This is a genomic window from Nitrospirillum bahiense (assembly GCF_007828025.1).
Taxonomy (GTDB): Bacteria; Pseudomonadota; Alphaproteobacteria; order Azospirillales; family Azospirillaceae; genus Nitrospirillum; species Nitrospirillum amazonense.
Map to the genome: position 1 here is coordinate 1 of NZ_VITO01000017.1, position 57,327 is coordinate 57,327.

At 64.9% G+C, this 57,327-nt stretch carries 49 protein-coding genes and 2 pseudogenes (1 of these 51 only partly in view); 26 read left to right on the forward strand and 25 right to left on the reverse strand.

Going from position 1 to position 57,327, the window contains the following annotated elements; all coding sequences use genetic code 11:
- The first annotated feature begins 777 nt into the window (after nucleotides 1–777).
- The 5 genes from FBZ88_RS21605 (at nucleotide 778) to FBZ88_RS21625 (ending at nucleotide 6,583) form a co-directional block, all read left to right on the forward strand.
- The gene (locus FBZ88_RS21605) at nucleotides 778–2,592 is read left to right on the forward strand and encodes a WcbI family polysaccharide biosynthesis putative acetyltransferase (protein ID WP_145619215.1); all 1,815 of its coding nucleotides are present in this window, start codon (nucleotides 778–780) and stop codon (nucleotides 2,590–2,592) included.
- Between the two features lie 99 nt (nucleotides 2,593–2,691).
- A complete protein-coding gene (locus tag FBZ88_RS21610; protein WP_186464541.1) occupies nucleotides 2,692–4,482 on the forward strand; it encodes an HAD-IIIC family phosphatase in 1,791 nt (596 codons plus the stop codon).
- A gap of 3 nt (nucleotides 4,483–4,485) precedes the next feature.
- On the forward strand, nucleotides 4,486–4,737 hold the full coding sequence (locus FBZ88_RS21615) for an acyl carrier protein (RefSeq protein ID WP_088875471.1): 252 nt from the start codon (nucleotides 4,486–4,488) through the stop codon (nucleotides 4,735–4,737).
- Between the two features lie 14 nt (nucleotides 4,738–4,751).
- Nucleotides 4,752–6,206 (forward strand): MaoC/PaaZ C-terminal domain-containing protein, encoded by a 1,455-nt coding sequence (locus FBZ88_RS21620; protein ID WP_145619217.1) that lies wholly within the window; start codon nucleotides 4,752–4,754, stop codon nucleotides 6,204–6,206.
- Between the two features lie 68 nt (nucleotides 6,207–6,274).
- Nucleotides 6,275–6,583, forward strand: coding sequence for a hypothetical protein (locus tag FBZ88_RS21625; protein ID WP_145619218.1), 309 nt, complete (start codon nucleotides 6,275–6,277; stop codon nucleotides 6,581–6,583).
- An 89-nt stretch (nucleotides 6,584–6,672) separates the two neighbouring features.
- Here the strand turns inward: FBZ88_RS21625 and FBZ88_RS21630 are convergent, their stop codons facing one another.
- From FBZ88_RS21630 to rfaD, 4 genes and pseudogenes are all read right to left on the reverse strand, one after another.
- Nucleotides 6,673–7,212, reverse strand: a complete 540-nt coding sequence (locus FBZ88_RS21630; RefSeq protein ID WP_145619219.1) for a hypothetical protein — start codon at nucleotides 7,210–7,212, stop codon at nucleotides 6,673–6,675.
- 59 nt (nucleotides 7,213–7,271) lie between these two features.
- Entirely contained in the window at nucleotides 7,272–8,480 is a 1,209-nt protein-coding gene (locus tag FBZ88_RS21635) for a sulfotransferase (protein WP_145619220.1), read from the reverse strand.
- A 343-nt stretch (nucleotides 8,481–8,823) separates the two neighbouring features.
- Nucleotides 8,824–9,644 (reverse strand): annotated as a pseudogene (locus FBZ88_RS21640) (IS5 family transposase).
- A 64-nt stretch (nucleotides 9,645–9,708) separates the two neighbouring features.
- Nucleotides 9,709–10,695 carry an ADP-glyceromanno-heptose 6-epimerase gene (gene rfaD, locus FBZ88_RS21645; RefSeq protein WP_145619284.1) on the reverse strand — a complete coding sequence of 329 codons (987 nt, stop codon included), beginning with the start codon at nucleotides 10,693–10,695 and terminating at the stop codon, nucleotides 9,709–9,711.
- Between the two features lie 218 nt (nucleotides 10,696–10,913).
- On the opposite strand from rfaD, the gene rfaE1 reads away from it, so the two are divergent.
- Both rfaE1 and FBZ88_RS21655 read left to right on the forward strand, forming a co-directional pair.
- Nucleotides 10,914–12,386, forward strand: coding sequence for a D-glycero-beta-D-manno-heptose-7-phosphate kinase (gene rfaE1, locus FBZ88_RS21650; RefSeq protein WP_145619285.1), 1,473 nt, complete (start codon nucleotides 10,914–10,916; stop codon nucleotides 12,384–12,386).
- Between the two features lie 350 nt (nucleotides 12,387–12,736).
- Nucleotides 12,737–13,671 (forward strand): annotated as a pseudogene (locus FBZ88_RS21655) (IS630 family transposase).
- 55 nt (nucleotides 13,672–13,726) lie between these two features.
- Here FBZ88_RS21655 and FBZ88_RS21660 read toward each other — a convergent pair.
- From FBZ88_RS21660 to FBZ88_RS21670, 3 genes are all read right to left on the reverse strand, one after another.
- Nucleotides 13,727–14,878, reverse strand: coding sequence for a glycosyltransferase family 61 protein (locus tag FBZ88_RS21660; protein ID WP_186464542.1), 1,152 nt, complete (start codon nucleotides 14,876–14,878; stop codon nucleotides 13,727–13,729).
- Nucleotides 14,879–15,065: 187 nt separating this feature from the next.
- Nucleotides 15,066–16,376 carry an MFS transporter gene (locus FBZ88_RS21665; protein ID WP_186464543.1) on the reverse strand — a complete coding sequence of 437 codons (1,311 nt, stop codon included), beginning with the start codon at nucleotides 16,374–16,376 and terminating at the stop codon, nucleotides 15,066–15,068.
- Nucleotides 16,377–16,521: 145 nt separating this feature from the next.
- Nucleotides 16,522–16,992: a hypothetical protein gene (locus tag FBZ88_RS21670; protein ID WP_145619223.1), complete on the reverse strand. Its 471-nt coding sequence runs from the start codon at nucleotides 16,990–16,992 to the stop codon at nucleotides 16,522–16,524.
- A 325-nt stretch (nucleotides 16,993–17,317) separates the two neighbouring features.
- Between FBZ88_RS21670 and FBZ88_RS21675 the strand changes: the two genes are divergently transcribed.
- A complete protein-coding gene (locus FBZ88_RS21675; protein WP_211102761.1) occupies nucleotides 17,318–18,289 on the forward strand; it encodes a 2-hydroxyacid dehydrogenase in 972 nt (323 codons plus the stop codon).
- Nucleotides 18,290–18,292: 3 nt separating this feature from the next.
- Here FBZ88_RS21675 and FBZ88_RS21680 read toward each other — a convergent pair whose 3' ends face one another.
- From FBZ88_RS21680 to FBZ88_RS21705, 6 genes are all read right to left on the reverse strand, one after another.
- Entirely contained in the window at nucleotides 18,293–19,270 is a 978-nt protein-coding gene (locus tag FBZ88_RS21680; protein WP_145619224.1) for a magnesium transporter CorA family protein, read from the reverse strand.
- Between the two features lie 35 nt (nucleotides 19,271–19,305).
- Nucleotides 19,306–20,310 (reverse strand): hypothetical protein, encoded by a 1,005-nt coding sequence (locus FBZ88_RS21685; protein WP_145619225.1) that lies wholly within the window; start codon nucleotides 20,308–20,310, stop codon nucleotides 19,306–19,308.
- A gap of 276 nt (nucleotides 20,311–20,586) precedes the next feature.
- On the reverse strand, nucleotides 20,587–22,584 hold the full coding sequence (locus tag FBZ88_RS21690; protein ID WP_145619226.1) for a response regulator: 1,998 nt from the start codon (nucleotides 22,582–22,584) through the stop codon (nucleotides 20,587–20,589).
- Entirely contained in the window at nucleotides 22,584–23,027 is a 444-nt protein-coding gene (locus FBZ88_RS21695; protein ID WP_004273032.1) for a response regulator, read from the reverse strand. Before FBZ88_RS21695 ends, FBZ88_RS21690 begins: the two co-directional genes overlap by 1 nt.
- Nucleotides 23,014–25,299 carry an ATP-binding protein gene (locus FBZ88_RS21700; protein WP_246138790.1) on the reverse strand — a complete coding sequence of 762 codons (2,286 nt, stop codon included), beginning with the start codon at nucleotides 25,297–25,299 and terminating at the stop codon, nucleotides 23,014–23,016. Before FBZ88_RS21700 ends, FBZ88_RS21695 begins: the two co-directional genes overlap by 14 nt.
- Before the next feature lie 75 nt (nucleotides 25,300–25,374).
- A complete protein-coding gene (locus tag FBZ88_RS21705; protein ID WP_145619227.1) occupies nucleotides 25,375–25,980 on the reverse strand; it encodes a biliverdin-producing heme oxygenase in 606 nt (201 codons plus the stop codon).
- Between the two features lie 184 nt (nucleotides 25,981–26,164).
- On the opposite strand from FBZ88_RS21705, the gene FBZ88_RS30365 reads away from it, so the two are divergent.
- From FBZ88_RS30365 to FBZ88_RS21730, 6 genes are all read left to right on the forward strand, one after another.
- Nucleotides 26,165–26,314 (forward strand): hypothetical protein, encoded by a 150-nt coding sequence (locus FBZ88_RS30365; protein WP_157999499.1) that lies wholly within the window; start codon nucleotides 26,165–26,167, stop codon nucleotides 26,312–26,314.
- Nucleotides 26,315–26,332: 18 nt separating this feature from the next.
- Nucleotides 26,333–27,223 carry a DUF72 domain-containing protein gene (locus FBZ88_RS21710; protein WP_145619228.1) on the forward strand — a complete coding sequence of 297 codons (891 nt, stop codon included), beginning with the start codon at nucleotides 26,333–26,335 and terminating at the stop codon, nucleotides 27,221–27,223.
- Nucleotides 27,224–27,235: 12 nt separating this feature from the next.
- Nucleotides 27,236–29,239, forward strand: coding sequence for a DNA ligase D (ligD, locus tag FBZ88_RS21715; protein ID WP_246138791.1), 2,004 nt, complete (start codon nucleotides 27,236–27,238; stop codon nucleotides 29,237–29,239).
- Nucleotides 29,236–29,526 (forward strand): hypothetical protein, encoded by a 291-nt coding sequence (locus FBZ88_RS21720; RefSeq protein WP_145619230.1) that lies wholly within the window; start codon nucleotides 29,236–29,238, stop codon nucleotides 29,524–29,526. The genes ligD and FBZ88_RS21720 overlap by 4 nt, the downstream gene beginning before the upstream one ends.
- On the forward strand, nucleotides 29,523–30,572 hold the full coding sequence (locus tag FBZ88_RS21725; RefSeq protein ID WP_145619231.1) for a DNA topoisomerase IB: 1,050 nt from the start codon (nucleotides 29,523–29,525) through the stop codon (nucleotides 30,570–30,572). Before FBZ88_RS21720 ends, FBZ88_RS21725 begins: the two co-directional genes overlap by 4 nt.
- Before the next feature lie 74 nt (nucleotides 30,573–30,646).
- On the forward strand, nucleotides 30,647–32,833 hold the full coding sequence (locus tag FBZ88_RS21730) for a catalase (RefSeq protein ID WP_246138792.1): 2,187 nt from the start codon (nucleotides 30,647–30,649) through the stop codon (nucleotides 32,831–32,833).
- Between the two features lie 5 nt (nucleotides 32,834–32,838).
- On the opposite strand, the gene FBZ88_RS21735 is transcribed toward FBZ88_RS21730, so the two are convergent.
- From FBZ88_RS21735 to FBZ88_RS21755, 5 genes are all read right to left on the reverse strand, one after another.
- Complete coding sequence (locus FBZ88_RS21735) at nucleotides 32,839–33,066, reverse strand: hypothetical protein (protein ID WP_088875488.1); 228 nt, start codon at nucleotides 33,064–33,066, stop codon at nucleotides 32,839–32,841.
- 36 nt (nucleotides 33,067–33,102) lie between these two features.
- Complete coding sequence (locus FBZ88_RS21740; protein WP_145619232.1) at nucleotides 33,103–33,522, reverse strand: SRPBCC family protein; 420 nt, start codon at nucleotides 33,520–33,522, stop codon at nucleotides 33,103–33,105.
- The gene (locus tag FBZ88_RS21745) at nucleotides 33,519–33,842 is read right to left on the reverse strand and encodes an ArsR/SmtB family transcription factor (protein WP_145613419.1); all 324 of its coding nucleotides are present in this window, start codon (nucleotides 33,840–33,842) and stop codon (nucleotides 33,519–33,521) included. The genes FBZ88_RS21740 and FBZ88_RS21745 overlap by 4 nt, the downstream gene beginning before the upstream one ends.
- Nucleotides 33,843–33,932: 90 nt before the next feature.
- A complete protein-coding gene (locus FBZ88_RS21750; protein ID WP_088875491.1) occupies nucleotides 33,933–34,127 on the reverse strand; it encodes a NepR family anti-sigma factor in 195 nt (64 codons plus the stop codon).
- A gap of 186 nt (nucleotides 34,128–34,313) precedes the next feature.
- The gene (locus tag FBZ88_RS21755) at nucleotides 34,314–34,877 is read right to left on the reverse strand and encodes a sigma factor-like helix-turn-helix DNA-binding protein (RefSeq protein WP_145619233.1); all 564 of its coding nucleotides are present in this window, start codon (nucleotides 34,875–34,877) and stop codon (nucleotides 34,314–34,316) included.
- Between the two features lie 476 nt (nucleotides 34,878–35,353).
- Between FBZ88_RS21755 and FBZ88_RS21760 the strand changes: the two genes are divergently transcribed.
- From FBZ88_RS21760 to FBZ88_RS21785, 6 genes are all read left to right on the forward strand, one after another.
- Entirely contained in the window at nucleotides 35,354–35,887 is a 534-nt protein-coding gene (locus FBZ88_RS21760; protein WP_425465796.1) for a sigma-70 family RNA polymerase sigma factor, read from the forward strand.
- Nucleotides 35,888–35,986: 99 nt separating this feature from the next.
- Nucleotides 35,987–36,643 (forward strand): (2Fe-2S)-binding protein, encoded by a 657-nt coding sequence (locus FBZ88_RS21765; protein WP_425465797.1) that lies wholly within the window; start codon nucleotides 35,987–35,989, stop codon nucleotides 36,641–36,643.
- A 4-nt stretch (nucleotides 36,644–36,647) separates the two neighbouring features.
- Entirely contained in the window at nucleotides 36,648–37,676 is a 1,029-nt protein-coding gene (locus FBZ88_RS21770; protein WP_145619235.1) for an FAD binding domain-containing protein, read from the forward strand.
- A gap of 55 nt (nucleotides 37,677–37,731) precedes the next feature.
- Complete coding sequence (locus tag FBZ88_RS21775; protein ID WP_246138794.1) at nucleotides 37,732–39,996, forward strand: xanthine dehydrogenase family protein molybdopterin-binding subunit; 2,265 nt, start codon at nucleotides 37,732–37,734, stop codon at nucleotides 39,994–39,996.
- A gap of 78 nt (nucleotides 39,997–40,074) precedes the next feature.
- Entirely contained in the window at nucleotides 40,075–40,578 is a 504-nt protein-coding gene (locus FBZ88_RS21780; RefSeq protein ID WP_088875781.1) for a YciE/YciF ferroxidase family protein, read from the forward strand.
- 189 nt (nucleotides 40,579–40,767) lie between these two features.
- Entirely contained in the window at nucleotides 40,768–41,178 is a 411-nt protein-coding gene (locus FBZ88_RS21785) for a PRC-barrel domain-containing protein (protein WP_145613426.1), read from the forward strand.
- Between the two features lie 66 nt (nucleotides 41,179–41,244).
- Here the strand turns inward: FBZ88_RS21785 and FBZ88_RS21790 are convergent, their stop codons facing one another.
- Nucleotides 41,245–41,484, reverse strand: a complete 240-nt coding sequence (locus FBZ88_RS21790; RefSeq protein WP_145619237.1) for a hypothetical protein — start codon at nucleotides 41,482–41,484, stop codon at nucleotides 41,245–41,247.
- A 184-nt stretch (nucleotides 41,485–41,668) separates the two neighbouring features.
- Here FBZ88_RS21790 and FBZ88_RS21795 point away from each other — a divergent pair, with 184 nt between their 5' ends.
- The 3 genes from FBZ88_RS21795 to FBZ88_RS21805 are packed head-to-tail and all read left to right on the forward strand — an operon-like array spanning nucleotide 41,669 to nucleotide 45,667.
- A complete protein-coding gene (locus FBZ88_RS21795; RefSeq protein WP_145619238.1) occupies nucleotides 41,669–42,493 on the forward strand; it encodes a gluconate 2-dehydrogenase subunit 3 family protein in 825 nt (274 codons plus the stop codon).
- Nucleotides 42,486–44,252 (forward strand): GMC family oxidoreductase, encoded by a 1,767-nt coding sequence (locus FBZ88_RS21800; RefSeq protein WP_145619239.1) that lies wholly within the window; start codon nucleotides 42,486–42,488, stop codon nucleotides 44,250–44,252. Before FBZ88_RS21795 ends, FBZ88_RS21800 begins: the two co-directional genes overlap by 8 nt.
- On the forward strand, nucleotides 44,249–45,667 hold the full coding sequence (locus tag FBZ88_RS21805) for a c-type cytochrome (RefSeq protein WP_145619240.1): 1,419 nt from the start codon (nucleotides 44,249–44,251) through the stop codon (nucleotides 45,665–45,667). Before FBZ88_RS21800 ends, FBZ88_RS21805 begins: the two co-directional genes overlap by 4 nt.
- Here the strand turns inward: FBZ88_RS21805 and FBZ88_RS21810 are convergent.
- From FBZ88_RS21810 to ubiT, 4 genes are all read right to left on the reverse strand, one after another.
- A complete protein-coding gene (locus FBZ88_RS21810) occupies nucleotides 45,664–47,028 on the reverse strand; it encodes a tetratricopeptide repeat protein (protein ID WP_186464544.1) in 1,365 nt (454 codons plus the stop codon). The genes FBZ88_RS21805 and FBZ88_RS21810 overlap by 4 nt on opposite strands.
- Before the next feature lie 112 nt (nucleotides 47,029–47,140).
- Complete coding sequence (ubiV, locus tag FBZ88_RS21815) at nucleotides 47,141–48,064, reverse strand: ubiquinone anaerobic biosynthesis protein UbiV (protein ID WP_145619242.1); 924 nt, start codon at nucleotides 48,062–48,064, stop codon at nucleotides 47,141–47,143.
- A gap of 15 nt (nucleotides 48,065–48,079) precedes the next feature.
- The gene (ubiU, locus tag FBZ88_RS21820) at nucleotides 48,080–49,075 is read right to left on the reverse strand and encodes a ubiquinone anaerobic biosynthesis protein UbiU (protein ID WP_211102762.1); all 996 of its coding nucleotides are present in this window, start codon (nucleotides 49,073–49,075) and stop codon (nucleotides 48,080–48,082) included.
- Nucleotides 49,072–49,683, reverse strand: a complete 612-nt coding sequence (ubiT, locus tag FBZ88_RS21825) for a ubiquinone anaerobic biosynthesis accessory factor UbiT (RefSeq protein WP_145619243.1) — start codon at nucleotides 49,681–49,683, stop codon at nucleotides 49,072–49,074. The genes ubiU and ubiT overlap by 4 nt, the downstream gene beginning before the upstream one ends.
- A 159-nt stretch (nucleotides 49,684–49,842) precedes the next feature.
- Between ubiT and FBZ88_RS21830 the strand changes: the two genes are divergently transcribed.
- Nucleotides 49,843–50,835, forward strand: a complete 993-nt coding sequence (locus FBZ88_RS21830; protein WP_145619244.1) for an MBL fold metallo-hydrolase — start codon at nucleotides 49,843–49,845, stop codon at nucleotides 50,833–50,835.
- 77 nt (nucleotides 50,836–50,912) lie between these two features.
- Here the strand turns inward: FBZ88_RS21830 and FBZ88_RS21835 are convergent, their stop codons facing one another.
- Together FBZ88_RS21835 and FBZ88_RS21840 are read right to left on the reverse strand one after the other, a co-directional pair.
- Nucleotides 50,913–52,892, reverse strand: coding sequence for a serine hydrolase domain-containing protein (locus FBZ88_RS21835; protein ID WP_246138795.1), 1,980 nt, complete (start codon nucleotides 52,890–52,892; stop codon nucleotides 50,913–50,915).
- Between the two features lie 17 nt (nucleotides 52,893–52,909).
- Nucleotides 52,910–55,120 carry a TonB-dependent receptor gene (locus FBZ88_RS21840; RefSeq protein WP_186464545.1) on the reverse strand — a complete coding sequence of 737 codons (2,211 nt, stop codon included), beginning with the start codon at nucleotides 55,118–55,120 and terminating at the stop codon, nucleotides 52,910–52,912.
- 214 nt (nucleotides 55,121–55,334) lie between these two features.
- Here FBZ88_RS21840 and FBZ88_RS21845 point away from each other — a divergent pair, with 214 nt between their 5' ends.
- Together FBZ88_RS21845 and FBZ88_RS21850 are read left to right on the forward strand one after the other, a co-directional pair.
- Complete coding sequence (locus tag FBZ88_RS21845; RefSeq protein ID WP_211102763.1) at nucleotides 55,335–55,994, forward strand: helix-turn-helix domain-containing protein; 660 nt, start codon at nucleotides 55,335–55,337, stop codon at nucleotides 55,992–55,994.
- Between the two features lie 165 nt (nucleotides 55,995–56,159).
- On the forward strand, nucleotides 56,160–57,327 hold the 5' portion of the coding sequence (locus FBZ88_RS21850; RefSeq protein ID WP_186464546.1) for an MFS transporter. The gene runs 89 nt beyond the window's last position; 1,168 of the gene's 1,257 nt are visible here — the first part of the coding sequence; the start codon lies at nucleotides 56,160–56,162; its stop codon lies beyond the right edge, outside the window.

The following is a 57,327-nucleotide window of genomic DNA, read 5'->3' on the forward strand; positions in this document are numbered from 1 at the left end:
TGACGGGACACTCGAAATCGAACTCTCATACGACAACGACGACGAGGTCACTCTCAAAGCCCGAAGAAGCTGACTTCTTCAACACCCTGCTAGGGACGCCGGCGGGGTGTTCAAGCAGAATTCCCGCCCTGTAGTCTCAGGGATCTGATGCGCCTGCATAAGCGGGCCGTTGCTGCGTTTTTCCGGGCGCCTGCCGTGGGCGCGGCTGGAGCCGCACGAAAAGGATTTGCAGAGCGGAATAGCACGGCCAGAAAATGGGGACGGAGGGTCCTCCGTGTCATCCATGGGTTTACGGCCAAGACCCGGCATGAACGTGCCGGCAAGGTCATCTCCGAAAATGCCGGGCGCGTCCGGTGCCGTGTTGAAGCGCGACCGGGATGCTGCCACTATCCGAATGCCCCTGCGACATAAAGCGCCCGGTAGCCCACTCTCCGCTATAAGCCCGCTGTTTTCGGTACTGTCTCAAGATTGCAAGGTTGACGGAAGGGGGGGCAATTGGGGCATATAGCTATAGAAAGTATGCCCACCCATCGTAATGCGCGACTACAATTTGTTATTGGATTCAGGTGTTGATGTGCAGTGCTAGCTAAAGGATAGAGTCCGATGTTTACACACGATGATCAGGGCTTATCCAAATAGTGATCTACCATGGCGTCGAATACGAGACCTATTTGCATTTGGAAACGGCATGGACCGAAATCGACCTGATTGGGCAGTTAGCGGTGAACTCGTGATCGTTTGTTCAGCGATAGTGGTTGCGGTCAGGAGAGTTTCTCGATGCCTAAGAAATTAGTGTTTTACGGAAACTGCCAACTGCAAGCATTGGCGGGCCTGTACGCGCGATTTGTTTCCTGCGAGACTGCTGACTCTGTCACATTTGTCGATGCGTTCCGTCCGATTGAGGAAGGCCACCTCCGGGCGATTGAAGCCGCGGATATCATTGCCGGGATAGCGGCGGATTTCCCCCTGGCGATGCCGTTGGAGGCCTTGCAGCACCGGGCTGATATAATACTGGTTCCCCTGGTCGCGGCTCGTTTCTTGTGGCCCTTTGGTGGAAGTGAGGCGCATCCGACGGAGCCGCCGCCGCCGCCTGGGCGTGAGGCGCAACTTTATCCTGCGGAGATTGGCGACGTTTATCTTAATAAGCTGATCCGCGATGGGGTGGGCCCGGAAGAGGCCCTTGAGCGCTACAACTCCATGGATTTGGGGAAAACGAGAAACCTCGACCGCATGCTTGATCTTACAATGGAGAAGCAGCGGGAGCGTGATCAAAAGACAGGCTACGGCGTGTCCGAAATCATTGAGGCGCACTTCCGTACCGAGCCGCTTTTCCTGACGCCTCACCACCCGGGCTTGAGGCTGTCAAAATATCTCGCGCTTACTTTTTTCCAGAAGGTCGGAGCGTCTTATAACGCCATTCTGCAGGCGAATCGGTACATAACGAAACCAACATTCCCGCTGGATGAACTGCCAATCCATCCGTCGGTGGCTTCCTATTTCGGAATGACGTACGTCACGGAAGATCGGCGGTATCAATTCCAGGATGAAGGGGCTTTCACGTTCTCGGAGTATGTCCGGCGCTATATGACCGCGGCCCGCAACGACGAACTCCAGACCGGCATGCATCTGGTCGCCGTTTCTCCAGGACGCTCGATTGAAATCCTGCCAAATGCCCTTGAACGAAGCCCGCACTCGGTGCGTGGCCATTTGGCGCTGGCGGAGGCTTTTCGGCTGTCTGGGCGCCACGATGATGCCGTCGCCGCATCCGAGCGCGCGATTGCCCTGGCGCCATTGAACGGCGATGCGCATGCGGCTCACGCCAAGCTCTTGATGCACGTTCGCCGTTTCGAGGCGGTCACCGAAAGCGTGAAGCGGGCCGTTGAGTTGGGGTGTGACGCTCAAAAGATCTTTGTTTCGCTGGTGGATATCGCGAAGGGGCTGGGGGAGTTAACCGTCTGCCTCGACCTTTTGACGTTGGCGCTTTCGGTTGAGCCTGACGACGCTACCCTTCATCTGTGGATGGGGTGGGCCCAGTCCGAAAATGGTTCGGTGAAGGATGCCGAACGGGAATATCGCATGGCGGTGGCGCTGGCGCCGAGGCACGCCGCCATGCGGGTGCGGTTGGCGTCGCATCTGTTGCATCACTGCAAAGCGCCACTGGAGGCGTTGCCGCACGCGCGGCTCGCCGTTGAATTGGATCCATCTAATATTCATTTTCTGGCGGTACTTGGAAATATTCTCGCCGACGTCGGTGAGTTTCAAGAAAGTGAAGTTGTATTGCGACGCGCCTTGGGACTCAGTCCCAAGGATGCTGGCCTGTTGAGGGAACTTTCCCGCTCCCTTGAAAAGGCGGGTCGGATTGAAGACGCATTGGAGGCCGCCCGAGGCGCGTTAGAGGCCGCACCGCTTGTCGCGTTGCACCACGCGTATCTGGGGCACTTCCTGGCGCGCCACAATCGCTTTGTCGAGGCCGAGCCGCTTCTTAGCGAGGCTTTGCGACTATCTCCCACCGACAAGGCGTTTGAAAACGATCTCACCGACCTTAAGGCCAAGATCGCTCGGATGACATCCGTCCATTTGGGGGGCAGATAACGGCAAATGACTAAAATAAGTTGGCTTCCGGAAGTCGATGGCTGGCGTGATGCGTTAAAGATTTTCGCCAAGTCTCCTGATTCAACGTGGGCGCAGGCCGTGTCGCTGGCCAATGTCTGCCTGGACTTTTCCCAGACGAACGCGTTGGATGAGATCGCCCGCCGTCGGTGGGGTGAGACCGTCCCGGACGGGATAACCGGCAAGCCCGTCAGGATCGCCGTCCTCGGCAGTTCCACACTGGCGCATCTGCAGCCCAGCATCAGGGTCGGCGGTTTGCGCCGCGGCCTACACGTCGCGGTCTACGAGAACGACTATGGCCAATATCGCCAGGAGTTGGAGGACGAGGGGTCTGCCCTGTACGCCTTCCGCCCAACGGTGGTGCTGTTCGCCCTGGACGCGGTGACGCTGACCAGCGGCCTGCGCATCGGCCAGAGCCAGGCGGACGCGCGCGGACCCCTGGACGCCACCCTGGAAGAGGTCCGGCACTGCTGGCGCCTGGCGCGCCGGGCGTTCGGTGGCATGGTGATCCAGCAGGCCTGCCTGCCGGTATTCCCCTCCCTGCTGGGTAACAATGAGCACCGCCTGACCGGGTCCCGCGCCTGGGCGGTCACCTACCTGAATGATCGTCTGCGCGCCATCGCGGATGAGGAGGGCGTGGAAATCCTGGCCGTGGATGCCCACGTCGCCGAGCATGGGCTGGGTGCCTGGCACAGTGAGGCTCTCTGGCATCGCTCGAAGCAGGAGGTGACGCTTACCGCCGCCCCATTGTACGGAGACCTGGTCGCGCGTCTGGTGGCGGCCAAGCAAGGCCGCTCGTTCAAGTGCCTGGCCCTGGATCTGGATAATACCCTTTGGGGCGGTGTCATCGGTGACGATGGGCTTGAGGGCATCACCCTGGGCCAGGGCAGCGCCTTGGGGGAGGCTTACGTCGCTTTCCAGGCGTATGCCCGTGATCTTTCGCGCCGGGGTGTCATCCTGGCCGTGTGCTCCAAGAACGATGAGAAGAACGCGAGGGAGCCGTTCGAGCGTCATCCCGACATGATCCTGCGATCGCAGGACATCGCCTGCTTCGTCGCGAACTGGACGGACAAGGCCACGAACCTGAGGCACATCGCCAAGGAACTCAATATCGGCATCGACAGCATCGTGTTCGTTGACGATAACCCGTTCGAACGCAACCTCGTGCGGCAGGAACTGCCCATGGTGGCGGTACCCGAGGTCTCGGATGACCCGACCTTCTTCCCTAGGATACTGGCGGCCGCCGGCTATTTCGAAGGGCTGGCGGTGACCGAGGACGACCTAGCCCGCACCACCCAGTACGCGGGCAATCAGCAGCGCGAATCGTTCCGGTCGCAGGCCACGGACATGGCGTCGTATCTGGCCGGCCTCGAAATGCGCCTGATCAGCCGCGATTTCGACCGGATCGGCCTGCAGCGCATCGTGCAACTGATCAACAAGACGAACCAGTTCAATCTGACCACCCGCCGTTACACGGACGCCCAGGTGCAGGGCGTCATGGAAGATGGCAATGCCGTTGGGTTGCAACTCCGTCTCACCGACCGGTTCGGTGACAACGGCATCATCGGCATTGTCATCGGCCGCCTTGAGGAGACTGATTTCATCATCGACACCTGGCTGATGAGTTGCCGGGTGCTGGGGCGCCAGGTGGAGGTCACCACCTTGAACGTGATCGCCGAACGCGCCCGCGCCCTGGGCGCGCGCCGTCTCGTGGGCGAGTACATTGCCACCGCTAAGAACGGCATGGTAAGGGAGCACTATCAGAACCTGGGCTTCACCGTCGTTCACAGCGATGAACTAGGTAGCCGCAGTGAGCTGGACATCGAGGGCTTCTCGCTGAGGCCGACGGCGATCACCATGGTTTCGGAGTAGACGATGCAAGACGAAGCGATTTACACCGCGCTGGCGCCCATATTCGAGGATGTGTTCATGCGTGACGACATCGTCCTCACGCCGGAACTGTCGGCGAAGGATGTCGCCGGCTGGGATTCCTTCAAACAGATTGAAATCATTATCGCTGTTGAGTCTCAGTTCGGCTTCAAATTCCACACCCGTGAGCTTGACACCCTCCGGAACGTTGGCGACCTGGTCCGGGTTGTTCGGGAAAAGAATTCCGCCAAGGGCTGAACGGGGTACGGGGTATGACGGGTGCTGACGTCATTGGTCGACGTATCTTCAATGACGACGACCAGCGCTGGTTTGCCGCGCTATCGGGCGATTGGAACCCCATGCACATGGACGCGATCGCTGCCCGGCGCACGCAGGCGGGGGCGCAGGCGATACATGGCGTCCATGGGGTGTTGTGGGCGCTGGAGACGCTGAGCGCCATCCAACCCCTCGGCGGATTCAATAGTCTCACGGTAAAGTTTGAGCGTTTCATCGGTCTGAATAGCCCTGTGCAACTGCGCCTCGTCGCCAGCACGGCCACATCGTTGCGCATGGAACTGGCGGTCGATGGCAGCGTGGCGACCATCATCCTGCTGAAGAAGGCGCCGGTATCTCAATATGTGCTATTGGACGTAGACAATACTCAGATAGTGGAATCTGGCGATATTGCTGTCCGGGAGCATAGCCTTGAACAGCTGATCGGGTTGTCGGGCAGTATTGTCGAAGCGGCTGGTCCTGAGGCTTATGAGGCTGCGTATCCTCATTTGTCCGGGAACATTGGGGCCGTTGCCGTAGGGGGCCTGGCGACCCTGTCCCGGTTGGTCGGGCAGGTATCGCCTGGATTGCATTCGATCTTCCAGCAACTCACGATCTCCTTCAAGGACATCGGCGCGCAAACCCCTCAGGCCGGCGTTCGCTTCAAGAACACCACCGTGGACGAACGTTTCCGTCTGGTCAGTTGCACGGTTGATTCCTCCGCCATCGCCGGCATGGTCAAGTCCAGCTGCCGGCATCCGCCCACCGTTCAACCCTCGTTGAATGCGGTTGCCGCCCTGGTGCGGCCGGACGAATTCACCGGTGCGGTCGCGTTGATCATCGGCGGTTCCCGGGGTTTGGGTGAACTGACGGCCAAGATTGTCGCGGCGGGTGGAGGCAAGGTCATTCTGACCTACGCGGTCGGCAAGGCCGATGCCGAGCGGGTTCAAAGTGAACTGGTCCCCGCCGGGGCATCATGCGACGTTCTTCATTACGACGTCAGGGGAGACGTCGATGCGCAGTTGGGTGCGCTGACGCTTGTTCCGACCCACGTGTATTACTTCGCTACGCCCAAGATTTTTCGTACCGGATCGGCGATTCACTCGGTCGACGCGCATGCGGAATTCTTCAATTATTATGTAAATTCTTTCTATAATATTTGTGATCATTTCAATAAGGTGAAATCACCCCTTTCGGTGTTCTATCCTTCTTCAGTTGCGGTGGCGGAACGTCCCGCAGGAATGACGGACTATGCGATGGCCAAGGTGGCAGGGGAAATACTGGCGCAGGACATTGATTCAGGGATGCCGGCCGTGAGGACCTTCATCCGCCGTCTTCCGCGCTTGGATACTGACCAGACGGCCAGTCTTGTTACCGTTCAGACCGAGGCGGCGATAGATGTCTTGCTGCCGATGATTCGGGAATTTCACCATGCCGAGGTGAAACACGGATAGTTCTTTATTCCATTCGCGGTGCCGTCGCTGCTGGGCATCGTGTGATACAAAGGCTCTTGGCTAGGTGAATGATGAAGATTCTGCATAATTTCGAAAAAAAATGGCGTCCGGCTATGTTTCTTTCTGCGGTCTTCGTCGTTTCTGCTTTGGCGTGCACGATCCTGAACCAAGCATTGATAGGGTATATACTGCTTGGGATCGGGATATTTTTGGGTGTTTTATCTCAAGCCTATCAGCTTCTCCTGCCTGTGGGAGCGTGTTCGTGTCCGGCCTGCAGTTACCGGACGGCCAAGGAGTTGGGCCTGCCGGCGCAGCGCCACGCTGAGGCGGAGTTGCATTGCACCGGCTTGCGGGCTCGGATATTTGGATTGGACTGATGGTACGATAGTGACTGACAGTGCCACGCTGTCGGTGGCGGCGTGGCTATCGTTTCGGTACCGCTTCGATGATCCAGTTTGGGTGAAAGCTATTCCCTTGTCGCTTTTAGGGAGGGGCGCTTGGTGGCTGGCACCGCTGACTCCAGGGACGGCGACGATATCAGTGCGATATTGATTTTGCCCGAAGTCTGCTGTGCGGGGCCTTTCAGGAGAGCCGAGAGCCTGGCCGCGACGGTGCTGTTGGGGAAGCGACCTTCCCTGTAACCGTGGCTCGCGAAATGTTGCTGGAGAGAGGCTAGGTTTCCAGCCTCCACCGCCATCTGGATGTCACGATACTGGCTTTTGTACCACTCCTCATCCACCGCCACCGGGTATGGCAGGTATCCTTTAAAATATCCGTCGGCATGAAAGTGCTCTTTGGCGGATGGGTACTCACCCCGCGCCACACTTTCCCTGGCCTGCGGATACTGGTTCAAGTACCAGGCTTCATCAACCATGACGAAATCCAGCAATTGACCCAGAAGCAAACGCAATTGTTCCTGGCTAATGGAAACCCGGATCCGGCCATTGACGTGAATGGAATTGAGAGCTTCCTCAATGGCGACAATCGATGGGGGAATCTTGGTCATGGAGCTTTCGCGGAAAAGAATCGGGAGTGGTGGGTAAATTGGTCAGCGGATAGGGGGCGTCAGGAACTGCTGTAACCGAAAAACTCCTCATATTTTCCAAGGACGCGTTTACATTCCGACTTCTGCGCTTCGCTGAGTTCCTGCCTCCACCGTTCTTTGGAGGCTGTCGCTGATTTGGTGGTCGCATGGACTGCCCGGATCGCTTCGCGGCCTTCCGACGTGAAATTGATGGGGGAAGCCAGTCCCAGGAAACCGGCGACCGCGTCGCCGCAGGTGCCGGGAGTATCGATGATATCCTCATACCGCACGAACAATGTGTCCTGACGGTTGGATTGCTTGATGAGCATCATGGCCTCGGCGGCCGTGGCCATGCCCATCAGCGACGCATGGAAGTCATTGCCCCAGAAGGACATTTGGGAACAGATCACATCCCGCGGATGGCGCAGCAGGACCAATTCCCGTGTGTCGGGGAAAAGGGTCCGGCTAACATAGCGCACCGGATCGTCCACCCCGCATTTTTCGATGAAGTAGTGGGGCTTCTTTTTTCCGGCAATAGCCGCGCGGCGTTCATAATAGTCGGAAACCAGTTTGCGGAATGCCCGGGCAAGATGACGCGGAGCCGCCACCTCGAAGAACTCGTACATGAACTCCGGTGTATCGTACCGCCACTCCTGCTCCGCATGGAAATAGGGGTTGAAGCCCAGCCGTAGGCTGGAGCTCACCAAATCGTCCGGGTGCCAGGAGTTGTCATGGTCTGCCGGTGAAATCAGAGCGCGGTAAGCCGCCGCATAATAACCAAGTATTCGAGTCTCATAAGGATAGACGTCGGCCAAGATGATGTCTGGGTTGGCGCCCATCTTTTCCATCACCATGGTGCCGCCTGAGCGTCCCATGGTGGTCATGAGCACGGGGGCCGGGCTGGGCAGGTTTGTGCCGGCCCCCCGACGCGACTTGGGTTCAGCCACCGCTGCGATCTTGAGTGGGCCAGGCGGTAAAACGGCCCGACTTGCTAGGAACTCGACCGTAATTTCCGCGATGAGATTCAGGGGGATCGGATAGTCGAAGCGATAAATGAAGCCATGTTGGCCAGCACCGCCAAAACCCTCCCGGCCCTTCAAGTCGTCACGTTCACGGTTGGCGATGGCGGTCCCCAAATCGTATCCATTCAATTTGATGACCACCTCGATCGGTTGATCGGGGAAATCGGTGTCCGTCGCCCACCCGGAAACCAGCGATCGGGTAACCCGATCAACACAACCGTTCAGCATTAACACCTATTCCCATCAAAAAAATCCGCAGGGGATTTGCACGGCACGATTCGGCGACCTCAGGGTTAAGCAAGCGGACTTAGGCTTGCCCCACGGCTCCGGTCATATTGTCGCACCTTATAAACCCCGCGATCAATTCACCGCAAGCTCTAATAGGCGAATGCACAAGGAAGTGGAGTGCAGCCAAAGATTATTATTATAAAAATTTGCATTTTTGCAATGAAATCAAGAATATTAGGATTTATACCTAACATCGTTTCAAATACCGGCGAAGAAATCAAGGGTGTATATTCCAATACCAACGGCGCGCGTTTCACAGGGCGCTTAGAGTCCGTTTTAGAAATCACGGATTGGCGTTTCGTCTTAGCAGATTGCCGCCCATGGCGACGTAGATCATGGCCTGAGAGACATCGGTTCGCTTTTCATAATCACGAACGAGACGTCGCCAGCGGATCATCCAGCCGAAGGTGCGCTCGACGACCCAGCGTCGGGGCAGCACCTGGAAGCCTTTCTGATCATCGCAACGGCGTATGACCTCGACGACGAAATCCAGGTAGGCGGCTTTATTCATGAGCTTCAAGCGATCGTAGGCACCATCGGCGAATAGGTGTTTTACCCAAGGCCAGCGTTTGCGGATCGCTTCCAGGATCGCCTGGGCGCCGGCACGTCGGAGATATCGGCTGGCGTCAGTTTGACCATCAGCAGTCGCCCATCGGTATCGACGGCGATATGCCGCTTGCGACCGACGACTTTCTTCCCCGCGTCGTAACCCCTTGTTCCCGCGTGCGGTGCTTTGACCAATTGGCTGTCAATCACCCTGGCCGTGGGGCTCGCCTCCCGACCTGCCCGCTCTCCATCAATCATTAGCGCGATATCGTGAATGGTCTGGAACAGAAACCGGCGCGCCAATTCGCGGAACCAACCGTAGACCGTTTGCCAGGGCCCGAAATTGGTCGGCAGCATCCGCCGTCCGCAGCCCGATCGGACAAGATAGCGAACTGCATTGATCACCTCCCGAAAGTCAACCTCGCGCAGCCGGCGGCGGCCCGGCTTCGGCATCAGCGGCGCCATCCGTTCCCACTCCTCGTCCGTCAGGTCAGACGGATAGCGCTTCGTCTTCTTGGCGATTTCGGTCATCCGACTACGGCTCTGCTTCGTCCACATCAACAGTTTGAATCACGCCGCCACCACCACCGCAAGCCATACCAACGATTTCCCAAACAGCCTCTTAAACGTAGGGGGTGGGCGTCGCCAAATAAGCCTGGACGTAACGGCGAATGCCATCCTCGAGTTCCGTGAAAGGGGCTGAATAGCCGGCCGCGCGCAGCCGCCCCATCGACGCCTGTGTGTAGTATTGATATTTGCCTTTGAGATGGGCCGGCATGGGTATGTAGTCGATACGAGGGGGCAACCCGGCTGCGGTGAAGAGTGAGGTCACTAGATCGTTCCAGCTGCGGGCACGGCCGGTACCGAGGTTGAACACGCCGCTGACACTCGGGGTGTCATATAACCAAAGCATAACGTTGACGACGTCGCCCACCCAGATGAAGTCGCGCACTTGGCCGCCATCGGGATAATCTGGACGGTCGGATGCGAACAGCCGGGCGGCTTCTCCAGCCATGATTTGGGGATAGAGCTTGGCGGGAACCGAGCGCATGTCCCCCTTATGATACTCGTTGGGGCCATATACGTTGAAGAACTTCAGTCCGGCGAACTGTGGCGGCGTCACTTCCCCCCGGTCCAACGCCGCCCGCGCCCGGCGATCGAACAGATGCTTGGACCAGCCATATGGGTTCAGCGGCCGTAGGGCCGCCAGGCCCTTAGCAGTAAAGTCGTCTTCGAAACCTTGCGTGCCGTCCCCGTAAGTCGCCGCCGAAGACGCGTAAATCAGCCGGACGCCACGGCTGGCGCACCATGACCACAGGTCAAGGGTCAGGCGGAAGTTGTTCTCGAAGATACGGTCCGCGTCCGTTTCGGTCGTCGCGGAAATCGCGCCCATATGGAAGATGGCGCTGATGTCGTCCTCATGACGTTCCAGGAATTCCGGAAGCTGCTCGGGGGTGATCATATCGTGCAGGCCGCGCTTGGCCAAGTTGAGCCACTTTCCCCCTTGGCGGAGCCGGTCGACCACGACAATCGGGCCGATACACCTAGCTTCCAGGCCGGCGACCAAATTGGAACCAATGAATCCGGCCCCACCCGTAACAACGATCATGGCTTTCAACTTCTCGCGAATTAAGGAATGGACTGTGACGGCCATGGGCGCCGGCCGCGATCATTCCCCCATTAATACAGACCCGATCCAGGGACGCCAAGCCTTGGTGAGTGGTGTGACCCGCCGTGGAGGTTTGCGTATGCCGTGTGCAAAACCGTTGATGAGGTTGCCGGATCGCGATATTGCTTGCCGCCCTTATGTTCCTGAATTGGATCATCATGCAACGTCACGCCGGACTGACATCCTCGGTGGAGTGCCTTGGCGGTGCTCGTGTTATGGTCGTTGGCGATGTCATGCTCGACCGGTTTGTCCGCGGCAAGGTGGCGCGTATCTCGCCGGAGGCGCCGGTCCCCGTGTTGCGCAACGCGCATCAGGAGGTCATGCTCGGAGGCGCTGGCAACGTCGTCCGCAACATCACCGCGTTGGGGGGGCATGTCGTCCTGGCTGGCGTGCTGGGTAACGACGACGCCGGCCGCCACGTCAAGCGGCTGGTGGCTAAGGATGGGCAGATAACCTCCATACTGCAGGTGGATCCGGCGCGTGTCACGTCTGAGAAAAGCCGGTTTGTGGCGGATGGTCACCATCTGCTGCGCTCGGACTGGGACAGCGAGGCGCCGGTGGCCGAGGAGGTCCATGAGCGGCTACTGGCCGCCGCTGCTGACCACATCGATACCGTTTCCGCCGTCATCCTGTCCGACTATGCCAAGGGTGTCCTGACGCCGCCGGTGTTGCGTCGCCTGATTGACATGGCCCGGAATGCAAGCAAGCCGGTGATCGTCGATCCCAAGAGCGCCGACTACGCCCTGTATCGCGGGGCCACCCTGGTCACCCCGAACCGCGCGGAGCTGGCGATTGCCGTGGGGTACCGGCCCGCGACGACGGAGGATATCGTCGCGGCAGCCGAAGGGCTGATGCGTGACCATGATATCCAATCCTTGCTGGTCACCCGCAGCGAGGAAGGCATGACCTTGGTTTGCGGCGACGGCCTGTCCGTCAACGTCCAGGCTGAGGCCAAGGAGGTCTTCGACGTGTCGGGGGCTGGCGACACGGTGGTCGCGGTCATGGCAGCCTGTCTGGCCACAGGCACCAATCTGTCGGACGCCGTACAACTGGCCAACGTGGCGGCCAGTTTGGTAGTGGCAAAGCTAGGAACGGCCGTCGTCACGCCCGCAGAAATCTTGCATGCCCTGGCCGAGCAGGACGACCGGGCCAATTCCGACAAGGTGCTGACGCTTTCGGAATTGCAGGAACGCATCGCCTTGTGGAAGCGGTTGGGCCTTAAGGTCGGTTTCACCAACGGCTGCTTCGATCTGGTCCATCCTGGACATGTGCAACTGTTGGCGGCCGCGCGGCGCGAATGCGACAGGCTGATCGTGGGCCTGAATTCAGACGCGTCCGTACGACGGTTGAAGGGCCCGCAGCGTCCTATTCAAGAGGAGCGGTCCCGGGCCATCGTCCTTGCGGCGCTGGCTTCCGTCGATGCCGTGGTGCTGTTCGAAAAGGATACGCCGCTGGAGCTGATTCAGCAGGTCCAGCCCCAGGTTTTGATCAAGGGGGCGGACTACACTATCGACCAAGTCGTGGGCGGCGATTTCGTGCAGCGGAACGGCGGCCGCGTCGCGCTAGTGCAATTGGTGCCCGACCAGTCCACCACGCGTATAGCGAAGCGTATACAGAGTGCCGCAGGCTGACCGCCGGCGTGCCCTCTGTTGGGTGGCGCCGCCGTTCAGGGCGACGATGCGGTCGGCCATGGTCATGCCCTCTACTTGGCCGTGGGGGGACATAGAGCTGGTGGCCTCCAGGTCGCAATGCCTGGGTGCGATCTTCATGCGCGCGTGAGGCTGAATCAGCGCCTTGCGCCGGTGTTATCCAATCCGGCAACAGCCCAGATCGACCATGCGAAGCGCGCCGTTGCTCCAAGGTCTTGGCGATAGTTCACGGGTTGCCTTATACCAAGGAGCGCTGATGGCGACTCTCACTGAGGGGATTCCCATCGGGCTGATTTTCTGATTCACCAGAGCAAGCACAGAGGAGGCTTGCGATGGGTTCGGCAGTCGAGGTTCGTTCGGATTATTCAGCAGCGGCTCTGCGCCAACTGGCCCGCCGGTGCAGCGATGCCGATCAGGTTCGGCGGTTGTTGGCCCTGGCGCAGATCCTCGACGGTCGGAGCCGGGGTGAAGCGGCCAGGACGGCTGGTGTGACGCTGCAGATCGTGCGGGACTGGGTCCTTCGTTTCAATGCGGGTGGCCCGGATGGCTTGGCAACACGCAAGGCGCCCGGCAAGGCATCGCTGCTGAACGATACGCACCGTGCGCGTTTGGCCGCAGCCGTCGAGGCCGGGCCCATTCCGGCCGTGCACGGCGTCGTGCGCTGGCGGCTTGTCGATCTGGCCCAGTTGCTGTGGGACGAGTTCGGCGTGTCGGTAACGCGCTTCACCCTTGGTCGTGAGTTGCGCGCGCTGGGCTATCGCAAGCTCTCGGCCCGCCCGCGCCATCGCGGCCAGAAGCCCGAAGACCTCGCCGATTTTAAAAAACCTTCGCAACCCGCCTGGCGGCCATCCGGCGCCACCTCCCGCCGGGAACGCCCATAGAGTTGTGGTGGCAGGACGAGGCGCGGATCGGTCAGCAGACCGAGCTCACCCGGCGCTGGGCCAGGATTGGCACCAGGCCGTCAGCACCAAAGGATCAGCGCCGGGCCTCAGCCTGGATCTTCGGTGCGATCTGCCCGGCGGAGGGTAAAGGTGCCGAACTCATCGTGCCGGTCAACATCACGCTCATGTCCTTGCCGCCTCGCTGTCCGGAACTCAACCCGGTCGAAAACCTTTGGCAGTTCATGCGCGGCAACTGGCTCTCAAACCGCATCTTCCAGAACTATGACGACATCGTCGACCATTGCTGCCGCGCTTGGAATAAGCTCGTCGAACAGCCATACCGCATCATGTCCATCGGACTTCGGCAGTGGGCCCATGGGTCATAATCAACGCTCTTTGGTATTACCCGAGTGAACCACTGCTTGACCACCGCCTGCCACGCTATCCCAACAACGTGGTCAGTGCCCTCTCCAGGCGCTCTGGTTCGATCACGAAGTCATTGCGGCCTACAGGGTGGTTTGTAACAATTCGGCCAAAGATCTCGGCGTAGGTCATTCCTATCTGCCCAGCCACATCCCAGAAAAACGGATCAATGAAGTCGCCGGGGGACAGGCAAATCGCGGTCGCTTCGGGCTGACAGAACACAAGATTGGCTAGCGCCGCCCCCTTAACGCCCATGACGACTTCAGCGGAACTGAACAGCTGTGCCTGTTCAGTCAGCGACAGTCCGCTGGTGAAGACCGTCCTGAAGCCAAATTGATCAAGCAGGTCCTTGAGGGCATCCTCATTAGCCAAAGTGCGCGTCTTCACATCTGCTCGTGACAGGTATAAGCGATCACCGTGGTTGATTTTAACGCGGTTTTCGACAAAGGCCGCTTTAAGTTTGGTCATGGCCGGAGGCCATTTGATCATGGGAGGGCGATGCAAAGGGGTGACATAAAGGAGATTGGAGAATCGCCATGTGACATTGTCTGGCATCTCGATAACGCTGGCGCCCGGGCAAATTTTTCTTATGGTCTCCTGAACAATATTTCTTTGGATCTCACTTTCATTGGCGCCAATCACGATGGTCAAACGGCTGATCTCGATTTGTTGCGCGAAATGCGCAAGAATTGTAGCGCTATCTACAAGCCAGTGGCCGTAATTCCGATACCAGGGCCGTTTTGCTAGAATGCAAGGTGCCTCCACTAGAGCAGCTGGGGAATGTGCGAATGCAAAAGTTTGATCCTCCTGACCGTGACAGAAGCCATCGGGGACCTGCCGGTGGGCCAGATATTCAATTGCACTTTCTTCGATAAGCAAGCCGTTGCGCGTGACCACTGTCCCTTGTCCGGCAATATAAGCATCTAATAACGTCGTTGCGTTTATCTGTGGGTGGAATTGCTCATAAATATTTCTGTAATGATCAAAAATACCAAGAACTTCAGCGTTGACATGAAAATCGTCTACTAGCGCCATAGGACGTCGTGAATAGCTTCCCCTGGGAGATAGCTGGTTGACGTGTTTGATGCCAGCTTCTTCAAGGGAAGACAGGTCATTTACATTGATAATGGATTCGAGATTTCTGACAATTAATGAGATCGGATCACTCAAAGCCATATCCTCGGTATCGATAAATAAACAACAGGCTGGTCATCCACCAAGAATAAAACAGGCGAGCACTATCTGTAACGTAAGACCGATTATGTCGTAGTGTTGCATCGGACTATCGTTGCCGCAATATCGACGTGCTTGTGCGACGCGTGGCAGTTGCCCCCCTTTTAGCATGGGCATCCATCTGTCACTCGAGTACGGCCAGTTCGGACTGAACCGACTGTTGGCGAGCGGCGGTCAGTGGGTGCAGCCAGACCAGGAATGCCGATGTCATATGCGCCGCCATGGGGACCCATATGGCGGCAATGGCCAGCACAGTGAGTGCCTGGGGTGTTTGCGGCACGCTCGCGGCCCGAGCATCAAAGCCTGCGCCGCTTAAAGCGGTCAACGCCAGCGCCGGCCCCACGGCCGCGGCCAGCTTGTCGGAAACGGAGAGCAGGGAGGCCAGGGTACCCATTTGGTCTGCGCCGGTGGCCAGGCGGCGTTCGTCAGCCAAATCCGCCATCATGGAACGCACGAGGATAGGATCGGCGGAGAGAAAGAGGCCGAAGCCCCCCAGGATGACCATGCCTGTGGGCAGAGTGGTCCACGGAACCAGATGCACGACCAGGTACATTAAGGCCAAGCCGCCGAAGGCAAGCGTCATGGCGCGGTGCTTTTCCAGTCGGCTGCCCATCCGGCTCCAGACGTACGTTCCCAGCATGGCGCCCACCTTGACCGCGAACAGCAACGTTGCCGTCTGCACCCGATCCAGACCATGGAAGGTTCCATAATAGAAAAAGAACATGGCGCCACCGGCGTAGATGGCCGCACTAGAGAGGAAATCGGCGGCGAGCAGGCGGATGACGCCGGCTTGGCCAAGCAGACTGAGATAATCACGTCGCCCCGGTGTCCGTCGGCGGCTTCCCGCGTGCTCCGGCACCAGAATCAGGGCCGCGCCGACCCCCAAAGGCAGGCTCAGCAGCACGAACCAGCCCATGGCGGGCAGAACCTGCTGCGGTGCCGAGCGCAAGGCGGGCAACAGGGGCAGGGCGGTGACAACCAGTCCCCCTACCAGGAAAAGCGTCTGCCACCAGGCGAAGATGCTGTTCCGTTCGTCGTAGTCCCCCGACAGCGTGCCGCCCCAACCCAAATGGGAGACGAAGCACAGCGACCACGCGCTATAGGTTCCGGCTAAGCCCAGCGCCAAGTGGAGGAAGCCGGCGTCGCGTGGCGGCATGTACAGATACTGGACCGACAGCATCAATAGGGGGGTGCCAATCGCCAGCCACAGGCGGAACCGGCCGAAGCGGGAGCGTGTCCTGTCCGTCAGGATCCCCACAACCGGGTCAACGGCGATGTCCGCCAAACGCGCCACCAGAAAGGCCGTACCGACGAGACCCAGGGGAAGCCCAACCACGGTTCCGTAATAGTCGGGAAGATAAATCAGCAGCGGCAAGCCTAAGGCCGCCAGCCCCACAGTTGGGGCGGCGTAAGCCACCTTCGTCAATATGCGCATGTCCCCGACCCCGCCAACCAGGCCCCCAGAAGATTCAATACCCGTCGCAGGACCCGGTGTCGCGACAGCAGAACACTCTGCCATCGGCGTCAGGCGGATGCCAATGATCCGAAGGACGGCGCAGTCGTTCAGGGATAGGACGGACTCAGGCGCTTAAGGCTTCCCGCTCGCAGGTGGTCGGCAATTGCGAGGCTGGCGGCGTCAGGGTCAGGTGGTTGTGCCCTAAGGCGAAGGCCAAGGCCCGCGCCGTCATTGCCAGGGCGGGGCGGTCATCATCCGTGGCCAGCCAACGGAGCTGAGCGTCGAACTGCGCCTCCTTGCCATTCTGGGCGGCCGCGACCAGCTGCAACACTTGCCGTTCATCCGCCGTCAGGCTGGGGCAGCCGGGATGGCCGATGGACAATTCCCGACGGCAAGTGTGAATCAGGGCCAGCAGGAAAGCGTGCAGGGTGGCCAGCACCTCTCGCCCATCTTCGCCGCAGGTGTCGGCGAACTCCTGTCCCACCAGGGGGCCGTAGTCCTTGCCCTTGACCATGCGGCGCAAGGCCCAAACCAGCAAATGCTCGCCGGGGCCGAATTCCGGCGTGTGGTCCATCGTTCCGGCAATGGCATCCATCAACGACATCATCAGTCCCCCGGCCACTTCCACCCCAACGCCGGGGAGGCTAAGCGCCGTAGATGCAAATCATTCTCAAACCATAACCCATGTCCGCGCCAATGGCAAAGAGCGCCGTCACAGGCTACTAGGTCGACCGTCACCGGCTCCGCCCGCATCACTCTACACCCCTCCGCCATCACACGGCCATGCCTGTCGGCGGTTCTTGGCTGGTCTGCGGTGGCAGGCAACGGCAGACAAGCGCCCGAGAGGCGGCTTATGCTGACGGCAACCCACCCCAGCAAATTGGGGGCCCGTTCCGGAACGGCAAGAGGACCTTGGCAGAATGGCACCTCGCTTCGATATCGACCTGCTCATGCCTGCCCCCATGATGCCATTCATCATGGAGCGGCTCGACCAGGCTTTCCATGTGCATAAGCTCTGGCTGGCGGCGGATGCCGATGCCCTGCTGGCGGAGGTCGCCCCCCGCGTCCGCGCCATCGCCGCCGCTGGCGGTGCGGCCATCACCGCCGATTTGATGAGGCGGCTTCCCAGGCTGGAATGTGTCTCCGGCTTCGGCGTGGGTTACGACAGCATCGACGCCCAATGGGCCGGGACCCACGGCATCACGGTCACCAACACGCCCGACGTGCTGACGGAGGAGGTGGCGGATACGGCATTGGCCCTGACGTTGATGGCGGTTCGACGCCTGCCGCAGGCCGAACGCCACCTGCGCGCCGGCCGCTGGCTGGAAAAGCCCTTCCCCCTAACACCTTCGCTGCGCGGCCGCACGGCCGGCATCCTGGGCCTGGGCCGCATCGGCAAGGCCATCGCCCGGCGTTTTGCCGCTTGCGGCGTGCCGGTGCACTATCACGGCCGTCACCGGCAGGCGGATGTCGACCTGCCCTACCATGCGACGCCTGTCGATCTCGCCCGGGCTGTGGACGTCCTGGTGGTGGTGACCCCGGGCGGCTCGGAAACGCGCAACCTGGTGGACCCGGCGGTGCTGAAAGCCCTGGGCCCCGATGGCATCCTCGTCAACATCGCCCGGGGCACGGTGGTGGACGAGCAGGCGCTGGTCGCCGCCCTGCGGGATGGCACCATCCTGGGCGCCGGCCTGGACGTGTTCGCCCAGGAACCGGCCGTGCCCCAGGCCCTGCTGGACCTGGACAATGTGGTTCTGCTGCCCCACGTCGGATCCGCCACCACCCATACCCGTCAGGCGATGGGCCAACTGGTGGTGGACAATCTGATCGCCTGGGCCGAAGGGCGGCCGGTGCCCACACCTGTGCCGGAAACGCCTATTGAGGCCGGCTGATTCTCACAGCCAGCCCCGGCGGCGGAAATACCAGTAGGGCAGGATGGCGGAGACGACCATCAAGCACAGCGCGCCGGGATAGCCGAAAACCAGGTCCAGTTCCGGCATGTGCTTGAAGTTCATACCGTAGATGGAGGCGATCAGCGTCGGCGGCAGGAATATGACGGCCGCGACGCTAAAGATCTTGATGATGGCGTTCTGCTGGATGTTGATCAGGCCCAGGGTCGAATCCAGCAGAAATTGCGTCGTCTGCGCCAGGTACAGGTTGTAGTCCAGCAAGGACTGGATGTCGCCGTTCAGCGTGTTCAGGATCAGCTTGATTTCCGGGGCGATGGGCGTGGCCTTTTCCGCCGCCTTGAGGAAGGACACGGTGCGGGCCAGACTGTGCAGGCTCTCCCGCACGCGGGATGCCAGGTCGCCGCTGCGGCCGATGCGCTTCAGCGCGTTCTGCAGGTCGGCATCGATGATGCTGGGCGATTGTTCGCCGCCCTGGCTGAAGACGGAGCGGGACAGGGTGTCCAGCCCGTCCTTCACTTCCTCCAGCACATCGGCGACCCGACCGACGATGGCGGTCAGGATGCCCAGCAGGATGGCCTCGGGGTCGGTGGGCACATCGTTGCCCTGGTCCACCCGGGTGGAGAAGGTGCGGAAGGGCGTGCTGTCCAGATACCGCACCGTCACCAGATGCTGGGGGGTCAGGATGAAGGTGGCGTCGGCCAGGGCCGGGCCCAGGGGCGCCTGGCGGGTCAGCACCCTTACCGTCATCACCAGGGCGTCGCCGGACTTGTACACCTGGGCGCTGGTCTCGATCTCCCGCATCTCTTCCCGCGTAGGAATCTCCACCCCCAGCGCCGCTTCGACCGCCGCTTCCTCCTCCTTGGTGGGGGCGATCATGTCGATCCACAGGTCGTCGGCCAGGCAATCGGCGGCGGGGTCGCGCCGCGTCAGGGTGCCATTCTCCAGCCGGTACAGGGTGAGCATGCAGGCGTCTTTCCAGTCGTTTCAGGGCAGGTCGATCACGGACCGCCGCTTTCAGCCTTCGGACTGGCGATCAGTCTTGCCGATGTCCACTCGCTTTCGAGCGTAATGTCACCCCAAATATGCTGGCCATTGTAATAGCCTCCTACGCGCCAATTTTCCGGCCTCTTATCCATGCCAGCCGGTGCCTCCGCGATAAGTTTCAGGAGCCGGGGTAGGATGTCGACCCGCACGTCACGACGCTCGCCCGATTTCAGGAACGGCTGCCCGAGAAGGGGCAGGGAATCGTCCACACCGAACGGATCCTTGGTGAAGAAATAATTTGTTCTAGGCTTGGTCAGCATGTCGTTGCAGAAGCGCTGTCGATCCTCGGGCTGCGGCCCGCAAACCATACTAAGGGCTAGTTGATAGAAAAGTGTCTGATGAGACGTGGGGTTGTTCAGCACCACGGAAATCAAAGGCCCGCCCTGACTGACTGCGCATCCTTTTGTGGACTTCACGTTTTCATATTTGATACGGACATCGGTGTCGCTGAACAAATTGTCCAGATCGGTTAAGGCGTATTTCCCGTCGGCCAGCACCCCAACTGATTCATGTGGCGGCTTCGCCTTGCCGCTGGGGCTGGCGAACAGGTCGGATTCACGCGGTCGCCCATCCGGGCCTTGGCATGGCAAGACCGCTCCATCCTGGGTCAGCTTGTACGTCGCATGGGTGGCATTTCTCGCCTGGATGATCGTCACCGACGCTTCCCTGGCGGTTGAGGAAAACACAGTGACGTTTCCCGAGCGCCGGCGCGTGAAGGGGGGAAGGTCACCGCCCGAAATATTCCAGGCGACCAAGTTCCAGCTGGCTCCAGGAGCAGTGGAGGCATAGGCGGCGGGGCCATCCGCAGCCGGTGGATCCGATGGCTCGCGCAGGCTGAAGTCCCAATGGGGTGCCAGCAAGTCCACTTCCTTGGCTTGGGATTCGGAGGCGTTCACCAGGGTCAGCCCTGCCAACAGGGCCCAAGCCAACAGGATGGGTGCGGTGTGGGGTCGTGTCATCAACTTGCTCCTCCTGCCATTTGGGTCGATGGGGGCGATTGCCTTCAATCGAGACCGTGTTCAACAAAGAAGGTCGATCCGCTCATGCGGCAAGCGCGACGTCTTGTCTACAGGATCGCAGCGAGGGCGGTATGCAATCACCATGCGGCGGGCCATCGGACCGGGTGTCGCGTTGACCTGCTCAACTGCCCCAAGCATCCTGCCAAGGGGGACTTGGGGTAATGGACGGCTCTGTTGCTGGGAGTTCCTGGACGGGGTTGGCGAACGGCCGAGAGATCACGCCTCCGTCAGCGCCCGGACCTTTCGCCCCAGCTCATCCAGGTCAAAGGGCTTGGCGATATAGTCCATGCCCTCGCCGACGAAGGCCGAGCGCTGGCTGGCGCCCTCGGCATAGCCGGTGGCGAACAGGATCTTGAGGCCGGGCCTCAGGCGGCGGGCTTCGTGCGCCAGCGCGCGTCCGTTCATGCCGGGCAGGCCGACGTCGGTCAGCAGAAGATCGATGGTCCCGGGCCCTTCCAGGTGGGGCAGAGCGTCGGCGGCCGTTTCGGCCTCGATGACGCCGTAGCCGTGCTCCTCCAGGATGTCGATCACCACCATGCGCACCACCAGCTCGTCCTCCACCACCAGCACGGTGCCTCGACCCTTGGGCGGGGCCTCATGCGGGCCGGGTCTGGGCGCCTCCGCCGTGGCTGGGGCGCTGCGGTCGCGGGGCATGTACAGGCAAATGGTGGTTCCCTTGCCCGGGGTCGACGCCAGCGTGACATGCCCCCCGACTTGGCGGGCGAAACCATAGATCATGGAGAGGCCCAGGCCCGTTCCATGGCCGATGGGCTTGGTGGTGAAGAAAGGGTCGAACGCCTTCTCCAGCACCTCCGGTGGCATGCCGGTGCCGGTGTCGGTGACGCAGGTCAGGACATAGTCGCCGGGCTGCAGGTCGGCGGACGCCCGCTCGTCCCCTTCGCCGATGGTGACGTTGCTGGTTTGGATGGTCAGTCGTCCACCCGCCGTCATGGCGTCGCGGGCGTTGATGGCCAGGTTCAGGATGGCGCTCTCGAACTGGTTGGCGTCCGTGATGGCCGGCCACACCTCGGGCGCCAGGGAGATCTGCAGGTCGATGCCCTGGCCTAGGGTCCGGCGCAGCAGGTCGTCCAGCGAGCTCACCAGCTGGTTGATGTCGGCGGGTTTCAGATCCAGCGTCTGGCGGCGGGCGAAGGCCAGCAGGCGGTGAGTCAGGCCGGCCGCCCGGTGCGCGGAGGACAGGATGTTGTCGACATAGCGGCCGATGCTGTCGAAACGGGCGTCGCGCACCCGCTTCTGGATCAGGTCGGCGGCGCCGACGATGCCAGCCAGCATGTTGTTGAAGTCGTGGGCGATGCCACCGGTCAGCTGGCCGATGGCCTCCATCTTGTGCGACTGGCGCAGGGCCTCTTCCTTGACGCGCAGCTCCTCCGTGCGCGCCACCACCTCCGCTTCCAGCGCGTCGCGGGCCAGCTTGGTCTCGGTGATATCGATGGCGCAGCCCAGAAAGCCCAGAAAGGTGCCGGCGTCGTCGAAACGCGGGCTGCTTTCACAGCGCAGCCAGCGCACCTCGCCCGTGGCCTTGCGCACCCGCATGTCATCCAGGAAGGGGGTGCGCCCGACGAACAGTGCCCGGCGTACAGCGCTCAGCGTGGGCCAGTCGTCTTCATGGATCAGGGCGGCCCACCCCTCCGCCTCCATGCGCGCCGGCGGAATGCCGAATTCCGTTTCGAAGCGGCGGTTGGCGAAGATGATGCGGCCGTCGGCGTCGGACGACCAGATCAGGGCCGGCGTGTTGTCCGCCATGGACCGGAAGCGCTGCTCGCTTTCCCGCAGCGCCTGGGCCGACCGCCGCGCCTGGCGGCGGTCTTCCGCTTCGCGCAAGGCGCGGGCCACCACCATGGGAATGCGGGCCAGGTTGCGCTTGGTCACATAGTCGGTGGCGCCGGCGCGCAGGGCTTCGGTCGCGAACTCCTCACCGATGACGCCGGAGATGAAGATGAAGGGCACCGCCGGGTCGCGGGCGCGGGCCAGTTCCAGCGCCGCCAGGCCGTTGAAGCCCGGCAAGGAATAGTCGGACAGGATGATGTCGAAGTCGCCCCCCGCCAGCGCGGCCTCGTATTCCGCCCGCACGGCCACGCGCGTCAGGATCAAGGGCTGATCGATCTTGCGGAACTGGTGGGCGATCAGTTCCGCATCGATGTCGCTGTCTTCCACCAACAGCAGGGCTACAGGCTTTTCCGCGGATGGCGACACTAAAAATCTCCAGGCACGGGCTCGTTCAGCACCGCCCAGAAGATACCTAGGTCGCGGATGGCTTCGAAAAAGGCCTTGAAGTCCACCGGCTTCACCACGAAGGAATTGACCCCGTAGTGATAGCTGCGCACCACGTCGCTCTCCTCGCGGGAGGACGTCAGCATGACGATGGGGGTAGCGCGATGCCGGGGGTGGGACTTCACCTTCTCCAGCACCTCCAGGCCATCCACCTTGGGCAGCTTCAGGTCCAGCAGCACGACGGCTGGAGCGCCCGGCTCACGGTTCGCGAATTGGCCCTCGCTGAAAATGTACTCCAGCGCCTCCACACCGTCGCGGACGACCACGATTTCGTTGGCCAGCTGGGTTTTCCTGAGCGCGGCCAGGGTCAGTTCGACGTCGGCGGGATTGTCCTCGACAAGAAGGATGGGTCTAAGCGTGGCCACGGTTTCCTCCTGTCTGTCGCTTAGGTAGGGTGAAGCTGAAGGCGGCGCCCTGGCCGACGGCACCTTTGGCTTCCAGTGTGCCGCCGTGCCGGTCGATGATGCGTTTCGTCAATGCCAGGCCGATGCCGGTGCCCTCGAAATCCTCCTGCCGGTGCAGGCGCTGGAACACCTGGAACAGCTTGCCGGCATAGTTCATGTCGAAGCCGACGCCGTTGTCCTCCACGCAGTACAGCACCTCGTCGGGCCGGTCCTGGCCCCAGACCTTGATGCGGGGCGGGGTGGCGTCCCGGCTGTATTTCAAGGCGTTGTCCACCAGGTTGAACAGGGCCTGGCGCACCAGGGTGGTGTCGCCCCAGGCGGGGGGCAGGACGCCGATTTCCCATTCCACCGGTCGCTGCCCTTCGGTGATGGCCAGGCTGCGCCGGATTTCCGCCATCACCTTGGCCATGTCGATGCGGGTCATCTTCAGGCTGGTGCGGCCCAGTTGCGAGAAGTGCAGGAGGTCATCCACCAGCTCACCGGCCGACAGGGCCGCAGCGATGATGCCGTCCAGGTAGTGACGCGACAGGGCTTTCAGATCAGGCTCCTCCTCGCCCAGCAGTTCGGCATAGCCCGCGATGTGGCGGAAAGGTGCCCGCAGGTCATGGGAGATGGAGTAGGAAAAGGCCTCCAGCTCCTTGTTCGAGCGCTGCAGCTCCTCGGTCAGCTGGGCGCGCTCCTCGGCCCGTTGCAGGACGAAGTTGATGATGGCGCCGCGGAAGTCGGCGGCGCTCAGCAGTTCGGCAGACCGCCAAGGCTGGGCGCGCTCGCGCACCTCCTGCTTCCAGGTCTCGAACGACAGGCGCGGATGCAGGCGGCCCGCGGTGTCCGTGGCCTTGGCCGCACGGGGATCGCCACCCCAGCGCACGGTCTGCACCACTTCCGGCCGGAACCATAGGATGAAGCTGGCATGGAGGCGCGAGATGGGAACGGCGATGACGCCGCTGGCCACACCAGCGATCTCCTTGCCCGGTGGCCAATCCGCGCTCAGGGTGCTGGTGGCGTAAATTTGGTCGACGTTCCGGGTCCGCAACCACTCGACCAGGGACAGGATGCTGTCGATGGGCGGCGCCTTGCCGGCGGCCAGGACGATACCGTCGGTGACGACGGCCGCCCCGGGGCTGTTGGTGAGGGCCAACCACTGGCTGGCGCAGTCAACCAAGCCCGCCTGGAAGCCGGGCGCCCGCGCCAGATGGGCCACCAGTTCCGTCTCGATGTTTTTCAGCTGCAGCCGTTCGTCGATTTCGGCCGCCCGCTCGCGGGCTGCGATCTGCTGCGCCACGATGCGGCCCAGGAAGTCGCAGGCGGCGCGGATCTGGGGACCGACGTAGCGCGGCTGGGCATGATGGCAGGAGATCAGGCCCCACAACCGCCCGTCGATGACGATGGAGATGGACAGCGAGGCCGCGGTGCCCATGTTGCGCATGTATTCGAGGTGCACGGGCGAAACGCTCCGCAACGCCACGACACTCATGTCCAGCGGCGCCCCGTCGGTGGGGCACAGGGCGGGTATCAGCGGCGCGGGCGTGTACGTGGCGGTCGGGATCAGGCGCAGGCGGTTCGTGCGATACAATTCCCGCGCCTGGGCCGGGATGTCGGAGGCGGGGAAGCGCAGATCGAGGTAGGAGGGCAGGGTGCCGTCCCCTTTTTCCGCGATGACGGTGCCGTTCCAGTCCTCATCGAAGCGATAGATCAGGACGCGGTTGAAGCCGGTCAGGGTCTGCACCTCTGCCGCAACGCCGGCGCTGAGATCCGCCACGGTCTTCAGCCCATCGGAATTGTCCAGGAAGTCGCGCAGCAGCTGGTAGAGGCTGGCGCTGCGCCCGCGCTCGGCCTCGTCGAATGACTCGAATTCCAGGATCAGGCCTTGCGAAGTGCGCTGGCCGCTGACATGGAAGGTACGTCCGTCGATCTGGTATTGCTCCAGAAAAGCGGTATCCGTGCCGCCGGCCCAAAGGCGGACGTCATTCTCCAACGCCGTGCGCGGGCCCACCAGGTCACCCAGCGTCTGGCTGCCGTCGAAGGTGACCGGGCGGTCCAGGATGGCGCCCAGGTTCGCGCTGGCCTGGATCACGACCAGATCGTCCGGCCGCAGCACCGCCACCGCGCCATGGGGCTGGATGCCGCCGGGAATGCGGATGGGTTCCCGCGCGCACTGGTCCAGCAGATCCTGGGGCACGGGCGGCACGCCCGGGGCGATATCGGTGTTTCCTGGGCTATGTGACGTGACCACGGGGCAGACCCATTTGTCCAAGGAACCGTGAACCAGCCATTTGCCGGAAATTTAAGGCGAATATGGGGCCGCGGCTCATTTTTCTGACACCTGCCCACGGCCCTGGCTAGCCTGATAATGGCCCAAGACCTGCTCGGCCGCCTTTTGGAATAGGTCGAAGGAGGCGACCGCGGCCGCCACAGCCTCGGCTCGGAAAGTGCTGTCCGCGGCTTCCTTGTTGAGCAAGGCCACGAAGCCGCGCCAGAAGGGGCGGCCCCGGCCATGCGCCAGGAAGCGGGTGGCCTGGGAAATGAGCGGATCGCCTGAGTCCAGCGCCCGGCGCAACAGCACCTCGGCGCCCAGCCGTGACCCTTCCAGCACATACAGATGACCCAGGGCCTGAGCCCGGCTGCGGATGAGGGGCGTCTCCACCAGCACGGCCGATAGGCGGTTGTTGGCGTTCAGCGTCGCCAGGTCCGCCTCCAGCGCGTGGCGACGGCGGCGCTGTTGCCAATCGGGCAGGATCAGTTCCACCCCTGCCGCCTCCAGGCTCAATTCAACGGCGCGCAACGCCGGGTGCTGGGCCTTCAGCAGATGGATGTAATCCGGCAGGTGGCCTACATCCAGCGCGGCGAATTGCCTGTCCAGGGTGGCGTGGCGGGCTGCCGTACCCATGCGCAGCACTGATCTCAGTAGCGTCACGCCCGCTCCTTCCTCCTCGTCGGACCTCGGCCAGTGACATATCGCGGCCCCCGCGGAAATCAATGGTGTCTACATCGGCGGCAGCGCTGGCGCCTGCCACCGTCCCCTTTCCCGCCCGCCACGGAACCCTGCGCGGCATCCGGCGGTTGCTTTGGCAGTGACCTGAGCGAGCGAGGGCCCGAAGATGGAACGCAAGAAAGACCATGTCGTCCTGACCGCGCGGGAGGCGCGGGGGGCCACCCTGGGCCGGCCCGTGCTGGCCGTCCTGCTGGTCAGCCTGGCCTTGGTGATCGTGGCCTTCGCGCTGGCCTGGTGGTTGGGCAAGTGGTGGTAAGGAAGGACCGGCGGCATCATGGCGCCCCAGGCGGACGTCCGCATCGGCATCTCCGGCTGGACCTACGCCCCCTGGCGTGGGGCCTTTTATCCGGAAGGCCTGCCCCAGCGCCGCGCGCTGGAATATGCCAGCGGCGTCTTCCGCAGCATCGAGATCAACGGCACCTTTTATGGGCTGCAGACGCCGGACGTGTTCGCCCGGTGGAATGAGGAGACGCCGGACGGCTTCGTCTTCGCGGTGAAGGCGCCGCGCTACATCACCCATATCCGCCGATTAAAGGAGCCCGTGGCGCCGCTGGCCAACTTCCTGGCCTCCGGTCTGCTGCGGCTGGGGAACAAGCTGGGACCCCTGCTGTGGCAATTCCCGCCCAGCTTCAAATTCGATGCGCAACTGTTGGGCGACTTCCTGGCGCTGTTGCCTCACGACACCGAACACGCGGCCGACCTGGCCCACCGCCACGACGACAACCTCAAGGCCCGCGCCTGGATGCGGCCCGGCCCCCACCGCCGTTTACGTCACGCCGTGGAAATCCGCCACGAGAGTTTTCGCGATCCGGCCTTCACCGACCTGCTGCGCCGGCACGGCGTGGCGCTGGTCTGCGCCGACACGGTCGAATGGCCGCGCCTGATGGATCTGACCTCGGACTTCGTCTACTGCCGCCTGCACGGTTCCAGCGAACTGTACCGCAGCGGTTATGGCACCGATGAACTGGATCGCTGGGCGCGGCGTGTGGCCGCCTGGGCCGGGGGGAGGCCGCTGGACGCCGGTGATTATGGGCGCGACGATTATATCGAGCCGCCCCGCGATCCGCAGCCGGCGCCGCGCGACGTCTACCTCTACTTCGACAACACCGACAAGCTGCGGGCGCCCGACGATGCCCGCGCCCTGGTCGGTCGGCTGACCCATTGATGGATGGATGCCATGGGCCGCGACATCCCCGATGACGAGGTGCTGGACCATCTGCCTGAGGCGCCGTCCAAGGCACCGGCCAAGATGCCGCCGTCCCGCGTGCACATTCCACCACCCGCTTTCGTCGAGCCGGCGCTGGCCACCTTGGTCGACCGCCCGCCGGAGGGACCGGACTGGCTGTTCGAGGCCAAGTTCGACGGCTATCGCGCCGTGGTGGCGGTGTCAGGCCAGGAGGTGCGCATCCACACCCGCTCCGGCCTGGATTGGACCGATCGCTTCCCCACCATCGTACGTGCCCTGGCGGCCTTGGATCTCCCGCCGGCGCTGCTGGATGGCGAGATCGTGGCCCTGGATTCCCGCGGGCTCAGCAACTTCAGCACCCTGCAGCGCGCCATGAAGGACGACCAGGCGGCCCTCAGCTATTACGTCTTCGACCTGCTGGCGGAGGCTGGGCGCGACTGGGGACCCCGGCCGCTGGTGGCGCGCAAGGCACGGCTGGCCGCCCTGTTGGGGGAGGCCGGCAAAACCGGCCCCGTCTTCTACACCGACCATGTGACGGGCGGCGGCGCCGGCCTGTTGGCCACCCTGTGTGAACAGGGATTCGAGGGCATCATCGCGAAGCGGACCAACGGGCCATACCAACCGGGGCGGTGCCACGATTGGCTGAAGGTGAAGTGCGGCAACCGTCAGGAGTTCGTCATTGTCGGCTGGTCGCCCTCCACCCACGGGCGGGCCTTCGCCTCGCTGCTGCTGGGTCTGCGCGAGGATGGCGCCCTGCGCTATGCCGGGCGTGTGGGTAGCGGCTTCGACGCCGATACCCAGGCGGGGCTGGAGGCGAGGCTGCACGCACTGGCGCGCAAGACGCCGGCGGTGGCGGCCGACAGTGTGCCTCCTGCCATCGCCCGAAAGGCGCGCTGGGTGAAGCCTGGGCTGGTGGCGGAAATCGCCTTCGCGGGCTTCACCGGTGACCGGCTGGTACGCCAGGGCCGTTTCATGGGCCTGCGCGCCGACAAGCCAGCCAGGGCCGTGGCGCTGGAAAAGGCGGAACCTGTGGGACAAGCGGTTGAAGAAGGAGGATCGCCCGTGGGCGGTGTCGCTCTGACCCATCCGGAACGGGTGTTGGATCCCGTCTCCGGCCTGACCAAGCAGGGCTTGGCCAACTATCTGGAAACGGTGGCGCCGCGCATGCTGCCCTATGCCGCTGGCCGCCTGCTCAGCCTGCTGCGCTGTCCAGAGGGGACGGAACAGGCCTGCTTCTTCCAACGCCATGCGGGGGCCAGCACGCCAGCGCCATGGCGGCGCAAGGCGGTGAAGGAAAAGAACGGCAGGCAGATCGATTATTTCTATCTGACGGACACCGCGGGGTTGCGGGCGGCGGCCCAGATGGGCGTGCTGGAACTGCACCTGTGGGGCAGCCTGGTGCGCAAGCTTGAATCGCCCGACCGGCTGGTGTTCGACCTGGACCCCGACGCTGGCCTGCCCTTCGCCAAGATCAAGGCGGCGGCGGTGGCCATGCGCGATGTGCTGGCGGCGCTGGACCTTGCCAGCTTCCCCCTGTTGACGGGTGGCAAGGGCGTGCATGTCGTGGCCCCGTTGGGCCCCCGCGCCGGCGGCGGGCGCCGCCAGTGGCCGGTGGTGGCCGCCTTCGCCAAGGCCGTGGCGGAACAGCTGGTGGAGGCCAACCCCGACGCCTACGTCGCCACCATGAGCAAGGCCCAGCGCCAGGGTCGCATTTTCATCGATCATTTCCGCAATACGCGGGGTTCCTCGGCCGTCGCCCCCTACTCGACCAGGGCCAAGCCCGCGCGCGGCGGCGGCACCCCCATCGCCTGCCCGGTCACATGGGAGGAATTGGCCAAGGTGGACCGGCCGGACCTCTACACCACCGCTGACGCCCTGGCGCTGATGCGCCGCGCCGATCCCTGGGCCCGCTATTTTGAGCTGGAGCAGGATCTGGGCGCCGCAGCCTGCCGCGTGCTGGGGGTGAGGGTTGGCGCGGGGGCCTACAACGGATGATCGCGCCCGGCTTCGCGGACCTCATCGGCTGGCTGGCGGCGTTGCTGCTGTTCCTGACCCTGGCCTGCCAGATTTGGACGCAATGGCGCCAGCGCTCGACCAAGAGGGTGTCGCCCTGGCTGTTCACGGGGCAGATCGCCACCTCCATCGGCTTCGTCACCTATTCCTGGCTGCTGGGCAATTGGGTGTTCGTCACCACCAACGCCCTGATCCTGGCCACGGCCGTCGTGGGCCAGGGACTATATCTCAGCCAGCGCCGCAGGAAGGCGCCTGAGGCCGCCGAATGAGCGATGAGGCGGGCCTGGTCTATGTCAGCGACAGCGATCCCGGCATCCGGCGGCGGAAGTCCGGATCGGGCTTTCGCTATTGCCTGCCGGACGGCGCCACGGTGCGCGACCCCGTGCTGCGGGCCCGCATCAAGGCCCTGGTCATCCCGCCCGCCTGGACGGACGTGTGGATCTGCGCCGATGCCCACGGCCACCTTCAGGTTACCGGCCGCGACGCCAAGGGGCGCAAGCAGTACATGTACCATCCCGCCTTCCGCCAGGCGCGGGAAGGCGTCAAGTTCCACCACCTGATCGATTTCGCCCGCCGCCTGCCGCAAATCCGCGACCGGGTGGCCAGAGATCTGGCCTTGCCCGGCTTGCCGCGCGACAAGGTGCTGGCCACCATCGTCCACCTGCTGGGCACGACGCTGATCCGCGTGGGCAACGTCGATTACGCCCGCGACAACCAGAGCTACGGCCTGACCACCCTGCGCGCCGCCCACGTCAGCGTGGAGAAGTCGTCGCTGCGCTTCGACTTCAAGGGCAAGAGCGGCAAGCTCTGGCGGTTGAAGGTGACTGACAGGCGGGTGGCCCGGATCGTGAAGGCCTGCCAGGAACTGCCCGGCCAGCCCCTTTTCCAATATCTGGACGGTGACGGTAACCGGCGGGAGGTCAGCTCCGCCGATGTGAACGCCTATCTGCGCGAGGCGGCGGAGGGGAAGGGGGCCAAGCGTGAGGACGGGGTGACGGCCAAGGATTTCCGTACCTGGGCCGGCACGGTCATGATGGCCCTGGCGTTGAACGACAGCCCGCCGCCCACCAGCCCTACCCATGGCCGGCGCATGGTCACCGCCGCGTTGAAACAGGTGGCGGCCCGCCTGGGCAACACCGTCACCGTCTGCCGCCAATGCTATGTCCACCCGGTGATCATGGACGATTACCTGGCGGGCCGCTTCCGGTTGCGCCTGCGCCAGGACGGGCCGGCGGGGCTGTCCCCGGCGGAGGCCGCGGTGCTGACCGTGCTGCGCCGGGCGGAAAAGCGCCAGGACGCGGGGAACTTGAGCTGAGCCGGGCGGTTGGAGCCGTGGACGCCCTCCCGCCAAAGCCGTCCCCCAAAGCCAGCCCGCCGAAGAGGAAGCCCATGTCCGACACCCGTTACGACGACACGCCCGTGCGCCCGGTGCCGCCCACGCCCAGCCCCACCCCGGACGCGCTGACCCAGCCGGCGGCCAAGCCCGCGATGCCCAGCGTGCCCTTCGTCGGCGGTGACACGGCCAAGCAGCGGGACCTGGCCCTGGATAGCCACGAGGCGGGGTCGGCGCTGACCACCAACCAGGGTCTGAAGGTCAGCGACGACCAGAATTCGCTGCGCGCCGGACCCCGGGGGCCGACGCTGATGGAAGATTTCCATCTGCGGGAGAAGATCACCCACTTCGACCATGAACGCATCCCAGAGCGGGTGGTGCACGCCCGGGGTGCCGCCGCCCACGGCATCTTCCAGGTCTATGAGCCGTTGACCAACCTCACCACCGCCGCGCCCTTCCAGGACCCGGCCAAGGAGACGCCGGTGTTCGTGCGCTTTTCCACCGTGGCGGGGTCGCGCGGGTCGGCCGACACGGTGCGCGACGTGCGCGGCTTCGCCGTCAAGTTCTATACGGAGGAAGGCGTCTGGGACCTGGTGGGCAACAACATGCCCGTCTTCTTCATCCAGGACGCCGTCAAGTTCCCCGACCTGATCCATGCGGTGAAGCCGGAACCGCATAACGAGATCCCGCAGGCCCAGTCGGCGCATGACACCTTCTGGGATTTCGTATCGCTGACACCAGAGTCCGCCCACATGCTGATGTGGGTGATGAGCGACCGTGCCATTCCCCGCAGCTATGCCACCATGGAGGGGTTCGGCGTCCATACCTTCCGTCTGGTGAATGCCGAGGGGAAGGCGCGTTTCGTCAAGTTCCACTGGAAACCGCTGAAGGGCATCTTCAGCCAGGTGTGGGACGAGGCGCAGAAGACCGCCGGCAAGGATCCCGACTTCCACCGGCGCGACCTGTTCGATGCCATCGAGCGTGGGGACTTCCCGCAGTGGGAACTGGGCCTGCAGGTCATCGAGGAGGAGGACGAGTTCAAGTACGGCATCGACATCCTGGATCCCACCAAGATCATCCCGGAGGAGGAAGTGCCGGTGCGCCGGGTGGGCCTGATGACCCTGACGGCCAACCCCGGCAACTTCTTCGCCGAAACCGAACAGGTGGCCTTTCACGTCGGCCACGTCGTGCCGGGCATCGACTTCACCAACGATCCGCTGCTGCAGGGGCGCCTGTTCTCCTATCTCGATACCCAGCTGCGCCGCGTGGGCCCAAACTTCGCCGAGCTGCCCATCAACCGACCGCTGCAACGGGTGGACAACAACCAGCGCGATGGCATGGGCCGCCGGCAGATAAACCGAGGCCGCGTGGCCTATTTCCCCAACGGCCTGGCCCACGGCTGCCCCATGCATTCGCCCGAGGCCGCCGATGCCTTCCGCAGCTATGCCGAGAAGGTGGACGGCGCCAAGATCCGCGTGCGCAGCGACAGCTTCGGTGACCATTTCAGCCAGGCCACCTTGTTCTGGAACAGCATGGCGGGGTGGGAGAAGGACCACATCGTCGCCGCCTTCTCCTTCGAGCTGAACCAATGCACCGACATGGTGGTGCGCCAGCGGGTGATGGATGTGATCCTGAGCAATATCGCGCTGGAGTTGGCGCAGGGCGTGGCCGCCCGGACGGGCATTCCGTTGCCGGAGACCAGAGTGCATCCCCCGGCCGCCGATCTTAAGGTTGGCCGCTCACCCGCGCTCAGTATGGACCGGGTGGCGGAAGACATCCGGGGCCGCAAGGTGGCGGTGCTGGTGGACAAGGGCGCCAGCGCCGAACAGCTGACCATCATCCAGGAGACGCTGATGGATGAGGAGGCGATCGTGGAGGTGGTTGCCCCCACCGCCGGCACGGTGCAGGGTGCTGATGGCCTCCTCGTACCCGTCACGCGAGCCGCCCCCAACGCCCCGTCGGTGGTTTATGACGCGGTGATCGTGCCGGGTGGGGTGGACACCAGCGCCCTACAGGCCAGCGGTCTGTTCCGCCATTTCCTCAACGAGGCCTTCCTGCATGGCAAGCCCATCGCCGCCATCGGCACGGGCGAACAGGTATTGGCGGCCGCCAACCTGCCCACCGTGCTGAAGGAGGAGGGGGTCATCACCGGCGCGACATTGGAGGACACGCTGACCCTGTTCGTCGAAGCCATGCGCCGCCACCGTTTTCCCCAGCGAAACGTCGCGCCGGTGCCCGCGTGAGGCGCCTAGCCGCTCACGCGCTGCACATCCGCGCGACCCCGGCCGACATAGGGCAGCGCGAACAGGTAGAGGCCGGAGGCCAGCAGCAGGATCAGCGGGACCAGGGCCAGCAGCCCAACCCAGGCGGCCGGTTGCTGGCCCCCGCCCATGACCGCCATATAGGTGATGACACCGCCGGTGAAGGCGATGGAAAGCCAGCGGTGAAGCTGACGGATGCTTTTGGCCCAGTTCATTGGAAAAACCTCCCTCGTTTCTGTCGAGCTTGGATTTCAGACGGGGATGCCGGCCAGGATTTGCTCCAGCTTGGCCAGGAACTGGGTCCAGCCGTACTGGGCGCCGCGATAGGCCTGTTCCTGGTCCGGACGGAAACCGGCCTGTTCCATGCGCAGGCGGGTGCCCGTGGCCGATGGCGTCAGTGTCCAGGTGACGACGCTGTCCAACCCCATGGCTGCCCAGCTGTAGGACAGGGTCCGGTGCGGCTCGACCTCCAGCACCGTGCACCCCACGGAACCCCAGTCGCCCCGGAAGTCGAAGCGGTGGCCCACCGCGGCCTGGAAATCGTTCTTCATCAGCCATTCCGCCAGCAGTTGCGGCTGGGTCAGGGCACGCCAAATTTTCTCCGGCGGATACGGCACCTCGCGCTCGATGATGACGGAACGTGTTTCGGCGGCGGTCGCAGGGGCGGTCATTGATCCATCCTTTTCAGCAAATCTTCCAGGGCGTCGAAGCGGGCGTCCCAGAAGCTGGCCATCTGCTGGGTCCAGTCGGCCAGCGGGGCCAGAGCCTTGGGTTGTGCGCTGTAATGGGTTTGGCGGCCTTCCGGCCGGTCACGCACCAAGCCGGCCTGTTTCAGCGCGGCCAGATGCTTGGAGACGGCGGGTTGGGAAACGCCGGCATGTGCCGTCAACGCCGCCACGGTCTGTTCCCCCCGCCGGCACAATTGCTCAAAAATTCCCCGGCGGGTCGGGTCGGCCAGCGTCCGGAACAGGAGGTCGGGGTCTCGGGGCATAGATTCATAACCAATCAGTTATGAATTAATCCATAGCTGATCGGTTATGAATGAGTCAAGAGCGAAACGCGGCTTGGCTTGGCCGTCGTGTCAGTGCTTGCGGTTTTTCTGATGCAGCTTGTCGACCAGGTCCAACAGGTGTTGGGGCACGGGTTCCGCCGCCTCATCCTCGAACATCTCGCGCAGGCCCCGGTCAAGCACGGTCTGCGGGCCGGGCGGCATCGGGCGGGTGCTGGCCGTCAGCAGCGATCGCTTGCCATTCGGGGCCTTCGGCTGCTTGGTCATGACGGAGATCCCCTGGATGCGGCCCCGGTGATAAGGCCTTGTTTGGGCGGGTGCGCCCTGGCGCCCGCATGTCCCCCGACAGCTGGAACAACTTTCGTGATCAAAGGCTACGCCGCCGGTCCAGCCAGCTTAATGGAGCCGCCTGCGGCCAGCCACCCCCTGAAGCGTGTTTTCCTGAAACGTGGTTTATTGCAAGCTGGCGCCCCAGCCGCCAGGACGGGCGTCGGCGGGATGACGGAGGGGAGCATGGGCATGCGGCGGCATATCGCCCGCCTGCGGAAGCCGGATGGTCAGGTCGTCCTCCAGCATCAGCACGCCTGACTGCAGGCCTTCACGGAAAGCCTGGCGGGCCAGCTTGGTCTGGTGTTCCACCTCGTCCAGCGGCAGGCCCAGGATCCAGGCGGCCTCATCGGCGGTGAAGCCTTCCACTGCGGTCAACAGCAATGCCTCGCGCCGTTCGCACGGCAGGGTACGCAGCAGGGCGCCAGGGCCCATGGTTTCAGGCACGGGGCCCTCGTCCCCCAGTTCCAGATGCCCGCCGGCATAGATGCGGTGGAACAGACGGAACAGCGTGCCGCGGTCGGCGTCCGGCCCCAGGATGCCCACGCCATCCTGCACCAGCGTTTCCAACACCATGCGGACGTAGGCGTCGCCGCTGATGGCGCTGCCAGTCAACGCCCGGGCATAGCGGCGCAGGCAAGGTAGCTGTTCGGTGATGAGGTCGGCGGGGGCGCTGCGGTGTGCCGGCATGATCTGCGTCGCTCCTCTCTATCTGGCAATTCTATCTGGCAATCTGCTTTTCGAACCTGCCAACCGGTTTGAAAGTTTCCTGGGCCCTGGAAACTTTCGACGCACGTTTTCGCGCTAGGGCGCATGCCATAAGGAATTCGTTTGGTATAGGCGCTTCCGCCTACGACATATACGTGTTCATGGCACAATAGAGACGTGCGAACCCTCCCGGAAAATCCGACCACGACTCAGTTTTATGGGTCTATGCTTTCAAAGCGTGCCGCAGAAAGCGCCGCGATAATCTCGAATCAACCTGAATACCTCATCCATCCGATTCTCGAGGATCCCGTTTTCCTTGAGAGAATCTTGATACGGGGCACGTTATGCCATCTGATTTACTATCGACTGACCTGCCGGCGGGTGCGCTGAACACCGACACGCGAAACACGGATGCGCGACAGCCAGAATTTCGTGACCCAGAATTTCGTGACGAGGTGTTGCGTCTGTTGCCCGCGCTGCGCGCCTTCGCCCGGTCGCTGACCAGCAACGCCGCCGACACCGACGACCTGGTGCAGGATTGCGTGGTGCGTGCCTGGTCGCATGCCGACCAGTTCACGCCCGGCACCAACCTGCGCGCCTGGCTGTTCACCATCCTGCGTAACCGCCACTATTCCATCGCCAAGCGCCGCCAACGCGAGGTGGCCGATCCGGACGGTTTTCACACTGGTCGCCTGATGATGGAGCCGGCGCAGGAATGGGGCATCACCGGGCGTGAGCTGAAGGTTGCCCTGGCCGCCCTGCCGGAAGACCAGCGCGAGGCGTTGATCCTGGTGGGTGGTGCCGGCGTCAGCTATGAGGAGGCGGCGGAGATCTGCGGCTGCGCCCTGGGCACCATCAAAAGCCGCGTGAACCGGGCGCGCACCAAGCTTGCCGGCCTGATGGGCCTGCCCAATCGTGTCGTCGCCCTGGGCGCCACCACCCTGCCGGCCGGCGCCGACGCGACCTCCACGACCCAGTGGACGCGGCATTAGAGGACCTCGGCGCCTATGCCGCGGAACCAAGTCGCGCCCACGCCGTTTCCCCGGCGTTCCCCCAGACCGACTCTTCCATCCGAGCCAGGACGCCGCGCCATGCCTGACCGCTCCCAATCCGCCTCCTCCCAATCTGCCCCCTCCCAATCCGCCACTGTGAACCGCCGCCATTTCCTGGCCGCCGTCGGCGGGGCTGCGGCCGGAGGTGCCGCTACCTTGCCGGGCACCGGGGACGCGGCGGCTGCGCCTTCGGCTGAGGCGGCTGAAGCGAGCAATCCCCGCGCGCCCCACACCGTCACCCTCACGATCAACGGGCAGGACCACCGGCTGAGCCTGGACGCCCGTACCAGCCTGCTCGACACGCTGCGGGACCGGCTGGGCCTGACGGGCACCAAGAAGGGCTGTGATCATGGCCAGTGTGGCGCCTGTACCGTTTTGGTCGATGGTCGGCGGGAACTTTCCTGCCTGCGGCTGGCGGTTATGGCCCAGGGGCGCCGGGTGACCACCATCGAGGGGCTGGCGCCGAACCCCCACACCCTGCACCCCATGCAACAGGCCTTCATCGACCAGGACGCGTTCCAGTGCGGGTATTGCACGCCGGGGCAGATCCTGTCGGCCGTCGCCTGCGTCAAGGAGGGGCATGCCGGCGATGACGACCAGATACGGGAATACATGAGCGGCAACATCTGCCGCTGCGCCGCCTATCCCAACATCGTCGCCGCCATTCGCCAGGCGAAGACCGAGATGGAGGCGTAGCGCCATGCAGCCTTTCCTGTTCGATCGCGCCGGCAGCGTGGCCGAGGCCTTGCGCGCCGTTCCCGACGCCACCGTCGTCGCCGGCGGAACCAACCTGGTCGACTACATGCGCCTGGGCGTCGTGTCGCCCAAGCGCCTGGTGGACATCAGCGGCCTGAGCCAGGAGACGGCGGCGCTGGGCCGTATCACCCTGGATCATAAAGGCTTGCGCCTCGGTGCCCTGGTCCGCATGGCGGAAGCGGAGGATCCTCCCGGCATCCGCGCCCACTATCCCGTGCTGGCCGACAGCTTGGGCTTGGCCGCCAGCCGGCAAATCCGCACCATGGCCAGCCTGGGCGGCAACCTTCTGCAACGCACCCGCTGCGAGTATTTCCGCGAGGCGTCCTGGCCTTGCAACAAGCGCAGGCCCGGGTCCGGCTGCGCCGCGCTGGACGGCCTGAACCGCCAGCACGCCGTGCTGGGCACCAGCGATGCCTGCATCGCGACATATCCGGGTGACATGGCCCAGGCCCTGCTGGTCCTGGATGCCCAGGTGGAGCTGACGGGCCCGCGCGGTGTCCGCCTGGTGCCGGTGGGCAAGGTCCATCGCCAGCCGGGCGCCACACCTTATCTTGAAACGACGCTGACCCCGGATGAGCTGATCACCGCTTTGGTGGTGCCTGCCAGCCCCTGGTCTTGGCGGTCGCGCTACGTCAAGGTGCGCGACCGGCGCTCCTACGCCTTTGCCTTGGCCTCGGCGGCCGTGGCGCTGGACCTGGAAGGTGACCGCGTGAAACAGGCGCGCATCGCGCTGGGCGGTGTCGCCACCGTGCCCTGGCGGGCCGAGGCGGCGGAGGCCGCTCTGCTGGGCAAACCCTTGGATGAGGGGGTTGCCCGCGTCGCCGCCGATGCCGCTTTCGCCGGCGCCCGCACCCGTGCGCACAACGCCTTCAAGGTGCCCCTGGGCCAGGAGGTGCTGGTGCAGGCACTACTGCAGGCCGGCGCGCTTCAACCGCCACCGCCGACATCGCGAAACGGGGTGACCCATGCCTGACGCCGTGCCGCCGCCCCCTGGGAAGGCGTCCCCCGGGGAACCGTCCCGGGAGAACATGGGCGCACCCGTCGCTCGCATCGATGGCCGGCTGAAGGTGACGGGCCAGGCCCGCTATCCCGCCGACACCCCCCTGCACAACCTGGCCCACGCCGTAATGGTGACCAGCACCATTGCCCGCGGCCGTATCCGCAGGGTGGACACCACGGCGGTGGCCGCCGTTCCCGGCGTGCTGCTGGTGCTGACGCGGGACCGGGCCAGAGGCCAGCTGACCGCGCCCAAGTTCGGCACCGGCGGCAGCACCTCCATCCAGCCGCTGAATGAGGAGCGGATTTGGCACGATGGCCAGATGCTGGCCATCGTCGTGGCCGAGACGCAGGAGGTCGCGCAGGAGGCGGCTGATCTGGTGGCTGTCACCTACGATCACGACACGCCCAGCGCCGGCTTCGACGCCAGCGGCGTGGAGATCGTGGCTGGCGCCGGCGCCAGCCCGATGTATCCGGAAGACCCCAAGGCCGGCGATTTCGATACGGCATTCAAGGCGGCGCCGGTGGTGCTGGACGCGACCTACAACACCGCCGCCCAGCATCACAACCCCATGGAATTGTTCTCGACCACGGCGGAATGGAACAATGGTCACCTGACGGTGTACGAGCCCAGCCAGTTCGTGGCGGGATGGCGGGCGCAGTTGGCCAAGCAGCTGGACATGGACGCGGCCAACATCCGCGTGGTCAGCGAATACATTGGTGGTGCCTTCGGCTCCAAGGGGCCCATGACGCCGCGCACCGCCGCCGTGGCCCTGGCGGCCAAGCTGGTACAGCGGCCGGTGCGGTGCGTCTGCACCCGTGCCCAGGGCTACACCACCGCCACCTTCCGGGCGGAAACGCGCCAGCGCATCCGCATGGGCGCCGGCCGAGACGGCAGGATCCGCGCCTTCAGCCATGAGGGCTGGGAGCTGACGTCGCGCCCCGACGATTATGTCGTAGGCGGCACCGAGACCACGGCGCGCCTGTACGCCTATGGCGCCGTGCACACCAAGGTGCAACTGGTGAAGGCCGACCGCAACACGCCGGGCTATATGCGTTCCCCGCCGGAGACGCCCTATGTCTTCGGGCTGGAGTGCGCCATGGACGAGATGGCGGAGAAGCTGGGACTGGACCCGGTGGAATTCCGGCGCGTCAACGATACCCAGGCCGACCCGGTCAGCGGCAAGCGCTACACCAGCCGGTCACTGATGCGGTGCTATGACGAGGCCGCCGCCGCCTTCGGCTGGCAGCGCCGTCTGGATGCCGGCGTATGGAAGACGGGCGCTATGCGGGATGGCGATTGGCTGGTGGGCCTGGGTTGCGCCACCGCCGTCTATCCCACCCAGGTGGCGCCCTGCGCCGCGCGGGTGCGCCTGACGGTCGATGGCAAGGCGCTGGTGCAGACGTCGGCGCACGAAATCGGCACGGGCGTGCGGACTGTCGCCGCCCAGACCGCCGCGCAGGCGCTGGGCCTGGGCGTCGAGGACGTGACGGTGGAGATGGGCGACAGCGCCCTGCCGGCGGGCCCCGTCACCGGCGGGTCGGTCAGCACGGCCAGCGTCTGCTCCGCCGTGCTGAAGGCCTGCGGTGCCATTCGCGATAAGCTCTATCGGGCCGCGACCGTCAACAGCGGCCCTCCGGCCACGCCGGAAAGCTTCACCCTGCGCGATGGCATGGCCGTGCTGGACAGCGGCCGGTCGGCACCGCTGAGCGCCCTGTTCCAGAAGCTGGGCACGACACAGCTGGAGGACTATGCCGAGTTCGCGCCCGAAGGCTCGGCCCCCGGGGCGGTTGAACAGCTGCGACAGGGTAATCCCGGCATCATGGGCGGGGCCAAGGGCCCGGTGCTGATGTACGCCTTCGGGGCGGAGTTCGTGGAGGTGCGGGTGCACGCCCGCACGGGCGAGATCCGGGTGCCGCGCATGGTCGGCGCCTTCGCCGCCGGTCGCATCATGAACCCGCGCACCGCCCGCAGCCAGTTGATGGGCGGCATGATCTGGGGCCTGGGCGCCGCGCTGCATGAGATGACGGAAATCGATCCGCGCCATGCCCGCGCCGTCAACCGGGACCTGCAGGATTACCTGGTGCCGGTGAACGCGGATGTGGAGGGGGTGGAGATCATCCTGGTGCCGGAAACCGATACCGAGGTGAATCCGGCCGGCGTGAAGGGCCTGGGTGAACTGGGCAATGTCGGTACCTCCTCCGCCATCGCCAGCGCCCTCTACCACGCCACGGGCCGGCGTCTGCGCGACATTCCCATGCGCCTGGACAAGCTGCTTCAGTTGCAGCAGGCATGAACTTTCGGAACAAAAACGTGCAGATCCGTGTTCAAGGCGGTGGACGGGGAATCCCGCCCGCATGCGGAGGATACGGCCATGGGCATGTTCACCAAGGACATCGAAACGCTGCACGATTTGTTCGTGTACCAGCTGAAGGACATTTACTACGCCGAGCGTCGCATCGCGAGAGCACTGCCCAAGATGGCCGCGCGCGCGGCGGACCTTGAGCTGCGGCACGGTTTCGAGACGCACGCGCGTGAAACCCAGGAGCAGATCGCCAGGCTGGAACAGGTGTTCCAGATGCATGGCGCGGTACCGGAGACCGCGAAGTGCCCCTCCATCGACGGCATTATCGATGAGACCGACGACGTGGTGGGGGAGGTAGCGGACAAGGGTGTCCTGGATGCCGCTTTGGTCGCCGCCGCGCAATCGGTCGAGCATTACGAAATCGCGCGGTATGGCACCCTGGTCGCCTGGGCCCAGATGCTGGGCCGGGCGGACAGCGCCGAACTGCTGCGCCTCAGCCTGGATGAGGAAAAGGCCACGGACGAGTGGCTGACCATGCTGGCCAAGACGCGGCTGAACCGGGCCGCGGCCTGACGCCGCATCAATGCTTGGCCGTTAACGCCTGGGGCATTTATGGGGCGGACGGTCCCTATCGGGAACCACGGGCGGCTTTTGATTGTTGTTCAAGCGGTTAGCAAAAACCGCCTTGCAACAACCGGGCGGCCCGCCCAGGCGCCCTGCGCCCTCTGGGAAAAGCGGCCCGCCCCAACTGGAGGAGTTACCATGAAACGCGCCAATCTGTTCCTGGCCGCCGCCCTGGGTGTGTCGGCGCTGGGCACCGCCGTTGTCCTGCCCGCCGCCCCGACCCTGGCGCAGGGTACCACCCAGCGCATCGCCACCACCAAGGTGGATGTTGCCACCGTGGCCACCGGCCACCGCTCGTCCAAGATCGTGGGCGCCAAGGTGGTGAACGACCAGAACGATACCGTCGGCACGGTCGATGACCTGATCATCTCGCCCAAGGACAGCGTGCCCTACGCCATCCTGTCCGTGGGCGGTTTCCTGGGTGTGGGCGACCGTCTGGTGGCCATCCCTTACAGCGCCCTGCAGATCACCGATGACAAGATCGAGCTGCCCGGCGGCAACAAGGACGCGCTGAAGAACCAGCCGGCGTTCCATTACGCCAAGAGCTGAGGACGCCTGGCATCCGAAGCCAAGAAGCCCCGCGGGAGGGACACCCTTCCCGCGGGGCTTTCGTGTTCAGCGCCGGCGGCTGCCGAAGATGAAGCCCAGCACCACGCCAAAGGCGGTGTAGGCCACGGGCGCGCTGGTCAGCAGGTCGGTCAGCTTCGTGCCCGACGGGTGCTGGGCCTGCTCGCGTGGAGGCGGGGTCTCGCCCGTGCCGTGATAGGCCCCCTCCGCCAGCTGTTCCAGCTTGGTGCGGGGCCGCGGGCGAGGCGGTTCGGGGGAGGGGTGGGGCGGGGGCGCGAAAGAAGCCATGGGGTTCCTCCTTGGTCACTGATCGAAGGGCGTTTTTCCGCCCGTCTTGAATTGAGGGAACCGCCGCCCCGTCCGCCCTGTTCCGTCCTGCCCGCATTTCGGCGGGAACCAATGCCGCGCTGGCGCATTGGCTTGCGGACCGGCTGCGGGGCCGACCGCCCGCCCCGAATGGTGGAGAGAGTTTATGGAAACCAAACTCAGCCGGCGCGGCCTGTTGGGCGCCGGCCTGGCCGCCGGTGCCGCCGGCGCCCTGCCGTTGGCCGCACCCGGCGCGCCGGAGCAATCCGCCCGGGGCGGTGGCGCCGGTCCTGACATCCGGGGCGACATGCCGTGGCAGGAAGGGGCGGCGGATGCGCCGTTTCCGGCCGACCGCCGTGCCGGCTACATCTATTTCACCGCGGCGGAGGCCGCCTTCATCGAGGCGGCGGTGGGGCGCCTGATCCCCGCCGATGAACTGGGCGGTGGGGCCATCGAGGCGGCGGTTCCGCTGTTCATCGATCGCCAGCTGGATGGCGAATACGGCCATGCCAGCCGCTGGTACATGCAGGGGCCCTGGGCGCCGCCGCTGAAGACCCAGGGCTATCAAAGCCGCATGACCCCGGCGGAGGTGTATCGCTCCGCCATCCGCGCCATCGACGACATGGTGGCCAAACAGCACGGCGGCGCGTCCTTCGCCAAGCTGCCACCCGACGAGCAGGACGCGGTGTTGAAGGGCCTGGAAGCGAACGAGCTGACCATCGAGGACGTGGACACCAAGGTGTTCTTCACCCTGCTGCTGCAGAACACCATCGAGGGCTTTTTCAGCGACCCCGTCTACGGCGGCAACAAGGACATGATCGGCTGGCGCCTGATCGGCTTTCCCGGCGCCCGGTACGACCATGGGCCCTTCGTGGAGCGTCACAACCAACCCTATCCCCTGCCGCCGGTCGGTATCACCGGCCGGCCCGGCTGGACCCCGCGCGACGAGGACGGCCAGCCCAAGGAAGTGGGGACCAAGACCCATGTCTGAGAAATTGCCCTCCGTTGACGTGCTGGTGGTGGGGTTCGGCTGGACCGGTGCCATCGTCGCCCAGGAACTGACCGATGCCGGGCTGAATGTCCTGGCGCTGGAGCGGGGCAGGTGGCGGGACACGCCCACCGATTTCGCCCCCACCTTCGCCCAGGATGAGCTGCGCTACATGTGGCGGCACGCGCTGTTCGAGAACCTGGCGCACAACACGCTGACCATCCGCAACAACACCAGCCAGACGGCGCTGCCCATGCGCGTCATGGGCTCATTCCTGCCGGGCACGGGGGTGGGGGGTTCCGGCGTGCACTGGAACGGGCAGACATGGCGCTTCCTGCCCAGCGACCTGGAGGTGCGCAGCCATGTCACGCGGCGCTATGGCGCCAAGGCCATTCCCGCCGACATGACCATCCAGGACTTCGGCGTCACCTATGACGACCTGGAACCGCACTACGACCGCTTCGAGTATCTCTGCGGCACCTCGGGCACGGCGGGCAATTTGAACGGCCAGATCCAGGCGGGCGGCAACCCGTTCGAAGGTGCCCGCAAGCGGGCCTATCCCACCCCCGCCATGCGCCAGGCCTACGCCCCCACCCTGTTCGCGGAGGCCGCCGCCAGGCTGGGCTACCACCCCTTCCCGCAACCGTCGTCCAACTTGTCGGAAGCCTATACCAACCCGCTGGGCGTGCAGCTGGGGCCCTGCACCTATTGCGGTTTCTGCGAGAAGTTCGGCTGCGGCAACTATTCCAAGGCCACGGCGCAGACGACCATCCTGCCCGTGCTCATGCGCAAGCCCAACTTCACCCTGCGCACGGAGGCGGAGGCGCTGACGATCAACCGGGACAGCACGGGCAAGCGGGCGGTCAGCGTCACCTATGTCGATGCCCAGGGACGGGAGTTCGAACAGCCGGCCGACCTGATTTTCCTGGGCACCTACGCCCTCAACAACGTCCGCCTGCTGCTGCTGTCGGGCATCGGCACGCCGTATGACCCGCGGACCGGGCAGGGTGTAGTGGGGCGCAACTACGCCTACCAGCGCACCTCCTTCGTGAACGCCTTCTTCGATGACAAGATCCTGAACCCCTTCATCGGGGCGGGCGCGCATGGCATGCACATCGACGACTTCAACGGCGACAATTTCGACCACGGCGGCCTGGGCTTCCTGGGCGGGGGTTATTTCGGGGTGCTGCAGACCGGCGCCCGGCCCATCGAAACCCACCCGGTGCCGGAGGGCACGCCCACCTGGGGCGGGGCCTGGAAGAAGGCGGTGGCCGCCAACTACCTCAAGACCACCACCATCTCCACCCACGGCGGGGTGATGAGCCATCGCGGCAACTACCTGGACCTGGACCCGACGTACCGGGACGTCTACGGCCGGCCGCTGCTGCGCATGACCTTCGACTACACCGACAACGAACAGAAGATGGCCCACTACATCACCGACCGCGCGGCCGACGTCGCCCGCGCCATGGGCCCGCGTGAGATCAAGGTGGTGTATCGCGACGGCTCCTGGGACGTGGTGCCGTATCAGACCACCCACAACACCGGCGGCGCCATCATGGGCGCCGATCCCAAGACCAGCGTGGTCAACCGCTATCTGCAAAGCTGGGACGTCAGCAACCTGTTCATCATGGGGGCCAGCGCCTTTCCCCAGAACCCGGGCTACAACCCCACCGGCACCGTGGCGGCGCTGGCCTACTGGTCGCTGAAGGCGGTGCGCGAACAGTACCTGAAATCCCCCGGCCCTCTGGTGCACACATGAGGGCCCCCCTGCAGCGCGCGCTTGTGACCGGGCTGCTGAGCCTGGGCATCCTGGTGGCCACCCTGTCGCTGGTGGCCATCGGCCTCAGCGGCATCGCCAACGGCCAGCCGCCCTCCGGTACGTCCGGGCCCTATCCGCCGGTGAAGGATCCGGATGTGGCGAAGGGGTACTATGTGGCGGTGCAAGGGGATTGCGTCGGCTGCCACACCGTGCCGGGCGGCCTGCCGTTCGCCGGCGGACGCCCCCTGGTGACACCCTTCGGCACCATCTATTCCGCCAACATCACGCCGGACAAGGACGCCGGCATCGGGCGTTGGTCGGCGGACGACTTCTACCGCGCCCTGCATGAGGGCAAGGCGCCGGATGGCCATCTTTACCCGGCCTTCCCCTACAACTATTACACCCGCATCGGCCGGGCTGATTCCGACGCGCTGTTCGCCTATCTGCGCAGCCTGCCGCCCTCGCCCAAGCGGTCGCCGCGCAACGATCTGCCGTTTCCGTTCAACATCCGCGCCCTGATGGTGGGCTGGAACCTTCTGTTCCTGGACAAGGGGGAGTACAAGCCCGATCCCGCCAAGTCCGCGGCCTGGAACCGGGGCGCCTATTTGGTGGAGGGGCCGGGCCATTGCGCCGCCTGCCATACGCCCAAGAACCTCTTCGGCGCCCCGCGCACCAGCCGCGACTATCACGGCGGCGACATCGGCAACGGCTGGTACGCGCCGGACATCACCCCCAACAAGCGCACCGGCATCGGGGGGTGGAGCGACGAGGAGCTGTTCCAGTACCTGAAGACCGGCCGCAACGTCCATGCCAATGCCTCCGCCGACATGGGCGAGGTGGTGGCCTATTCCACGTCGCGCATGACCGACGATGACGTGCGCGCCATCATCGCCTATCTGCGCGACCGGCCGGCGCGGGCCGACGACAGCCCCAAAAAGCCGGACCCCGCCGTCATGAAGGCGGGGGAGGCCGTCTATATCGACACCTGCGCCGCCTGCCACCGCATGGACGGCGCCGGCTCCATGGCCATGTTCCCCCGCCTGCCCGGCAGCCCGAACCTGCAGCAACCCAACCCCGCCACCCTTATCCGTGTCTTGCTGGTGGGCAGCCGCAGCCTGCCGACCGACGCGCGGCCGACACCGACGTCCATGCCGGCCTTCAACTGGAAACTCAGGGACGAACAGATCGCCGCCGTGGCCACCTATGTGCGCAACAGCTGGGGCAACGTGGCGGCACCGGTGGACGTCGATACGGTGACCAAGATGCGCAAGGCCCTGGGCGCCGACCGCCGCACCTTACCGGATGGCTTGCCCACCGATATGCATCATCCCAACCCGGAAACCGTATCCAGCCCCCACACCGACAGCCGGCAGAACGGGACGGACCAGGCGGGGACGGCGGCGGTTCAGCCCTAGGGTGTTATGCCGTACCGGGCGAAATCTTCAGCGGCCCTGTAGTAAAAATGCACCCCTTGAGCTAAGTCGGCTTCGCCGCCCGCCCGGTCACCCATTCGCATTCGGGCCACGCCCCGACCATAGAGTGGCATGCCCGAGATCGGATTGATTTTCAGCGCGTTATCATAGCTGGCGATGGCTTCCTGATAACGTCCAAGGCGCAAAAGGATGAAGCCCCGGCTGTTCCAGGTGACAGACCGCGAGGATTCTAGCCAGGGCATGGTGAAGGACGCGTCACACTCCGCGAGCGCGGTTTCCAGGTCCACGCCGCCCGTGGCCTTGGTCCAGCAGAGATGATTAAGCTGATCCCAGGTGGTGGGTTGGGCGCGAACTGCGGCGAAGTCTCTGGCGGCAAGGTCCGTCTTGCCAAGCTTCATCAGCAGGATGCCGCGTCGTACCAGCGCATCGGGAAGGTCTTTCTGAGATTCCAACGCAGCGGAATAAGCGGTGACTGCGGTCTCAAGGTCGCCGGCATCGACCGCCTCTTCGGCGCGCTCCCGGTAGGCCGGATAGAAGCCGGCGTCCAGCGACAGCGCCGCCGCCAGATCCGATTCCTTTCCCTTCCTGTCGGATTTGGGCCGGTCATGCGCTCGCATCACATACGTTCGCGCCGATGGCTCCAGCCGCAGTTCTGCGGTGAAGGCGCGGACAGCATCATCATAGCGCGACAGTTCCTCATACAACTGGCCGGCAATGTCGTAAGCATCTGCCTTATCGGGGAAATCGGCCATGACTCCCGCCGCCGTGGCGGCGATGTCTTCCTTATCGCCCCCCATTTCCTCATGAAGGCGAGCGCGCCAGCCGTAGCCCTCGATCCAATCCGGTTGCAGCCGCAATGCCGCGTCGATATCCGCCATCGCATGGTCGAAGTCGTTGATTGACCAGTAGGCTTGGGCGCGATGGGTAAGGGCTGAGTGATTGTCGGCTTCAATTTCCAGGGATCTGGTGAAGTCCTTTATGGCTGCGTCTAATTCCAGATTGTCGAATTCCACCAAAGCCAGTCCGCGCCAAGCCATGGCGTTGTGGGGGTTACTCTTGCTCGCCAGGGTGTAATCGGACCTTGCTTCTTGATTTTCTTCCAGACGATAGTGAGCGAAGGCGCGGTAGACGACGGCTTCGTCTGACTGTGCATCCAAGGTAGCCGCCTGAGTAAAATCAGCCAGGGCTTGCTTGTAATCCTCTTCATCTAGTTCCAGCTTGCCACGTCGAATGTATTCCATCGGTGACATCGGCGACATCCAAGAGCTTAGGAAACCGAGCCTTGATTTGTCGATGGCATGAAACAGTCCAGCGACAATGGCTACAAGGAGGATCAGTTCCATTCCTCGCGCTTGCCACCACCGCATTCATGCCCCCTTAGCCCAAGCTGCGCGTGGGAGACTAGCAGCCCGAGAAATATTTGCAATTCATCGCCAGAAGCGTGATGCCAGAGCATCAAGCGATGTTGCCCGCCGCCCGGTAGGCCATGCCCTCCACCCCGTGCAGGAAGCCGTTGCTGAAGCGCCGCCCAGGACAGAGGTCGCGCAGGCGGTCGCGGGCCGGGGTCACCGGAAGAGTGCCATCCAGCACGGCGTGGAAGGTCTCTGCCACGGCCACCATGTCGCAATCCTGCGGCGACAGGCGGAAGCGATCCACCCCCAGCGACCGCAGGCGGCCTAGATCGCCCAGCAGGTCCAGATAGCTGCCCGACAGGGTCTGCACGCCGTTCACCGCCAGGAAGGGGGCGCCGTCCAGGGTGTCCAGGTCCATGCCGTCAGGGTGTTTCTCACACACGTAGCGGCAGCCGTCCTTGTGCAGGCCGTGGGCGCGGGCGTGGTAGCAGCGGGCGGAGATGGCCAGCGGCAGGCGGCCGAAGGCCTGCACCTCAAGCTGGGTGCCCGTCGCCATGGCGGCCCCCGCCAACGCCCCGATGGCGTCGGCTGTCAGCTCCCCCGGCAGACACACCCGGGTGGCGCCCTGGCGGGCCATCAGTTCCAGGGTGCTGGGATTGTAGACGGCCACCAGCGGGCCGATGGCGTGCGGCCGGCGGGCGCAGGCTGCCACGGCGGTCAGGTCGTTGGCTTCCACCAGGAAGTCTTCGCTAGCGGCCAGATCCATGACGGCTTGGCGCTCCCGCGCCTGCATGACCAGCGCCAGGCTGCCCAGCACCACTTCCTTACCGGCGCGCCGCAGCCGCTCCGCCACCTCGGGGATATGGCTGTCGAAGAAGGGCGCGCGCTTGGAGCAGACCACCTCACCCAGGACGACGGTGTCGACCGGCGCCTCATCGGCGATCCGGGCGTAGAAGTCGCGGCGCCGGGTGGCGGGCCAGTGGAAGTGCAGAGGGCCCAGGGTCAGCTTGGGACGTTCGACGCTCATGATCATCCTCCCCGCTCAGCGCCAGCGCCGGTCGTAGGCGCCGGCGGTGGCGCGGCCGCCTTCCATCTCGCTGGCCAAATCCGGCACGGTGAAGCCGCCGGCCACGGCCGCGTCGATGGCGCGGCGGAACTCACTCACCACACGGGCGACATAGGCGCGGCCCCGCTGCCGCCCCTCGATCTTCAACGCCCGCACCCCGGCCTTGATCAGGCCGGGAATATGGTCGGCGGCGTTCAGCGACGTCGGCTCCTCGAACAGGTAGCCGGTGGTAGCGTTGGCGCGGAACCGGCCCTTGCACAGGGTGGGATAGCCGGCGGGCGCACCTGCCGGGTGGCGGTCGATGGTGACATTCCCCAGCCGGGCGGTGACGTCGCCACCGGGCTCGCGTCGGAACTGCACCGCGCCGGCGGGTGAACAGACGCCGTGGGTGTTGGGCGACTGGCCGGTGACATAGCTGGACAGCTGGCAGCGCCCCTCCGCCATCACGCACATGCCGCCGAAGGCGAACACCTCCGTTTCCACCGGCGCCACCGCCGCCGTCAGTTCCGTCACCTCCGCCAGGGTCAGCACGCGGGGCAGCACCACGCGCTGCACGCCGAAGTTCTGGGCCAGATAGCGGATGGCCTCGGGCGTGGAGGCGGCGGCCTGGACCGACAGGTGCAGGCGCAGGGAGGGGTGCGTGGCCTGGGCATAGGCCAGCAAGCCCATGTCGGCCAGGATGACCGCGTCGGCCCCGGCCTCGGCCGCGTTGTCCACGGCGCGGTGCCAGGTGGCCTCCTCCCCCGCCCGGGGGAAGGTGTTGATGGCGATGTACAGCGACCGGCCGGCCCTGTGGGTGCGGGCGACGGCGGCGCGCATCTCCGCCGGGCTGAAATTCAGGCCGGGGAAGTTGCGGGCGTTGGTGGCGTCGGCGAAACCGCAATAGACGGCATCGGCACCGGCCTCCACCGCCGCGTCCAATGCCGCCGGCGTTCCCGCGGGGCAGACGAGGGACAGGGGAGAGATCGTCATGGCTGAACCTCCGCCACCGCCAGGGCGACGGGTTGATGCGCGGCACGCGCCATCAGATGCAGCAGGCCGTCGACATCGCCGTACCAACGCCGCGCCATGGTGAGGACGCGCCGGGGCAGGCGGGCCGCCAGATCGCGCTCCAGCGCGATGTCCGCGCCGTCCACGGCATTGCGCAGGATCAGCACCGCCTCCATGTCGCCCTCGATCATCAGCTGCCGGCTGAAGAACAGGGAGTCGCCGTCGACACGACCCTCCAGCAGGGCCAGCAGCGCCGCCAGGGGCGCCCGCAGCGTGGCAGCCGCCGGGGGCGGGGCGTCCCCATCGGCGATGGGCCACAGGCCGGGCCGCACGCCCGCCGGCCGCAGCAGGAAGCGCACCGGCAGGTCACTGGGATCAACCAGGAAGGCCCGTTCCCCCAGCACTGCCAGGCGCTGGAACACCGCTTCATGGCGCCGCCGCAGGCGGTCGAACGCCATCTGTGACAGGCGCGCAGCCACGGGCCCGGCCAGCGGACGGCCCAACAGCGGCAGGGGCGGCAGGACACGCGCCGCCAGCCCGGCCAGCAGCACGGGCGACAAGGGGGGCGGATCGGTCGGGTCGAGACTCACGGGGGCGACATCCAATTAGGGTGGGTCGCGCGACTGTGGGCGCCGCCGGCCGGGGATGTCGTTGACATGGCACAATAATGAAGGGGTGCCGCCTTGAAACGGCGCCGTCCCGTGCCGATACAAGGGAAGGTTCTTGCCACACAACGATGCGGACGCCGAATGCCTGGGAATTCCTATTACACTGGTCCTGTGACGGACCATTTCGACGGTGTCCGCTTCTTCAATCCCGGCCAAGCCCCGACCGACCGCAGCCTGAGGGAGATACTGCGCTGGCGCTGGGGCGGGAAGCGGCCGGTGTGGCCTACGGCGGTGGCGGGGCGGCAGGTGCGCCCGGCGGCGCGTGTGCATGGCCTGGCGGTCACCATGATCGGCCACGCCAGCGTGCTGATCCAGGTGGCGGGGCTGAACCTGCTGGTGGATCCGGTCTGGTCGGAACGGGTCAGCCCCTTCCAATGGCTGGGGCCGCGCCGTGTCAACCGGCCGGGCGTCGCCTTCGAGGATTTGCCGCCCATCGACGCGGTGCTGCTGACCCACAACCATTACGACCATCTGGACGTGGGCACCCTACGGCGGCTGTGGGCCACCCACCGTCCCCGCATCGTAGCACCCCTGGGCAATGATCGTGTGGTGGCGCGCGAGGTGGGGCCCCTGCCGGTGGAAACCGGCGATTGGGGCGATACGGTCGCGCTGGGCCCTGCCGTCACCGCCTGTTTCCATCCCGCCTATCACTGGTCGGCGCGCCGGCTGGGCGATCGGCGCATGGCGCTGTGGTGCGGCTTCGTGCTGCGCACGCCGGCGGGCCCGGTCTATGTGGCAGGGGACACCGGCTATGGCGACGGCGCCATTTTCCGTCAGGTGAGACGGCACCATGGCGAGCCCACCGTCGCCATCCTGCCCATCGGCGCCTACGCCCCCCGCTGGTTCATGAAGCAGCAGCACTGCGATCCGGCGGAGGCCGTGCGCATCCTGGCCGACTGCGGCGCCCGCCAGGGGCTGGCGGTGCATTGGGGCACCTTTCCCCTATCGGATGAGGAACGCCTGGCCCCGCCACAGGAACTGGCCCAGGCGCTGGCGTTGGAAGGCATGGCGGCCCACCGCTTTCGCGCGCTGGAGCCAGGGGACGTCTGGATCGACCCAGGCCAGGACGATTGATCGTCCATTCCCGCCCGCCTTAAAAAAGAAGCCGGCCGGGATCATGACCCCGGCCGGCCTTCAGTGCCCTGACGAACTCAGAAGTTTAGCGTGGCCGTCAGCAGCTTGACGTTGATGGCAGCCCAGACGAAGAAGACCAGCGACAGGGCCACCAGCACCGCCCAGGCGGTAGTCCAGGGCCGGCGGCCGCCCCGGGTGGCGATGTCGTAGGCGTTCCAGGCGGCGGCTACGGTGCCGGCGATGGTGGCCAGCAACACCAGCTGCATCAGGCGCATCCAGATGTCCAGCCGGCCGTCCAGGGCGTCCACGCCGTGGTTGATGACCGACAGCATGAGCCCCCAGCCCAGGACGAAGACCAGGACCAGCCAGGCTGCGGCCCGCGTGGCGCGGTGCAGGATCAGCGTCCGGCCGGTGATGCCGGGGTTGTAGCGGTAGCGGCGGCGCACCAGGGCGACGACGGGCCAGGACAGGGCGGTCAGGGCCAGTACGCCCAGGGCCACCGCCATCACCGGCGTGATCCAGCCGGCGTTCAGCGAGCCCGGCGCCGGCACGAACTCGATGATGGGGGCGTAGGCGCCGATGGAGAACATGACCACCTTGCCGTCCTTCACCACGGCCGCCAGACGCTCCTTGCCTTCGGCGTCCTGCCACAGCCAGGGGCCGACCTCGCGCCAGCGCTTCGGCACCCGGGCAGCGTCCAGCAGGGCGGAGACGGTGATGGTGTCGTCATCGTTCGCCACGATCTGGGCCTCGCCCAGCAGGCTGAACAGGCGCATGAAGTTGGTCTCGGAGCCGCGGCTGCTGACATAGTGCCCGGCCATGACCTGGGCATGCTCCTTGGCGGTGGGGGCCGTGGGCAGCTCGGGCTTGGGCTGGGGGAAATAGCGGTCCGTGAAGTCGACGAAGACATGCTCCCGCAGCACATGGGCCGCAGCTTCGCGCCCGGCGCTGTTGAAGGACATGTAGAGGCCGACGCCGTCGTCGATGAACAGGTGCAGGTCGGAATGGAAGACGTCGGTGTCGCCGCCATGGCCCACGATGCGGTGGCCGTTGCGGTCCTCATGATAGAAGCCCAGCCCCATGGCGGGCAGGCCGGGGTAGGGGGTGTTGGCGTTGGCGTACATCTGCTCCGCCGTCGCCTTGTCCAGCAGCGGCCCGCCGTGGGCCAGGTGCGCGATCATGAACTGCGCCATGTCGGCCCCGGTGGCGGACAGGGCGCCCGCCGGTGACATGTCGATGATCTCGAACGGCTGCGGGTCCTTGGACGCCTGCTCATAACCCTTGGACATGCCCCCGGCCAGGTTGGCCGGCAGCGGTTGGACAAAGGTGGAATGCTGCATGCCCAGGGGCGTGAAGATATGGTTCTGGATGTATTGGGCGAAGGGCTCGCCCGACACCCGCTCCACGATATAGCCCGCCATCGAGGCGCCGTAGTTGGAATAGGCCGGGATTTGGCCCGGGGCGTAGATGCGCGTGGGCACCCAGCGCTTCATGGCCTCACCCAGCGGCTTGGCCAGCTTGGGGTCGGTCAGCAGCAGGTACTTGGCCGTCTCCTCGAACCCGGGGGTGTGCGTCATGATGTGGCGCAGCGTGATGGGTTTGCCGAAGGCCGGCGGGATCTTGTAGTCCAGGTAGTCGTTGACATCCCGGTCCAGGTCCAGCTTGCCGGCCTGCACCTGCTGCATCACCGCCGTCCAGGTGAACAGCTTGGAGATGGAGCCGGGGCGGAACAGGGTGCCGGCGGGATCCACCGGCTTCTTCTCCTTCACGTCGGCATAGCCGAAGCCGCGCTGGGTCAGCACCTGGCCGTCCTTCACCACCACCACCACCGCGCCGGCGATGTCGCCGGTCTGCAGGGCATAGGGCATGTAACCGTCCAGCCAGGTGTCCACGTCCGCCTTGGTCAGGGTGGACGCGGGCGCCGGGGCCGAGGCCGGCGCCTCGCTGGCCGCCGGCACCTGGGCGGGTGGGGTCGGCTTGAGGTCGGCGGGCGACTGCGCCGCGGCCGGCAGGGCCAGGGCGGTCATGAGAAGCGCTAAGAGGCGAACCTTCCACATCGTGTTCTGTCCTTGCCTTAGAAACGATAGCCAAGCGTGGCCCCGAAGGAACGGGGGCGCACGATGGCCGCGGTGACATTGCCATCCAGGGCCGACCCGGCCGCGCCCACATCCAGGATGCCACGGCTGTCGGTCAGGTTGCGCACGAAGGCATCGATCCGGTACCCGCCGAAGGTGACGCCGGCATGGGCGTCCACCTGGCTGTAGGCGCTGAGGTGCCGCTGGCCGTAGCTGGTGTCGAAGGCCGACAGCCGGTCACCGGTGTAGCGCCAGCTGAAACCGGCGATGCCGTCCACCGTCTCGCTCAGCGGCCGCTGGTATTCCACCGCCAGAGTGGAGGAGAAGCGGGCGGTGTAGGGCAGGCGGTCGCCTTTCAGCCCGCCCACCAGGGGGGGCGCGTCGCTGGTGAGGGTGGCGTCGACGAAGGCGCCGTTCAGCGACACGGTCAGGCCGGTCAGGGGCCGCATCGTGACCGAGGCCTCGACACCCTGGCTGCGCGCGGTGCCGCCGTTGATGTTGACGCCGTAGTCGTCGACCGAGCTGAACAGCTGGATGTTGTCCCAGTCGATGTAGAAGCCGGTCAGTTCCAGTGACAGTTTGCGGTTCAGCAGTTCCGACTTCACCCCGATCTCATAATTGGTGGTGGTGTCGGCGCCGAACTGGTGGGGGACGGCGTCCGGCGCCCCGGGCGGCAGCACGTTGGGGCCGCCGGGACGATAGCCCTTGGCTACCCGCACATAGATCGTGGTGTCCTCATTGGGCTTGAACGACGGCGCCACGGAATAGGTGAACACCCCGTCGGAGGAATGGGCGGTGTAGTCTGAGTCGCCGGCCAGCGGGCCGCTGCTGATCTGCACCGCGTCCTGTTCGTTATGGCTGTAGCGGCCACCGAAGGTCAGGTCTAACTGGTCGTTGAGGTGGACAGTGCCGCTGGCGAAGCCGGCATATTCCTCGTACCGCGAGGCCAGGTTGGCCAGCGCCAGGCCGGAGAAGTCGGCGATGTGGGCGCCGCTGGCGCCGTCCACGCCGTCGATGATCTGGTTGATGGCATTGCGCTCACGCGTATAAAAGCCGCCCACCGTCCATTCCAGCCAGCCGGTGTCGGTGGAGGCCAGGCGCACCTCCTCCGTCAGACGGCGCTGCTGCACTTGCTGCACCTGGGAGGCGCCCAGCGGCACGCCAAAGGCGCCGGTCAGCAGGCCGCCATAGAGGCCGCTCGCATCCTCCAAAGCGTTTTGATAGAGCGAGCTGTAACTGGTGGAGGACAGCAGCTGCACCGGCCCGAAATCATAGCTGCCGGTCAGGTTGTAGACCCGGTATTGCATGTCGCTGGGCTGGTCAACCACGCGCGCCTGCATGTAGTTGCCCAGCGCCGGCCTAAGCGTGACGGGGTCGACGTCGACCTGGTTGGTGCCGTTGCTGTCCAGGTTCTGCAACACCACCGAGGCCCGCAGGCTCAGCGCATCGGTGGGCTTGAACAGGGCGGAGACGCGGCCGCCGTAGGTGCGGCCGTCATTGATGTCTTTCTCATGCTGGTCGTCGACGAAGCCCGGGTCGCGGCGGTAGAAGCCGCTAGCCCGCACGGCCAGGGTATCGGCCAGCGGCACGTTGACCGAAGCCCGGCCGGACCAGCCGGTGTCGCCATGGGCCACGTCCTCGGTGCTCAGCTCCGCGGCCGCGTGCACCGCGTCCGTGCTGGGCGCCACCGTCACGTACTTGACCAGGCCGCCCAGGGAATTGGCACCGTACAGCGTGCCCTGGGGGCCGCGCAGCACCTCCACCCGCTCCAGGTCCGAAGGGTCCAGGTCGGGGGTCAGGATGGCGCCGTTGGCCAGGGAGGTGGCGGAGCCGTAGGGCGTTTCGTCCACATATGTCGCCACGGTGGCGCCCACGCCGCCGGTGTTGATGCCGCGCAGGATCAGCCGCGCCTGGCCCGCCTGGGTTTCCACCAGGGCCGCGCTGGGCACCCGGGTGAAAAAGTCGTCCAGCCGGTCGGCGTGGGCTTGCTGCAGCGCCTCCGCCGACACGGCGGAGACCGACTGCGGCACGTCGATCAGGCGCTCCGTCCGTTTCTGCGCCGTGACGACGATCTCCGCCAGCATGTCGGCCGAGTCCGCCGGCGCCGCCGTTGGCGACCCTGCGTCCGGTGCCTGTTGCGCCCGCGCGCTGGCGCTGATAGCCAAGGCCGCCACGCCCGCGCAGAGGAATGCCCTGGTTCCCCGCTTCATTTCCCGATCTCCCTGATCGTTATGTTGGGCCCATGATGGCATGTGTTTCAGATTTGGCAACAGCGTTTCTGCAATACGAATGTTTCTATGCGGCGACGCTGGTTTTCTCCAGGCGGCTGGTGCACTTTGGATGATGAAACGCCCGGAAACGCCTATGGGAAACGTGGAACGCGGGACTGAGTTGCCGGGCTTGGAAGATAAGGGAGGGGAAGGCATGGCCAAATCCGCATCGGACCGGGCGCATCCGGCGCTGGCCCTGCGGGCGGCGCGGATCAAACAGGGGCTGACGCTCCGCGCCCTGGCGGCCCGCATCGGCATGCCCTTCTCCACCCTGTCCAAGCTCGAGAACGGCAAGATGGAGATGACCTACGACAAGCTGCTGCGCCTGGCGCAGGGGCTGGGCGTGGACATCGGCACCCTGGTCAGCAGCCCAGGGCCGGAAGCCGAGCCGCCGCCGGCCGGCGGCCGCCGCAGCGTCTCCCGCGCCGGCCGGTCGCCGGGCGCCACCTCGGATGTGCACGCCCACCAGTATCCGGCGGCTGACCTGCTGGGCAAGCTGATGGTCCCCATCATCATCGAGGTGCGGGCCCGCAGCGTGGCTGAGATGGGCGGCATGGTGCGCCATTCGGGCGAGGAATATCTTTACGTCCTATCCGGCGCCATGGAACTGCACTCCGACCTTTATGCGCCGTTGCGGCTGGAGGCGGGCGATTCGGTCTATTTCGACAGCGGCATGAGCCACGTCTATGTGCGGGTGAGCGAGGAGACATGCCGGGTTCTGTCGGTCTGCGCCGGGCCCGGAATCCAGCGTCTGGCCCAATCCGCGGCCAAGGCGTGGAAGCTGTCGCCGGCCACGGACGAGGAAACGGTTTGACACGCTGTTTCCGATATTGAAACACCTGCCAGCCTGTGTGATGCTGATCCCATCATGCAGATCGCACCCCCCGACAACGAAATTTCCAACGGGGAAATCCCCTGCGGGAAAATAACGAACAGGGACCTTCAGCCGTGGCCGCGCCCTGTCGCGGCGTGGTCGGCGGTGGCCCTGTTCTGCGTGGCGGCCGTCCTGTCCTACACAGACCGGCAGATCCTCAGCCTGCTGGTGGACCCCATCCGGGCCGACCTGGGCATCAGCGACACCCAGGTGGGGGTGCTGCAGGGGGTGGCCTTCGCCCTGATTTACTCCATCGCGGGATTGCCGCTGGGCCGCCTGGCCGACATGCTGCCGCGCCGCGCTGTCATCTGCGCCGGCGTGGGGCTGTGGAGCATCGGCACGCTGCTGTGCGGCTACGCCCCGTCCTTCTGGGTGCTGTTCGCCGGCCGCCTGGTCGTGGGGGTGGGGGAGGCGGCGCTGGCCCCCGCCGCCATGTCCATGATCGCCGATATGTTCCCGGCCGAGCGCCGGGGCTTGGCCACCGGCGTCTTCGTCATGGGCATGACCATTGGCGGCGGCGTCGCCATCGCCATCGGCGGGGCCGTGCTGGGCTTGGCGGCCGCCGGCGGCTTCCAGGGCATACCCCTGCTGGACGGCTTGGCCGCCTGGCGCGCCGTCCTGGTCCTGCTGGGCCTGGCGGGCCTGCCGCTGCTGCTGGCTCTGCTGCCTATCCGTGAGCCTGCGCGTCGCAGCGAGGCGCTGGCCGGCGAGAAAGAGGCGACGTCGTTGCGCGAGATCTTCGCCCAACTGGCGGCCGTGCGCACCGTGCTGATCCCAGTCATCGTCTGCTGCGCCTTCATGTCGGTGGGTGACTTCGCCCTGATCGCCTGGGCGCCCGCCCTGCTCAGCCGCCGCTACGCCATGACGCCGGACGCGGTGGGCCTGGCCCTGGGCTCCCTGGTCGTGGTCGCCGGCGTGGTGGCGACGGTGGCGGGCGGCGTCATCAGCGACATGGCGGTCAAGCGCTACGGCCCCTCCGGCCGCATCTGGGTCGCCACCTTGTGCGCCGTCCTGGCCTTTCCCTTCGCCTTGGTGGCGCTGGCGTCCTCCCCGAACCAGGTCCTGGCCGCGGTCACATTGTGGACCCTGTTCTCCAGCGCCGCCGGCACCATCGGCATCACGGCGGTGCAGGAGATCGTGCCCAACCGGGCCCGGGGCCTCAGCGTTTCCTTCGTCGCGTTTGGCAACATCATGCTGGGCCTGGGTGGCGGCGCCACCTTGACCGGCTATGTCACCGACCACGTCTTCGCCGACCCCCTGGCCATCGGGCAGT

Coding starts and splice junctions, on each gene's coding strand:
- FBZ88_RS21605 (WP_145619215.1), top strand. CDS start 778: ATGCCTAAGAAATTAGTGTTTTACGGAAACTGCCAACTGCAAGCATTG.
- FBZ88_RS21615 (WP_088875471.1), top strand. CDS start 4,486: ATGCAAGACGAAGCGATTTACACCGCGCTGGCGCCCATATTCGAGGAT.
- FBZ88_RS21620 (WP_145619217.1), top strand. CDS start 4,752: ATGACGGGTGCTGACGTCATTGGTCGACGTATCTTCAATGACGACGAC.
- FBZ88_RS21625 (WP_145619218.1), top strand. CDS start 6,275: ATGATGAAGATTCTGCATAATTTCGAAAAAAAATGGCGTCCGGCTATG.
- FBZ88_RS21630 (WP_145619219.1), bottom strand. CDS start 7,212: ATGACCAAGATTCCCCCATCGATTGTCGCCATTGAGGAAGCTCTCAAT.
- FBZ88_RS21635 (WP_145619220.1), bottom strand. CDS start 8,480: ATGCTGAACGGTTGTGTTGATCGGGTTACCCGATCGCTGGTTTCCGGG.
- rfaD (WP_145619284.1), bottom strand. CDS start 10,695: ATGATCGTTGTTACGGGTGGGGCCGGATTCATTGGTTCCAATTTGGTC.
- rfaE1 (WP_145619285.1), top strand. CDS start 10,914: ATGCAACGTCACGCCGGACTGACATCCTCGGTGGAGTGCCTTGGCGGT.
- FBZ88_RS21665 (WP_186464543.1), bottom strand. CDS start 16,376: ATGCGCATATTGACGAAGGTGGCTTACGCCGCCCCAACTGTGGGGCTG.
- FBZ88_RS21670 (WP_145619223.1), bottom strand. CDS start 16,992: ATGGATGCCATTGCCGGAACGATGGACCACACGCCGGAATTCGGCCCC.
- FBZ88_RS21675 (WP_211102761.1), top strand. CDS start 17,318: ATGGCACCTCGCTTCGATATCGACCTGCTCATGCCTGCCCCCATGATG.
- FBZ88_RS21680 (WP_145619224.1), bottom strand. CDS start 19,270: ATGCTCACCCTGTACCGGCTGGAGAATGGCACCCTGACGCGGCGCGAC.
- FBZ88_RS21685 (WP_145619225.1), bottom strand. CDS start 20,310: ATGACACGACCCCACACCGCACCCATCCTGTTGGCTTGGGCCCTGTTG.
- FBZ88_RS30365 (WP_157999499.1), top strand. CDS start 26,165: ATGGAACGCAAGAAAGACCATGTCGTCCTGACCGCGCGGGAGGCGCGG.
- FBZ88_RS21710 (WP_145619228.1), top strand. CDS start 26,333: ATGGCGCCCCAGGCGGACGTCCGCATCGGCATCTCCGGCTGGACCTAC.
- ligD (WP_246138791.1), top strand. CDS start 27,236: ATGGGCCGCGACATCCCCGATGACGAGGTGCTGGACCATCTGCCTGAG.
- FBZ88_RS21720 (WP_145619230.1), top strand. CDS start 29,236: ATGATCGCGCCCGGCTTCGCGGACCTCATCGGCTGGCTGGCGGCGTTG.
- FBZ88_RS21725 (WP_145619231.1), top strand. CDS start 29,523: ATGAGCGATGAGGCGGGCCTGGTCTATGTCAGCGACAGCGATCCCGGC.
- FBZ88_RS21730 (WP_246138792.1), top strand. CDS start 30,647: ATGTCCGACACCCGTTACGACGACACGCCCGTGCGCCCGGTGCCGCCC.
- FBZ88_RS21735 (WP_088875488.1), bottom strand. CDS start 33,066: ATGAACTGGGCCAAAAGCATCCGTCAGCTTCACCGCTGGCTTTCCATC.
- FBZ88_RS21740 (WP_145619232.1), bottom strand. CDS start 33,522: ATGACCGCCCCTGCGACCGCCGCCGAAACACGTTCCGTCATCATCGAG.
- FBZ88_RS21745 (WP_145613419.1), bottom strand. CDS start 33,842: ATGCCCCGAGACCCCGACCTCCTGTTCCGGACGCTGGCCGACCCGACC.
- FBZ88_RS21750 (WP_088875491.1), bottom strand. CDS start 34,127: ATGACCAAGCAGCCGAAGGCCCCGAATGGCAAGCGATCGCTGCTGACG.
- FBZ88_RS21755 (WP_145619233.1), bottom strand. CDS start 34,877: ATGCCGGCACACCGCAGCGCCCCCGCCGACCTCATCACCGAACAGCTA.
- FBZ88_RS21765 (WP_425465797.1), top strand. CDS start 35,987: ATGCCTGACCGCTCCCAATCCGCCTCCTCCCAATCTGCCCCCTCCCAA.
- FBZ88_RS21770 (WP_145619235.1), top strand. CDS start 36,648: ATGCAGCCTTTCCTGTTCGATCGCGCCGGCAGCGTGGCCGAGGCCTTG.
- FBZ88_RS21775 (WP_246138794.1), top strand. CDS start 37,732: ATGGGCGCACCCGTCGCTCGCATCGATGGCCGGCTGAAGGTGACGGGC.
- FBZ88_RS21780 (WP_088875781.1), top strand. CDS start 40,075: ATGGGCATGTTCACCAAGGACATCGAAACGCTGCACGATTTGTTCGTG.
- FBZ88_RS21785 (WP_145613426.1), top strand. CDS start 40,768: ATGAAACGCGCCAATCTGTTCCTGGCCGCCGCCCTGGGTGTGTCGGCG.
- FBZ88_RS21790 (WP_145619237.1), bottom strand. CDS start 41,484: ATGGCTTCTTTCGCGCCCCCGCCCCACCCCTCCCCCGAACCGCCTCGC.
- FBZ88_RS21795 (WP_145619238.1), top strand. CDS start 41,669: ATGGAAACCAAACTCAGCCGGCGCGGCCTGTTGGGCGCCGGCCTGGCC.
- FBZ88_RS21800 (WP_145619239.1), top strand. CDS start 42,486: ATGTCTGAGAAATTGCCCTCCGTTGACGTGCTGGTGGTGGGGTTCGGC.
- FBZ88_RS21805 (WP_145619240.1), top strand. CDS start 44,249: ATGAGGGCCCCCCTGCAGCGCGCGCTTGTGACCGGGCTGCTGAGCCTG.
- FBZ88_RS21810 (WP_186464544.1), bottom strand. CDS start 47,028: ATGGAACTGATCCTCCTTGTAGCCATTGTCGCTGGACTGTTTCATGCC.
- ubiV (WP_145619242.1), bottom strand. CDS start 48,064: ATGAGCGTCGAACGTCCCAAGCTGACCCTGGGCCCTCTGCACTTCCAC.
- ubiU (WP_211102762.1), bottom strand. CDS start 49,075: ATGACGATCTCTCCCCTGTCCCTCGTCTGCCCCGCGGGAACGCCGGCG.
- FBZ88_RS21830 (WP_145619244.1), top strand. CDS start 49,843: ATGCCTGGGAATTCCTATTACACTGGTCCTGTGACGGACCATTTCGAC.
- FBZ88_RS21835 (WP_246138795.1), bottom strand. CDS start 52,892: ATGTGGAAGGTTCGCCTCTTAGCGCTTCTCATGACCGCCCTGGCCCTG.
- FBZ88_RS21840 (WP_186464545.1), bottom strand. CDS start 55,120: ATGAAGCGGGGAACCAGGGCATTCCTCTGCGCGGGCGTGGCGGCCTTG.
- FBZ88_RS21845 (WP_211102763.1), top strand. CDS start 55,335: ATGGCCAAATCCGCATCGGACCGGGCGCATCCGGCGCTGGCCCTGCGG.